Raw genomic sequence first — 57,671 nt, forward strand, 5'->3', positions numbered from 1 at the left:
GTACCTGCATCAAACGGACTTGATCAATGAAGACGACGCACGGACGAAGGCACGAGCTTGGCGGGAGGACTTCAACACACGCCGCCCGCACAGTTCGCTTGGTTACCTGACCCCATCGGAGTTCGCGCTTCGCAGTGCTGCTTCCGTTCGGCCTACGGCCTCACTCCAGCAGCACTGCGAATCACCGATCCCAATTCCCCAACCCAATCTTTCATAACGCCTGGTACAGGAATTGGGGGCATCCCAGTCTGGCTTTGGGGGGGATTCCGTTTCGATCGTGATTTCGCTGATGAATTCACGCGCCCCGTGGTATTTGCGCCTGAACGGATCAGAAGAATGAGATTCACCCTCACTCGGGAGGGTCGCGGAGGACCTTGCGACGACGCGGGGAGGGGCGTCCGGCAAGATCGACTGTGTTCGCCCGCCGCGAAACCTCGTACCTCGGCTTCGACCTTCCCAAGAAAAGGTCAAGAACGGTATGCCAACACCAAAGCACTCGGGAAAATTGCGTCTGAGCAATGAGAGGGGGCGCGAACGGGCACCAAGTTGAACAGGCGGGAGGCGATTTGTGTCGGGTGATACCAGAAGACCTTCACTTGATGCTGATGGAGTAATGAGAGGAGGTGAGTGCTCGAAAACGGCCGGACCGGCAGTGCGTCCGCTCTTCCCGCAAACGAATCACACCTTACGCTTACGATGCTCCGCCGGAAAATCCGATCGATGCCGATCGATGAAGCAATTCCCAAGGACAAGCACGTCCATATCGGTTCGCAGAAAACAAGAGATCGCTTCGGCCGGTGTTCGAACGACAGGCTCGTTTTCATTCAACGATGTATTGAGCACAATCGGAACGCCCGTCTTCTCGAAGAAACGCGTGATCAATGCGTGGTACAGCGGATTGGTGTCTTTGGACACCGTCTGCAAACGGCCGCTTCCGTCGACATGCGTCACCGCCGGAATCAAGGCATGCTTCTCTTCGCGAATCGGGAACACCTTTTCCATATACGGTGTCGACTCGTTGATCTCAAACCACTCGCCGACGTGCTCTTCCAGGATGCTCGGCGCGAACGGGCGAAACTTCTCGCGAAATTTGATCCGCAAGTTGATGATGTCCCGCATATCGGTTCGGCGTGGGTCCGCAATCAACGAGCGACTGCCAAGCGCTCGCGCGCCAAACTCCATTCGCCCTTGAAACCACCCCACAACCTTACCGTCCAGCATCGCATCAGTTGTTCGATCCAGCAGCTCGGATTGGTCGAGGCGATCGAACGGCAGCCCCGCCAATCGGATTCCCGCATCGCACTCGTCGTCCGTACTCTCGCATCCCCAATAGGCGTGATCTTGAACGAACCGCCGAGGCTTTCCAAGCACCTTGTTCCACACATAGAACGCCGCGCCGAATGAAGTGCCGTTGTCGGCCGCCCCCGCGGGGATGTAGACGTTTTTGAACGGCGTTTGTGCCGTGATCTTACCGTTGGCAACCGAGTTCATCGCAACGCCACCGGTCATGCAAAGATTGTCCGATTTCGTTTTTTCATGCAACCGATTGAGCATGTGCAAAATGATCTCTTCGGTCACCACCTGCAAACTCTTGGCGATGTTGTCGTGACGGGGCGTCATCGGTTCGTCCTTCGCTCGCATCGGCCCAAGTTCTTCGATCAACTTGGGCGAATGAAACGGCTCAACAATCGGCGCGCCATCGTTCCATTTCATCTTGACGCCCCGCTTGTGATGCGTGAAGAAATCCAAATTCAACTCGAACGTGTCCCCCTTCGGCCGGATCATCTTGCGAATCGAATCCGCAAACTCGGGTTCACCATAGGGCGCAAGACCCATCACTTTGTACTCATCTCCATAGTAGGGAAACCCCAAGTACATGGTGATGGTGCTGTACAAAAAACCGATCGAATGAGGGAACCAAACACGGTCAAACTCCTTCCAATCGCTGCCTCGCGCCATCGCTGTCATCGTGCTGGTGAAATCGCCCATGCCGTCGACCGACAGCACAGCGGCTTCGTCGAACGGCGAGATCAAGAAACCGGCCGCGACGTGGGTCTGGTGATGTTCGATGCGGTGAAACTTCGCCCGTATCGAATCCCGATTGACACCCAAACCCTGCGCCAACTGATCTTCAAGGCCCAGCGTCTTACCCTGGCGTTTGAGCCGATCAAGGATCGCCCGAGCGCTGGGCCGATGGGAAGCAACGAACGCCAATCGCTTGCCAAGGTTGGCGCGCGGGTCAAACGAGAGCGCGACATGATCAATATCACCAATCTCCAGTCCGGCCACATCTAGGCAATACTGGATCGACTGAGACGGAAACCCCGCCCAGTGCTTGATGCGATTGAATCGCTCTTCTTCAACCGCAGCAACCAGCTGTCCATCGACCAAAATCGACGCAGCCGCGTCACCGTGATAAGCATTCAGACCAATAATATTCATTCAACTTTTTCGCTGTAAGGAAGCACATTAGCTACTGCATCAGAACTAAAACTGAAAGTAGATAAACTGCTGAATTGGCCTCAGAAACACAAACACAGAACTGATGGCGACTGCATAGACCAACGCTTCAGGGGCGATGCACAGGACCGGAAACCTCTCGCGCATCGGTTCCAAAACCTTTGATCCCACAAACGCGACGCCCAACGCAAGCATGACTGCCGCTGCGAGAATATAAGTATTTTCTCGCATGCCAAGCGAAAGATATTGCGCAGGGCTAGCGACCTTCCCTAGCATGGTGAAAGTGTCGGACATATTGGCTGCGCGAAATGGAATCCATGCCAACATCGTTAACCCAAGCGTCAAGGCCCAGCCGCCATAGTTTCGCAGCCACCTGGGCAACCGCTCACGCAAAGTGCCACTCTCCCGATAGACGTAAACCATGACCGCGTGCCACAACCCCCAAACCAGAAATTTCCATGCTGCTCCATGCCACAATCCCATGATTGCCCATGTTAGGAACAGTGCAGTCGTCCAACGATAGGTAACTTGCGTCGCGCTCACCACAGATCCCAATCCACCGGTGGATTCATCACGCACTTTCGCACCGGCCAACGGAAGATACAAATAGTCACGAATCCAACTGGACAGCGAGATATGCCAGCGCCGCCAAAAATCACGTGGTGAAACTGCAAAGTACGGGTAGTTGAAATTTTCAGGAAAACGAATTCCCATCAAACGAGCAGATCCGATAGCGATATGTGAGTAGGCACTGAAATCGAAATAGATCTGGAAACCGAACAAAAATGCCAACGTCCACACGTCAATCGCCGACATCGTCGACGCCGGCGACGAAAATCCCGAATCTACCGTTTCCCCTATATTGTCGGCTAACACTACCTTTAAAAACAGGCCGAACAAAATACGACGCGTGCCCACCACTAAGTTTTCAAATTGAAATCTCGGTCGCTCGTCCAACTGCGGCAAGACTTCATTCGCTCGCAAAATCGGCCCTGCGACCAACTGCGGAAAATACATCACGTACACCGAATACAGAACATAGTCTCGCTCAGGTTTGATGAACCCTCGATAGACATCGATCGAATAGCTGATCGTCTGAAACGTGTAGAAACTTATCCCAAGTGGCAAGATGATATTCAATACCGGTGGCGGTGATGACACGCCAAACCAACCCAGTACCAGCCAAGCATTCTCAACGGCAAAAATCGAGTATTTAAACACGAACAGGAGCGAAAGATTGATGGACAAACTAAGCAACAGAAGCAACCACTTTCGTCGCGGGTTCCCCTCTTTAGCCATCAACAACGAAACGCAATAGTCCGTTGTCGACGAGACCAGCATCAATGCAATGAAATCGACCCGCCAAAATCCGTAAAACATCACGCTGGCAAGAAACAACATCCACAGTCGTTGACGGCGCGGCAGCAACCAGTACAACGCGGTTGCAACGATCAAAAAAAGCAGGAAGGTAAGTGAATTAAATAACATTACGGCTTACCATCCTTTTCAGAAATCCCCTGTGAAACAAGTTCTCCGATCTGCCCGGACAGCAGTTCATGCCCCGCTTCTTGAAAATGCATAAAGTCATATCCCGATCCGTTTCCTTGTATGTCATCCATTTGCCCCCAGCATTCACCGGGCACTAGCGAGTCGAGGTCGGCAAAATGGGCGCCATGCGAAGCCACGCATTTTGCCATGTCACTCTTGAAATCTGCATACTCAGTCGGATCATAGGGTGTCGTGATATCGGACCGTAACGGAGCAACGTATACCAGTACCTTGATGTTGTTTGCTGCCGCCGATTCAAGCAAGGCGACCAACGCGTCTCGATTTAATTTGTAAGCCGCAGGTATTTGCTTTCGCACCGTTTGAGAATCAATACCGAATAGCCAGTTGCGATATTTATAGATCGATATGAACATTTCGCCTCGCAGTCGCGTCCTCTCAGCGTAAAGCCTTGAGCGATCCCTGACCCAAGACCCTAAAGCGGCCTCTGATCTTTGTTGTAGAGAAAGACTTGGCTCCTGTTCGGTCGAATCTGTGCCGGAATCATTCGACGCAGTCTTATTTTCTTCGAGTATTTTTCTGCCAATTTCTGTCTTCTTCAATGCCAATTCGGTTGCTGATTCATTCATCAACGGATGCAACACAGAACGCACGGCAACTTCCCGAAAGTCATCAAAAACCACGGGCAGCACGAACTGCTGAATCGGCAGCATTGACCGAACGCTCTCGAAGATCAAAAAATGCTCTTGCGGGTTTGCGTTGGGCACGCTCCAGGTCAGAACATCAACGTCGTCTTTTGTTAGACTCGAAAAAACTCGGATCGAAGCAGGCCTTGCATCAGCGGAGGCCTGATTGATGGCATGCAATTGCGAGTTCCCTACCCACAACACGACAGTACGCTCTCCGCGGCTTTCCCAACCGGCTATCCATTGAGGCACTTCCTCCCGTTTGGAAATATGAATTGGAAAGCCGTCATGGACTGGGAAAAACGAAGTTGTTTCAGCCCCCAACGCAAACTCTTCAAGATTGATTTCTTCAACATGATTGACCCCAAATGACAACATTCCGTATGCGCAGATGCAGCCAAGCAGCAAGGAAGCCAGCGAGCAAAAATTGCTACGATTCAATTGTTTTCTCCCGTCTCGTCTATAAATTCTTGGTTGTCACCTGATTCCGCTCGCAACTTTCGATCTAGCAAGACCAACCCTAAAATCAATTCTGCAAAAACACGCTGTAACGAATAATAGATCCCACGCCATCCGTCCAGGATCAGCGCTTTGTAAAACAGGCAATAGAACAGCGTTAGTATCGGCGCCACCACATACCAGAGTCTCAGACGATCCTTCCAACCTAGATCTTGCTTGGCTGTGCCCGCAAGCTTTTTCGCTTCATCATTGGCGTATCGCACCTGGGATGCGCACCAAACGGCGAGCGACTTCCGGTCATCATGCAATAAGACAGATCCCAAACGTCCTTTTTCGCCGGAAATCGTTACTTTGTGAGCGTGTCCGTCACGCTCATACTTGGCAGATGCCTTTCGATAAAGGATAGTTCGTGGCGGATAAAGCGTCGCTCGCAATGCCTTCCCGAAAATGCAGTACTTGAAACCGGCAAAGTAGCCATGCTTTGTGCCGTCAAGCCCTTCCAATTCACTGGCCAGCCCCGCCGGGCACTTATAGTCTGCGTCCAGCGAAAGCACCCAGGGTGTCTTGATTTTTTCCAAACCATAATTGCACTGGTCTGCGAAATGATCGAATCGGCGCTGGTAGACCTGGACGTTGGGGAACTGGCTGAGAATCTCCAGTGTCTTATCGCTGCTAAAACTGTCCACGACAACAACCCGAGACGCCCAACTCAAGCGAGACAATGTGTCACGAATATTTGGCGATTCGTTAAAGCTCAGAATCAGCGGTGTTACTTCCTCAATCTTCATAGACGACAACCGTCAGATTACAAAACCTGGTCGATTCTCCTTACCTTGTAGGTAGCGATAAAAGGAAATCATCTGACTTGCAATCGATGGCCAGGCAAATCGGTCTCTGGCCCACGCGCCTCCGCGCCGCCCCATATCCATGCGACATTCCTCTGTCTGCGATACCGCCTCGCGCAATGCAATAGCGATTGCATCTGCAGTGGGATCCACGCACCATCCAATGTCGTTTTCAGCAAGAGCTTGCCATGGTGTCGCGGTCGTTGTGATCACCGGCAGTTCTGCCAAAAGGGATTCTGCAATCGCGATCCCAAAATTCTCGCTAAATGACGGCAAAACAAATAGATCTGCGTTTCGCAATCGATGCCACTTTTCGCAATCATCAACAGCACCAAGAAACTCGATTTGCTCAAAAACCTCTAGCTGTTTTGCTAGAGACTCGACGTCACGACGATGATCGCTTTCATCGGGCCCTGCGAGAACCAGTTTCCATTCGAAGGATGGCTTCACATGAGCCCACGCTTGAACCAGGTTTAGCAGGCCCTTGACGGGGTGGATTCGCGATAGGAAAAGGACATTCTTGTGATCCGGCGACAAGGTGCGTGGTGGCATTGCAACCGGCGTGACGACTCCATTTGGGATGACGGCAATGGGCTGCTGAAAGCCCAACGATCGCAGATCCTCTGCTTCCTGTTGCCCGGTAGCATGAAACGCAGTCGCCGTGGCTAAGTTTCGCTTCTGATAGATTTGCCATGCCATTCGTTTTTTCAATTTCCCGTGCCCCATCGCCCAGGACGATAACATGCCCCGCGGGCTGATAATGCGAATGACTTTTTGCGCGGAGGTTACTTCGGATACTGCTCGATTTGTTGGCAACCACATTCCATGATCGTGAACAATCATTTGTTGATCAGTGTGAGTAGCCATTCGCTTTTGAAGTGCTCGACTAAACCGAGGCTTCATTCCCCAACCGCGGTGAAGTCGCGATTCCTGAACCAAGTCAATCGTGAGCGGCTCACTTGGATACCGACACTCCACAGTTTGATCATGAGGCCTGCCAGCGATCAATTCGACGACAGCACCAGCACGCGACAACGCATCACACAATGCTGGAACGCTGCGAGATGGCCCACCATGGTCGCGGCGAGTTCCTGCGACTGTATGTATGACAAGAAGACGGGAATCGATTTGTCCACCGACCTTAGAAAAATGAAGGTTTGCCAACAGGTTTCGTATCAAAATCTTTATATGTAATTGAAAATAACTATCGATTCGTCGCAGGAACTATTTTGATTTCTGGGGGGCCGAGTCGATATCGATACCAGGACTCAGCAGGTCACTTGGCCACGGTTGCTCGCGAGTTTCGGAAAGACTTGCGCGAGTTACTAGCAGGCTGCTGGTGTCTGCTAAACCATGAAACAATTTTCCTGAGATGGGTCGTCGGTAGAGTGCGTCCCAGGTTTCGTCGATTTCGGGGGTCGAGAGCTTGGCAATTGCAGACGCTGCGGCATTGGTGGAGTATCGACCCTTTATTTTCAAGAACGACGAACGAGGCAACCACCGCACAATTCGTTCCGCCACTTTTCGAATTTGTGGACGTTCACCGAGTCCTCGAGCCTTCACAATGGTCCCCTTTTTCAGGGTTTGTACTAGAGTGAGTTTCGGCTTTGAGACTTCTGTTAATTCTAAATCGACGCCAGCTTTCCGTGCCTCGTATTCGAACACTTCTTGCCATGTCCACTGAGGTTGATTCATAAGATTGTAGACGCCGGGCGTTGCCTCAGAGGCAAACAACGCGGCTTGAATTGCATCAGCGATTGTTTCCACGAAGACGGTGTTCGATGCGCGAGAAAGCCCCGGCAGCCTGAGGTTCCCTGATTGGATCATGTCACGAATTTTCGCAGTGATTCCCTGCAACTCGCCGCAAACATGACCCAAGCGAAAAATGAACAATCGAGAGGAGGCTTGGCGAGCCGTCTGAATCGCGGTTCTTTCCCCGCGGGCTTTTTCTTTGCCATAAAGATTCGCAACCGGGAATAACTCATCGACACGATGATCGCCGTAAACGCTCATCGTGCTGATATAGATCTGGGTCGACTGGGGTTTCGAAAAGGCAACGGAATTTCGGATCAGTCGATTGTGAAGGTCCTTCGCCGATGCAAGGTCATCCGCCAAACTGGGTAGTGCCAAGTTGACAACGGCGTCACAATCACCCAACAAGCGACCTGCTTGACTTGCATCTGCGACATTCCCGTGACGACAGGCAATACCGCGGTACCTTAAAAAGGCGGATCCCAACTTGGTACGGCTAATCGGAATGACATTGATTGACGGACTGCGGTCAAGGATCAAACACAATTCGGCGCCGACCTGTCCGTTTGCCCCGAGTACGGCGACATTCATGACGGATCACCCAACGCGTATATTTGGTCAATCAAAGCGGTTGTCGGGATCATGTCGGACGCCTTGAAATCACAGGCAGCGGAACTTTCTAAATGATTCAGTATATTTTCCCATTCCAGATAGAACGCCTGGTAAGAACTGGAAGCACCGCGAACATCGACGGAAAACTTTCGCCATTCCCCGTTTTCGGATCGCGATTTCATTTCGAGCGTTGAATCGGGGCGAATGCCACATCGAACGATGGCATTGTCGAATGTCGCTGTGATCTGATTCGACTGGGGGCCGATCCAGCTGATGCTGAAGTCAACTTCTGTCTGGTTCATTTTCTCGCCCCAAACAATGAACCGTGCATCGACTTGTCGGTCGGTTGTGTCGTCCAAGACGAGACTTGATGCGTCGACGCGGAAATCCTGAGCTCCCGTAATGAAGAAGACGGCATCGATCCCATGGCAACCCAAATCACGAAGCACGCCGCCGCCTTCTTTGTAGCTTCGATCAAGTGTCGCTGAGCTGTTTGCGGTCTTTCCGACTCGGCCGCCTTCGGAATATTGGAGATGTCGCAGGTTACCAAACCATCCTTCGGAAACGATCAGTCTTAGCAACCGGATCGAAGCATAGGTACGACGCATGTAGCCACAGAAAAATTGATCGCTTCCTGCAATCGAAAGATAAGAGCGATGATCATCGGCCGTCAAAGCAAACGGTTTTTCGCACAATACTGGGATCGATCGGTTGCCAAAATGCTCTAGCAGACTTTTACGGGAATGGACGGGCGTTGCGACCAGCACGACATCGACATCCGGCAGATCATAGCCGCCGTCGCCAATCACTTCGATTGGCACGTCAAACGATTGCGTCGTCCTTGTCAATGCGTCGCGAGAGACATCCGCCAGCCACGCGATCTTCGTTTTGCCATACGCGGAAAGCACTGGCAAATGGACCAACGAAGTGATGGCACCGGCACCTACGATGCCAACGCGAAAACGTTTCCCACTCACAGATCGGACTTCTTCGTAGTTGCCATGGAACGTCTAATAGTCTGTTGAAAAAGGGGTCTGACCCTTTGGAGACGTTGCTGAAACACTGTGAATTCGAAAAACCGGAGACGGTCAGCCCCCTTTTTCAACAGGCTGCTAAACATAGAACAGCGTCTCAAAGGCAACCCCACCGTGCTGCAGCACGCATCGACCATAAACTTCTCGGTACGAAGCCGATTGCGCAAGTACCGCGTTTCGAATTTCTTGTCGGTCGTCTTTCAAATGGTACGCAGCGATTGCAAGCTTGGGCTTGTGCTTTGAAAGTGTCTGCGAGGCGCCTTGAATTGCGTGCCTTTCGGCACCTTCAATGTCCATCTTTATAAAGTCGACCGAGTCAAACCCAAGTTGATCGGCGATGTTGTCGATTGTCGTTACCGGGACGTCGATCGAGTCGGTAAGATTTTGTTGAATATCGGCCTTTCGTTGATCAACCACGGTATTGCTTAACGCACCCATCCCGGTCGACAGAGAAAGGATTTGCTCGGAGTGCCAAACGCCTTTGTCGAGCACGGTAACTTTCCCAGCTGCGATTTCGTCACTTAGATTTCGCTCAAGGCATTCTCTGGTGGATGGTGTTATCTCGATCGCCACCACATGCTTTGCGCCCGCGCGAATCGCCATTCTGGTAAACGCTCCGACATGGGCACCGCAATCAAAAACGATGTCGCCCGAGTTCACGGTGGCTTCGCCGCCAGCCGAATAGACGTCGTCGTCCTCAAGCTCCGAAAGCACTACGTCAATGCCACCGCCAACGGGAACAAAAAACTCGCCCAACGGTGTTTCCCATCTCTCGACCTCAGCTTCATCACAATCCAATTTGCGGATCCGCTTTTGCATCGCCTTCACGCGCTGCGGACGTGTATGACCATGCCAGACATCACCTACGGCTTTCGCAAGGCCACAACCGGGCTCTCGACCCACAAGCAACGTCAAGCATTTTCGCGGAACTCGAATTAACTGCTGAATCATTTTGATATTATCTAGCTAAAAACGGATAGTCTACAGAAACGCAACTTGAATGCGCCCGCCGAACGAAAACGCTATCGTAGCCAATCTTGTTCGCGGTTCTGGCATGTCTTGTCATGACCGTCGGACGGAGTTTTAGTCTTATCTTTTATTTCTGCAAGTCGACGATACTTACGAGAAGCCTTCTTCTTGAATAGAGAAATATACTCGCAAATATTGCTCTGAGACCATCTCGATCGAAAAGCGTGTCCGGTTATCGCGACCCCAATCAACGAGCTTACGCCTCAATTCGGGTTCATCAAGAATCCGAGAAATGCCGATGCGAATGGCCTTCCAGTCCAGCGGATCAACCAGAATCGCTCCCTGCCCGGCGACCTCTGGCATCGACGAACAGTCGGACGTTACGACAGGGCGCTCGACGAACTGCGCCTCAATGATTGGCATTCCAAAACCTTCCTCGGTCGACACCATCGCAACCAGATCACATTCGCAATATGCCTGATAGATCTCTTGCTCGGACAAGTTCACGCTGAACTTGTGGTCAATATTGTGAAGCTCCAACTCTTTCACGAGGTCGCCTTGCGGCTTGCCCACAATGTGCAGTTTGCAGTTGATGCCTTCGATCGCTTTGATCAAACGGCTGAGATTCTTGTTTTGCTTGGTTCCGATTTGCAGAATGACCGGACACTCGGAACGGAATGGGCGAGGGCATGGCTGGAAGATCGGCGACACGCAATCAGGAATGACATGGATCCGATGCTCGTCCATTGGGAACTCTCGCAGCAACTCTTGCTTCGTCGCTTCGGAGATGACCGTCACCTGACTCGCTTTTCTTAATGGCAGCTGAAACCAGAATAACCGGATGACTGCCCGTCGGATCCCCTTCAAACGATTGAGAATATTCAGGTCGTGGATGGTCAAGATGCTTTTGTGGCGACTCAGCCCCAAAACGACAAACTGAATATCGCCGGTCACATGAAAAATACTGCCCTCCAAACGCGATGCCCACCAAACCATTCGCAGTCGATTCAAAAGTCCTTTGCTGAAATAGGGCGATTCGCAGTGCGCCACTGCGATATCCTTGCTTAGCAAGTATTCACGAATCGTCCGAAAGAGACTTTCGATACTATGAGCGCCCTCAAACGGCTTACGGCTTATCTGAACAGGGATCGACGCCTGATTCGCAAACCTACCCTCATCCGCCATAACATCCCCCCTGGGGTTCGCCCTGGCCAAGTCCGAGCGTGTCGAATTGCGATGGTGTGATGGGGGACATTTCGAGTGAAAGAATGGTTGCGAGAACTTTCCTGCGGCCGAGAAACTACTTCTCAGCAACGACCAACATGTTTTGGGAAAGAATGAAGTGCCGAGACCCCGTTTCTGCTGTCAACAGGAGCCGGTGCGGCAAAGTGCCGATTTTCCAAATCACTCGCCGGATACTGCTTGCCAGCCCATGTGCGATGGGCTGATCTTCGAAACATTCCACGTTGCGAAACCCCAGGGTCGTCAAAACTTGCTTGATTGAACGCGGCGTGAACGCGAGCTCATGCGTGAAGTCGCCGTATCGGATTCGCATTCCGTAGAGCCCCTCGGCATTGGGAACGTGGATGATGACCCGCCCGCCGGGATTCAAACGCTCCATCACCGCGTCCATCAACTCGAAGACATCCTGGCGCTCTAGATGTTCGATAATATCGATCAACAGGACGACATCAGCATCCTGTTTTTCATTGGCCAAAAATTGCAGGAGGTCACCTTCCACCACTTCGTCGATTCCGAGCTGATGGGCGAGCTGAACCTGCTCACTGGAAATATCAATACCCGCGATGTTCGAATAGCCAGCCTGTTTCAAAAAATACAAATGGGAACCGTGTCCGCAAGCCAAGTCAACGATTCGAAGCGATTTGTCACGCGGCACATGATTTCGAATCAATTGCCGGATGTACGGAGCGACTTGGCGAAACGGACTCGCATCGGACTGAATGTTGGCCCCCGCCTGCTTGCTGCTGACATAGGATCCGTAGAGTCGTTGCTTCCAATTTTGTTTCGTAGGATTCATCTATGATGTTGTCTCAGTTTTGACACGACCACTTGCGAATACCAGATCGAAAATCTGATTCATCCTGGAATCGTTGTCATATCCGGATGATTCGCAACGATTTAGCCCCGCTTTGGCAATTCGCCGGCGATCGTCTTCGTGCTCTAGGTAGTACTGGCACTTTTGTATCAGCTCATCGTCAGAACCGAAAAATTCCGCTTCCGCGCCTTCGTCGAAAAGATCAAGATGCTCATCGGTTCGCTCAGCCAACATGAAGGCACCGCATCCCGGAATTTCCACGCTACGCGTGGTCTGCAAATCTCGATTGACTTTTCGCAGAAAGCCCAGATTGATTTTGAATGAACAACACGCCAATGCGAAATCGTCACCAAGCAATCGCTTGTTTTCGACCTGCATCAGTTTTGGTGTCGAGCCGAACCGCTGCCAACCATCGCCCCAAACCCGCACTGGAATTCCAGCGGCGGCTATCTTCGCCATGGATGCTGCCCGCGCCGGTTCGAAGGAACCGATAAAACCAACTCCGCCGCCCAGTCGACGCCTGTCATCCGCCGACGGCGTCAGCGGACGAAAGGACTTTGCATCGTAACCATTGCCGATGAAAACGACATTCCTCGCACCAAGTTTCGTCAGCTCAGCAACGTTGTAACTCTTCGTCGTTAGAAAATAGTCATAGAGCGGTAAATGCTCGAGGAACTGCCTCGATTGATTGGGACGCGAATTCATGTCGTCAGGCGAGTATCCCACGATCAAGCAATTCGGATTGTCTTTTCGAAAGCCCTCTAGCGTCGCAGTCGTAACCAGCCTTCCTTTGTCAATCCAGAGCATATCCCAGCGTTCGCTTTTAGCAGCCGCTTCCATTTTCTTGTTGATGCCAATGACATCCGGCATACGGACACTCAAGCCCGCGCGAAAAAGCCTTTGAGAAAGCCGCAACAACCAATGGACAAGCTGTTCCGTTGATCTGCTGTAATTCGAATCCAAGGTTTCGACGCATGCGCCTAGCCTAATCATTGATTCGATTCGGTGCGTTGCCGTATTAAATCCTCCATAGTCGCTAACCGGCGCGATAGCCAACACGTTTAGCTTACGGATTGTTCTGGTTGCGTTGATGTCCATCTCGCAAGAATTAGATGTCGCATCAAAAGTGTGTCGACTATTCATTACGATGATCCACGTCTTCCTCAACGGACATCGCACCCTGGTTGTGGCGGTTCAACCACAACCACGAGCACCCTGGAACGATCGTTATTACTGAAAACAGAATACAGTAACTAATGCTTCCGAAAATGATCCCAAAGTACGGCAAAGTTCCAAAACTAAGCCACGTAAAACGCAGAACGATACGAGTCGACTCAATCTTCGGAACTTGAAAAGCAAGCCATTCGAGAATCAACAAAAAGACGCCGAACACGCCCCCACCTACAAGAAATCCCGATCTTCCCCACACGATGATGCTTTCATCCATGAAAGTCGGTTTACGCGATGTCTTACGGTCTTCGTAGTTTCCAATTCCCGAGTTCCTCGCCAAATCATTGTAATATTGATCGGTAGAAATTTTGGTTGGATCAATGATCCGGGGAACCGCAGTGAGAAACGCAGTCTCGATTGATTCGGCACCCAGAGGACGACTTCCGTACCGATTTAGATACTTCCTCGTCATGTTAGCCATGCACAATCGGTTGCCAAAGTACTCCCAAGTCCCTTCGGCCCATGGCTTCCCACGAAAGGTTGCTTCGCTCTGGTCGGAACTGAATATTTCATCAATGCCACCGATCAATGTATCCATCACGTCCGCCCGTGAACCGGTGGCAGCGAATCGATCTTTGGCCGCTTGAAACGCTGGTAACAGCAGGATGAAAGCCACAGAGACGCCAAACAGGCCGACGAGCGATTTCTTTCGCAAGGACGGATGTTGGCCGCCGATCAGCCACATCAGGTAAAGCACTTTGAAGAACAACTGCGACTTGAGACCAGAACCTGCGAACGCAAACACGCCGTACACGAGCGTCAGTGTGATCGGCCATCGGAAACGAACCAGGAACGGCCCGTGATCTGCCGACATCAACACCTGAATCGCAACGCAGGCGGGAAAAAAATAGGAAAACAGCCGCGCGGGCTGAATCAAAGCGCCTGGAAGATGGTGGAAATACAACCCTACGATTGCGCTTAGCGCCCCAACACCAACAATCCCCCAACGAGTGACGTCTGGAAAATGAGACAAATCCAATGGCGGATCGACAGCGTTTTCCCTCACATCGAAAATCGAAGCGGGACCAAAAAGCCGAACCACAGACCAAGCGATCGCCAGGAAAACAAAACTGCCTGTCGCGACCTCAAAACCCAGTTGAGAATGCTCGCTGCCGACCACTCGTGCCAAGCTGGTTGTTCCTTGAAAAAACCACACGCCCGAAATATAGAACAGCAACCAACTTCCGGAAGAAACGAAGTGAAAGATCACGAACCATGAACTGGGACCTGGCTTCCAAAGGAAATTCGGACCGATCACGAGGCACAGGAAAACCGCCCAAATACCAAGGCGTACACACGCATTGAGGACCGAAGGTTCATTGCCCAGCGCGAGGGTCGCCCCGGCCAACAACATCGTTATCAGAGCGTTTGTCGATCTGGTTTCGCTAAGATAAGACACTGAATGAACGATTCAAGCTGACTGGAAATTTTGTTGGCAATGAAGACGTTTCTTCCTACCGAGAGTGAACAAACTGAAGGCTGCAAGTTTGATCATATGCGAACTTTTGAACGACCTATCGCCCTACCGCTCGGCGAAGTAACGACAATCGGCCCCACACCCTTCGAGCCAGTTCGCTGCGAAGCTCGCCTAGCTGACATCGTCGCAGGATTTTGCTTCTTTCGTTTTCGCAGACCCTAAGCATCGCTCGCTTGATTTTCACCTCAATCATGCTTGCATCATCGACGACTCCGGCGTCCCAAAGATCTGGATACTCGAGTATCAAGCCTTCAAGCGCTTCGCATCGGAAATCGGATAACGCGACAAAGCCCCAAACGTTTCCCGGCTGCAGATGATCAAAAAATCCTTCACGTTTTCTAATGAGTTCCGCCACCTTTTCTGTTCTTGAAAGAACTTCTTTTTCGCGATGGATATAGTCGGCAAGTTTTTCCGTCAAATCAGCGTGAGCGGTGATGAAGCTAAAATGCCAACCGGCATCGGTTATGCGTGTGGCTGGAACTTGAGCCGCCGTCCAACGCACGTTCCGCATTGCTTGAGGAGTTGACAAATTTCGGAGAAGGCAGACCGTCGGCCCGGGCCACAAGACTTCCGTCCCGTGGAACATTTTATAGTTGAGTTTAAAGTTGAAGTAGTCAAGTTCAAGCGTCTTCACTCCTTGGAAATCTGGCCCAGACTTTAGCTTCTCTAAGATGCTCGGCCGGGGAATTTCGTCTAGATCGGAAACTAGAATTAAGTCCGTCTGCGAAAGGCGAGTGAGCCCCTTCGCAATTTGGTTTCGCGAATAGTTCTCTTTTTGGTAAGCCGTCTTACCAACCAATTTGGGAATTGTGACCAGGTCGATTCGATCGCGCACTGAGACTACAACTGGATTGTCTTCCGGGAAAGCAATGGCCTTCTTCCGACCGGTGAACGTCTCCTCGGCGACAACGACAACAAACCGATCAACGACATCCGAGAGCAGCCTTATCCTGATTTCAAGAATCTCAACTTCGTCGTTGTACAGGAAGCAATCTATTAGTTTTTTCATCGGCAATTCAAAAAATTAGATTTTGCAGATGCGGCTCGTCGGGCAAGCTAGGCAAAGTCCTTCGCATTTTTAGACGCACACACATAGGTTCTAGCAAATCCGGAAAGCAATCAACGACAGGCAACCTTTCAACAAGGTGTCTCATCCGTCCAACAAAATTCTAAAGCGTAAACTTAAACTCACAACAAATACTCAAACATCGCGGGAAGTGGTTTGCGAAACTACATTTCACTAGCATTCCATCTGCGCCTCTGATGCATCGATTTTTTAAAGCTGGTCCCATCTCGACAGAAGTGCTTTCAAGCGATAGATCTAAGATGGCACGTATAGCAAGGGCTATATCTATAACGAATCATAGGCCACCGGGTACCATGACCAATCACCATTAGCCGCGGTGCCGCCATCCAACATTAGAAATGCTGACGCAAAAAAATCGTCACCGGAACAGTCCCATTGGGCTACAAAGAATCGTCCCGGGTCCCCAAAATTCTGCGATTGAAATAGTCCGGGGCACTCAATATGCCATACCACAACGCAACCGGAGCTGTTCTGATGAAAGCAACGACTTGCCTGTGCTTCGCGTAATGAGCAAGCAACCTTGCTGAGTAGCGAAAGGCATTGCCACGCTGATCCCGCCCCTGCCGACCCGGCAACCGTTTCCCAAACCTTCGAGACACGGCTATTTCCCATTTCAGCTGAGCTTCATGATCTAGCGATGTCCACGTTCCACGTCCAGTCATTCGATACACCGAAGCGACTTCTGAAAGGGCCGCAAATGGTCCCGATAAGATAAGGATTGCGAGCATGAGTTTATCGTGATACTCGGTATGTCCGGCTAGGTGCTCCTCTACCATCTTCCGAAAAACATTAGCCCGGACGACAATCGTCGCCGTATGGAAATACTGATTGTGGAAGACAAGTTCTGTCTTGTCGTCAGTCTCTCCACCTTTTCGCAGAAGATGCAATCCGTCATCGTCTTGTCGACACCAGTAAAATTCTGCGCCTACGAGCACGGCATCTGGGTGCCTTTCCAGCAAGTCCACTTGTTTCTGCAACTTGTCAGGAATAATCCAGAAATCGTCCCCCTCGCAAAATGCAAAATAGTCACCTCTCGCAATCGAGGGCCATACATGGCTGGCCCGTTCACCCTTGCAAAATCGATTTTCTGAATTGCAAACCGAACGAATGATTCGCGGATATCGTTGAACGTAGTTCTCGACGATGCCTGCAGTTCCGTCCGTTGAGGCATCATCGCGAATAACTATTTCGTATGGAAACGTTGTTACTTGCGCCAAAAACCCTCGCAACGCGTCCTCGATGTACTCAACATGATTAAAGGTGGCGCAGCATATGCTTACTAAGGGCTGGCCTGACACGGACCTCCAGTTTTCCATGATTTCTGCCTCTGACCGAGGCATTGATCTTTGAATTGGGAAATCGTTGGGCGTAACGGTCTCGGATACAGTCGAAATTTCCATGATATTAGACTCGGGTGCCTTTGGCAAAACTGATGGATTCCCGAAACGCGTTGTTCCCTGTGACAACGTTGCAGAGCAGGTAAAAAACCGCCCCAATCAACACCAAAACGACCAATTCGCTCTTCCCACCAAGCTCTATCCATTGATCGGCTACCATCACGACGGCGGCCATAACCATACTCAAAGCAAAACTTGCAGTGCAGTCCAGCGACTGTTTGCGAATGCCATAGTCTAGGAATTTGTGTGTAAAAAACCCATTGACTGCGTAGGCGAACACGCTTTGAATGACACGACTCCAGGCGATTCCCATGATCCCATAAAAACTGCCGCCAATCAGCAGCAACGTGCCCAAGGATTTCTTAATCACCTCCAAGCGAAAGAACAGGTTCGCGTGCCCCTGAGCCTGCAAGACATTCAAGTTGATGACATGTAAAGGGTAGAGCAATCCAGCAACGCAAAGAACCTGAAGCGCCGGTGCGGCAGAAACCCACTGTTCACCAAACACTTCACGAACGAACGGCTCTGCCAAAACGGCCAATCCCATCATGGCAGGGATGTTGACCAACATGATGGACCGAACGGAACTCCGAACGCCAACTCTCAACTTATCTTTGTTCTTATGAATTGATGAGAATAACGGAAAGGCAACTCGGGCCAACAGACTCGAAAGGATGCCACCAGGCAGCTGCTGCGTTTTGTCGGCGCGATCGTAGATTCCCAAGTCGTGCATTCCGTAGAATCTACCGATCAACAGCGTGTACCCTCGCTGATAGACCGTGTCTAAAATCGCCGAAGCGAACAGCCAGCCGCTAAATCCGAACAGGGAGCGAACGGATTCGCGACTAAAGACGAACAACGGTCGCCACGGATTCCAGTACCAAAGCAGGATGACCCCGACGAAAGAATTCAGGACCGCCTGCCACGCCAATGCCCAAACACCGTATCCGTTCCAAGCCAAATAGATCCCCACCGAACCCGAAAGCACGGTCGCAATAACGCCAATCTTCATCGGCGTTTTGAAGTCCAATCGCTTGTTCATCAAAGTCGCGTGAATGGAAGCGAAAGCACTGATCGAAATATTGCACGCCATCAAACAAGTCAGCGGCGTCAAGACTGGCTGCTTGAAGAACGCAGCGACCCAGGGCGAGACCCCAACCAAAAGGATCGTCATGGCTAGGCCCGCAGCCAGGTTGAACCAAAACACCGTGGACTCATCGACGTGCGATGTATCTTGTTTTTGGATCAGCGCTGCGGAAAAGCCAGCATTGACAAACAGTTGTGCGACCCCAAGAAACAGCGAAAGCAGCGCAAGAGTCCCGAAGTCCTCCGGAACAAGCAACCTTGCGAGGACTATCGAGATAGCGAATCCGATGAACTGCCGCACAAAGACGTCAAGCCCACTCCAGATCACTGCCGATCGTGCCTTTTCCCTACTCACAACACCCTGGCAAGCGGCTTGCGACGCCCATGGTGAATTCTTGAATTCCCACGGCTACAAACCAGCATACGATCGCAAACGCTACATTCCATTGAGCGAACTAGCACCTCGAAAGCAGGAAAAGCGGACGGTTTAGAAATTCACCTAACGAGTCGTCTCTGGCAATGTTTTGTTCGCTGAGATCTTCGTAAACAATGCCCCCACTCTTGCGGGTAGGGATTCCAATATGGTCAACATTCCAAACACCTGCTGTAGCGGAACGAATGAAATCAATCATCTCTCGCTTCGTCCCATTCTTGAATAGCGGCAATTCTCGATTTCCTTTCCAGTTGAACCCCAATTGAAAAATGAGCGTCTTGGCGCAATCACGAATATTTAAAAGCGATTCTTTGATTTGCTCGAGCGCTCGCTGCATCACCATGGACTGATCACCATAGTCATCACCAACATGGTGAAGCACATTGAGCAACAGCAAAACATCAACCCTCATTTCCAAACATGTCGAATTGTCATCGAACGTAAAATATTGGTTCTTTACCTGCACGCGATCGAGCAACTGCAACTCTGCAGTCGCTTCTCTAACAAAATTGGCGTGATGCACGTTACCTTCAAAGTAAAGAGCTTCTTTGGCGCCACGGTCAAGCAATTCAAAGGTAAAAAAACCAGTATTGCCCCCAATATCGCAAATACTTTTGCCTGCAACATCTACGCGTTGCGCGATATACGACAATCGGGGCAACTCTGATCGGGAGTTGACACTCAAGTCCCCTGTGCCGATCAGATCCCGAAGACGTGAAGAAAGAACCTGGTAATTAGAATGCTTACTGGTTTTGCTGTAGAGTTCTTTTAAATGCTGAATGCCCATCATTTGTCTCTGAATTCGCTAAGGTATAAATTGATTGTGTCGTCCCTGAGAAAGACATCATGCCTTTTCAAATCGGGAAAATCATCCACGAATCTGTTTGCGTTGTAGTTGTGAAAAACAAAGGGCTGCGCGGATTTTGACATTCCGCCCGACCAAAAATACCGCACATCATTGCCGTGTGAGGCAGGCAACGGCGAGACGGCATTGGTGGGCAATGAAAATCCGTTTGCGGATAGAAAGGATTCAATAATTGGAACACCGCTATCCACCACAAATTGCAAGGGCCCCCAAAACCGAGGGTTCGCTTCAATCATGACATGATTGTCCTCGGTGACTTTCAGCTCCACCATCACGGGCCCCGAGTAGCCGAGCGATTTAAACATATCCAAATACTGCTGAGCAATCGGTTCGCTGTGCTCGCTCGATTGAGTCGCAACAACAATCGACCCACCATTGCTTTGCTGAATCAGGTTTTCTTGAGAGTAAACGACGTGTTTGTCGTCTTGGGAAACGAAGTACAGCAAATAGACGCTCTTGCCAACAACAAACTCCTGGAAGAAAAATTCGCCTGGACTCTCAACTGCTTGAAATTTTTGCAGATCAGATTCCGAACTGATCAACCAGGGCTTGAGCTGCCGCCCGGTTTTGACGGCGGCATACCGCTTAGGCTTTGCGACGAAGGGAAGTTTCGCCGGCTGATCAATGAACTCTTGGGGCACAACAAGTCCGTGATCCGCACAGATTTTCACAAACGATTGTTTGTCAGAAATGCGGTTGTAAAGTTGTTTGTCGACTAGCGGAACCGAATGACCGGCATCTTCAAGCTCTGCTTTGTGGTCCAATAAAAAGCGATTTAGAAATTCGGACGTCGGCAGCACCATCAATCGGTCGAGACTTTTGCTTACAAGAATTTCATGAAACCAATTTTGCATGTCGGCTATGCATAAGTCATTTGTTTGCCGTGTTAGAACGACTGAGCCTGAGTACTGCGTTTGAAAAATTGGATCTCCTGGCGAAGAAGCCACCAAACAGAACGGCACATTCAAAGCTGTTGCCTTCCGACAGAATGCGACGACAGCTCGCATGTTAAATCCGGAAAAAATTACAACGGCTTGCTTTTGTGATGCGTGTCTCATTTTCACGTTTGGCTAATTACACTTGCAGACGCGTAAAATTTGAATTCCAGACAACGTCACAACCAAATCCGTTGCGAACGCGACTCCGTAGAACGCATTGCGACTAGCGAAACGCCTTTTTCCGTCGCTATGCCCTACATTGGAAGCGATGCAGGCGCAACATTTTATTTAGATTTTGCGATCAGGCTGCGAACACCTTGAGGATCAAACGGCAAACAACAATCTCGTTCGAAAAGTGGGACAGGCATCGATTCTTTCGATGTAAGCTCGGCAAGCTAGGAATCTGTCTTAATTCCTGCCAATCTGTTTAAGTTTCTTGCCTGCTCTAGCAGCCTGTTGAAAAAGGGGGCTGACCCTTTCCGACGTTTCGAATTCACAATGTTTCAGCTTTCAGCAGGCTGCTAGGTCGTGCTGATGCCCCTACAGAACAGTTCGCAAGCGGACAACAGATGTCCCCGCAGGATCTCCAAACCCTCGCTTCGGCTACCGATCGATAGTCGCAATGCGATCGACAATTTGGTTGAGTTGATCATCTGAAAGATCGGGAAAAATGGGCAGGCAAATGACTTGATTTGCTAGCTGCCGAGCGACCGGAAGCCGTTCGCGGTTCGCGCTCGCCAATCCGCGATACATTGGCATATCGCTAATCAACGGGAAGAAATACCGACGGCCATTGATGCCATGGTCTTTCAGTTTTTGATAAAGCTGGTCGCGAGTCAGTGGATAATCCTTCCCCACCAAAATTGGCATATAGGACCCGTTACTTATGGTATCGGTAATTTCGGGCATGAATGAGATACCCTTCACGCCATGGAGCAAGTGCCGGTAGTTGGCTGCGATTTGTCTGCGCCGATCCAACGCCTTGTCGATGCCATTTAATTGCAACAAACCAAAAGCCGCATTCACTTCGCTCATCTTGCCGTTGATACCGGTCGCTGTAACGGTCACTTCGTCTGCGAAGCCAAAATTCTTTAAATAGTCAATGCGCTGCTTCGTTTTCGCATCCGGACAAACGATGGCACCGCCTTCGAACGTGTTAAAGACTTTGGTCGCATGGAAACTGAGAACTGACAAATCCCCGTGCCGAAGCAAACTTTCTTCTTTGTGCTGCACCCCAAACGCGTGCGCCGCGTCGTAGATCACCTTTAGCCCATACGTGTCAGCGATCTTTCCAATGCGTTCAACGTCACAGGGATTGCCGTAACAATGCACCGGCAAGATCGCTGTTGTAGCTGGCGTAATCGATTCTTCGATTCGTTCCGGATCTAAATTGCCCGTGTCTGGATCAATATCCACAAAGACGGGTGTAATATTATTCCAAACGAGCGAGTGGCTCGTTGCAACGAAAGAATACGGTGTGGTGATGACTTCCCCCCTGATTCGCAGCGCCTGCAGTGCAGTCACCAATGCGATTGTGCCGTTGGCGAACAGAGCGAGGTGATCAACGCCCAGGTAGTCACACAGCGCTTGCTCCAACTGTTTGTGAAACGGCCCATTGTTCGTGAGGATCTTGTTGTCCCAAATCTGCTGCAAGTAGGGGATGAATTCCTCCAGTGGTGGCAGAGAGGGTTGCGTAACGTAGATCGGTTTGTTCATCGAGCGTATTGGCTAGTGGACGAGAGCGCTGAGAGTTTTTTGCAGACCAAAATCAATTTACTTAACATTTCGATCTTGATATCGGCGAATTCAAAGGGCCATAAAGAACCGCATTTTGGAAGGCAAGCTTTCGAACCTATCTGTGACAAAACTTTCAATTGCCTGATATCTCCAACCCGGTTCCTTCGTGGAGTATCTTGCCTGTTGCGGCGTCAATTTTTTGGCACTGAAGGGTCGCTCCCGCAATGCGAATATTGAAGTAGCTACCTCCATCTTTAGCTGTCAAAATTAGCCGGTCCACATCCGAAGTGAACCTGTTTGCGTACACACTCCCTGAGACATGGCATTCTGTGGATCCGTCGGGTCGAAAGATTGCTTTGTCCCAGGTCGGGTGGCCGTTGGTCCAAGTTACTTTCCAAACCTTTCCAAGGATGGATTGCAGCCCGCTGTTGCTTTGACTGTTTTTGATCGCTCCCAATTCGGCCAATCGCACTTCAATCCATTTACGTTTTAGGCCAGTCGATTCGGGCAACAATGCTTGATAAATTTCGCCTGCGTGTGCTCGGACGGTCAGATCGTCTGAGAAATCCCACCACGCATCGGCAAGCTTGACTTGCTTGTCGAATGATCTGTCGCCCGACAACTCTGCTTTGGCGTACATGACGGCCGGCGCGTCGGGGGATCCCTTTGCCAGATAGCTCAGCCCCCGAGTAAAATCGCCTTTCGTGATGCAATAGAACTCACCGATCGCTTGATTGGCGACTGGATCGTTGGAATCTTTTTTCAACGCTGCATTCGCCGATCTCAAGTCATCGAACTTGCGATCGAGCAGCTTGCATTCTTTCAGCCTCGCATTGGCACTGTCCCTTACTCCGACGTTTCTGCTTCGCTGGGCCATTCGACCGAGCAACTGCAAGAGTTGCTCGCACGATTCATAGTCGTCCTGCTGAACCCACTCATCGATCCAATCACGGGTCCGAACATGAATCAAGGTCACGTTCATCGACGATAACGCGTTTCTAGATATCTGGCTGACCAAGTCCAGTCGCTTGGATGCCAGATCGATGGCGAAGTGCGATTCCAGTTGTTGTATCGCATCAAATGCGACCGGAATCACTCCCTCTTTGACGGCGACATCAAGGCACTCATTCAAAATCACATAATGATGGCTAGCAGAATTTTCTGACTTGGCCGCCATTTCCAAGAGCGAATTCGCGAAATGAGCCTGAGCGCCCCGTGCTTTGTTCGAATACTCTTTCGCGTACAGTTGTCGAAGGAGTGCCAGTGATTTGTCTTGCTGCGCCGGACTTGGAATCGCTTCTTTCTGTGTCTGGGTACCTTTTGAAGCTACGGATTCCTGTGCAATCGCAGTCGCATCTGCTGTGGACGCAATCAGGGACAACAGCATGGCGAACGAACGCCAAGGACAAAGAGTTGCCTTTCGATGGATGTTCATCATTAAGCTAACTTGTCAGGTTCACGAGGTAGCGTCCATATTCGGTTTTTGCATCGGCAAAGCGAGCGGAAATCTGGTCGGCGGTCAGCCAACCGTGGTGAAACCCGATCTCCTCCAGACAGGCGACTTGGAAGCCCTGGTGGTGCTGGATTGTTTTCACAAACATAGAAGCCTCGAGCAGGCTGTCATGGGTTCCGGTGTCGAGCCAAGTATGCCCACGTCCGAGCATTTCGACATGCAGCTGCCCACGCCGCAAATACTCTTGGTTCACCGATGTGATCTCCAATTCGCCCCGCGGCGAGGGGCGAACCGCTTTTGCAATTTCGACGACTTGATGATCGTAAAAATACAACCCGGTGACGGCAAACTGCGACTTGGGTTGTGAAGGCTTTTCTTCGATCGAAACTGCCTTGCCAGCACCATTGAACTCTACCACGCCATAACGCTCGGGATCTTGCACTTGGTATCCGAACACCGTTGCACCCGAGTCCCTTTGAAATGCGGACTTCAGCTTCGGAGAAAACCCCTGGCCGTAGAAGATATTGTCGCCTAGGACGAGCGTGACGTTGGAATCACCAATGAACGATTCGCCTATGAGAAAGGCCTGTGCTAGCCCTTCGGGTTTCGGCTGAACGGCATAGAACAGCTCGATTCCAAAGTCCGAACCGTCACCCAACGTGCGTTGGTATAGCGGCAGATCCTCAGGTGTTGAGATGATCAATATTTCGCGAATGCCGGCCAGCATCAAAACCGACAACGGATAGTAGATCATCGGCTTATCGTAGATCGGCAGCAATTGCTTGCTGATCCCACGTGTCGCCGGATGCAGTCGTGTACCCGATCCGCCCGCCAGTACGATGCCTTTACGCGTTACCACGGTTATTTTGATACTCCAAACCGCTGGAGCTTGTAGTCACCCGAGACGATGTCTTCCCACCAAGATTCGTGACGGAGGTACCACAGTACCGTTTTACGGAACCCGCTTTCAAAATTTTCGACCGGCTCCCAACCAAGTTCTCGCTTGATCTTGCTGGCATCGATCGCGTAACGCAAATCGTGACCGGGCCGGTCGGTAACGAATGTGATTTTTTCGGAGTGTGATTTCCCGGATGGACAAGGTCGCAGTTCGTCGAGAAGGTGGCAAAGCGTTTCGACGAGCTCTAAATTGTTGCGCTCGTTATTGCCGCCAATGTTATAAGTTTCGCCGGGCGTGCCTTTGGTAACGACGTCGAAGAGTGCGCGGCAATGATCGTCTACGTAGAGCCAATCGCGAATATTATCACCCTTGCCGTAGACTGGGATACTTTCGCCGCGAAGGCACTTCAATATGACGACCGGAATCAATTTTTCCGGGAATTGATAGGGACCGTAATTGTTGCTGCAATTGGTCACCAACACGGGCAGTTTGTAGGTGTCGTGCCAAGCCCGAGCCAAGTGATCCGATGCAGCCTTGCTGGCCGAATAGGGCGAGTGCGGATCGTAGGATGTCGTCTCGGTGAACTGACCTTGGCTGCCTAGCGAACCGTAAACCTCGTCGGTAGATACGTGCAAGAATCGAAAGGCTTCCGCTTGCTCAGCGGAAAGCGATCGCCAATGAACGAGGCAGGCCTGCAGCAGGTTGTAGGTGCCGATGACGTTCGTTTGGATGAATTGTCCGGGACCGTCAATACTGCGATCGACATGACTTTCCGCAGCCAAGTGCATGACGGCGTCAGGTCCGAATTCTGTTACCTGATCGGCAACGGCGTCAGAGTCGGTGAGATCGAGCTGAACAAATTGGTAACTCGGATGACTGACAAGATCGGCAAGGGAATTCAAGTTTCCGGCATAGGTTAATGCGTCAGCATTGAGAACCTGGTGCCCCTTGCCTAGGACAAGCCGAACGAGATTTGACCCGATGAATCCGGCGCCGCCGGTGATCAAAATACGTAGAGGGGAGGAAGAGTTCACGATGTGAGGATCAGCGGCCTAGGCGTCTAGCGTCGCGGCATGAATTCGAAGCACAGGCGACCCACCAAAGGCGGGCGTTGAATGTGGACTGGTTTTCAAGCGTGGACACCAGACAAAGAAATCGGGCGTATCGGGAATGCGGTTGGGGGGAGAATCTCAAGCGATTGATTGGCGACTAGCAGCCTGTCGAAAAAGGGGTCTGACCCTCTCCGACGTTTCGAATTCACAATGTTCCAGCAACGTCCCCAAAGGGTCAGACCCCTTTTTCAACAGGCTGATAGGAAATGAACGTATTCGAGCACGCCTGACTGCTTTGCGTTTCGATCGCCGAAAGCCGCGTCGCGGTAGCACGAAGGACTGCACGATTGTTAGTGCCTGCCACCTACTCCGATGCTTCCGCTGTTTTTTTGCTCAGCACTTCGAGTTGGCAGTCGTCGAGCTTGACGCTGACTCCTCGCTCCATGAATCGGACGGCAACCAGCAGCCTTGTTTCTTGCGTTCTTTGCAGGACTGTGCCTTCATAGCCAGCGAAAACGCCGCTTTTGACTCTGACTTGTTGCCCCGGTTGGATCCGATCTTCGATCGTCAGCGGCACGTTCATATCGATCAGAGCTTGGATCTGTCGAAGATCGCTGACAAAGTGGGCTACATCCTCAATCGGCGCCACCGATTGGACACAACCTGTGCAAACGGCCTTGTATCGAGCCTCTTCTTCGCCGCACAGGAAGACGTAATTGCTGAACAATGGTTGATAGGTGATGCGAATGCGTCCGGCCGGCGATCGGCGACGATTGGCTATTTGGGGTGCGTAATGAGGCAAGCCGGCAACACGCAAGTGACGCATCAATTGCTTCTCTTGCCGGCTTCGTGTGTACACCAACCACCACGTCCGCTGGTCCAAGTCTGCATCCTCGAACAAATGTTCGGGATGGCAATCCGGTTCGGCGGGCAGAATAGGAATGGGAGCTAATTAGGTAACAGGGGACAGGTGACAGGAAACAGAAAAGGTGAGCTTCGTCGGCGCGGACTTCGTCCACTTGGGTGACAAGTCCCCGTTGGAATCTACAAAAGTTCGAGCAATGCCGCTGTTCGTGCTGAACGTTAACAATCAAACCTTCCGCTGGACCGTTTGAAAGTACAGCTTGCTAAAAGGATGACCGATGTTGAGGTGAGTGACAAGGAATCTACCGCCATACGGATGGGTTACCGAACGAGGCGGTAGTTTGTGCGGATTGAAGCGAGAGTACCCCCTGAGGAGACATGGGTAAGGCTTCCGGTTTCGGCTGCCCAGAGACGTGCTTCCCCCGTCCCTTGTTACCCGCGACCACCCCTGTCGTACATCACGGATAGTTCTGCGGGGTGGGTGCCGGTGGCGTGGGCGATTCGCAGACGCCAGTTTTTTAGCGTCTGCTTGACGACGCCATGCGATTCCCAACGACGACTGCTGATCGTGACGGGGCCCGACAGAAGGAACGGCTTGCCACGTTTTCGTAAGGCCTTGGATAGCTCGACGTCCTCCATCAACGGGATATCGGGGAAGCCACCGACTTGTTTGAAAATGTCGCGGCGCACGAAGATCGCTTGATCGCCGTAGGCCATTGATCGCCATCGGACGCGCGCGGCGTTGCCCTGCTCGATCCATCGGTAGATCGGACGCGGCGACTCGATGCGCTGCTTGAATGCTCCCCACAGGAAACGGCTGCCCTGACGACCGGCATGAACGGTCATCTCGGCAATGCAGTCGGCATCGAGTCGGTTGTCGGCGTGCAGAAACAGCAGCCAATCGCCCTTGGCCATGAATGCGCCCGAGTTCTGCTGGGTCCCCCGTCCTGGCAATGAACGCACGATCTTTGTGGCTCCGGCAGCCGTCGCCATGGCGACCGTATCGTCGGTGCTTCCACCGTCGGAAACGATGACTTCGTTGGCGCCAGCAGCGAAAGCCGATTCGATCGCGGCCGCGATATTGTCGGCTTCGTTGATCGCCGGGATAACGACTGAAGTAGTTAACAGGTGACAGGCTACAGGTTACAGGGAGGAAGCAGGTGTTAGCAGTTAGGTTATAGGTATTGGGAACCGTAGCGTCGGAATGGGGCGAGAATCGAAGTGCAGGCGTTGGAGCATTTTCCTGTCACCTGTCACCTGTCACCTACTCCCCCGCCTACACCAGTTGGACGTCTCTTAGCCTCAGATAGGCGACGGGGCCGATCAGGATCAGCGGCAGCCAGGCGGCCATCGCGGGGGACAGCCAATAGCCGTTTCCACCCATCGCTGAACACAGGGTCTTGATCAAAAAGAATAGCAAGACCGTGCCCATCGCGGCTCCGATCATGACGAACAGGTTTCGGCCGCGACGGTTGACGACCAATGGCAGGCCCAGCAAGATCAAACTGAAATCGAGCGCGGGCCGGATGATCCGTTCGTGAAGCAGCACCCGCAGCGACAGACTGCTGTGGATTGCCGGGTTTCGCACTCGACCGGCCAATTCGGCGACCGAAGCCATCCGCGTGGCGGATTGATTGGTTTGCAGCAGGTCGACATGAACCGACGTGGCAAAGAAACACTGGCGTGGCTTCAACCAAGCCTGGTCGCGACTGGTGAACAGGATCGGCCGGTCGGCGACGCCCACGGACGGCAGTTCATCGATGTTTTCCGGATACTGAACGCTATCGAGCAGGAAGCCAGCCCCGTGATCGGCGGTGGCGTCCATCCAATGGCAAATCGGCGCGAGCAGCAAGTCGCCGAAGCCAGGAAAATCGCCGTCAAGCCGGAAGCTGGGTTCGTGGATCGTGCTCGCTTTGGCCACCAACGAGCGGCCGTCGATCAACACTCGATTGACCTTATCGTATTGCGGCGAGATGGGCTGCTCGGCGGTCCCGGTGATATCCTTGGCCTTCATGGATAGGGCGTCGCGATAGTCGGGAAGTAGCCATTCGCGGCTGACCAATTGCACGGTCACGATCAGCAGTGATGCGATGATCATCGGTCGCAACAATCGTCCGTGCGAGATTCCTGCGGCCAGCGTGGATGTCAATTCGCCGGTTCGACGCAACCAGCCAACGGTGAACAGAAATGCCATCAATGTGATGATCGCGCCGGTCCAATCGAACAACAGCAGCATATAGGGCCCATAGTAGCGGGCCATCACGGGCAGCAGACCGCCTTGCTGTTGCCCCTGCTTGACCAGCTCGTCCATGCTGGTGAATGCATGAAAGACGACAAAAATGCCGGCAATCGAGCAAAAGCAAATCAACACCGTCCGCAGAAAGAGCGTCAGGATATAGCGGTCAATTCGGGTCACGGGGGAGTAGGGAACAGGTGACAGGTGACAGGGAACAGGGAACAGGGTTTGAGGATGGTCGGGAATGGGGGCGGGGCAAGGCAAGGGCAAAAGATGAGAAGCGGGGGCCGATCGCCAGACCGCCAATGAGCTTCTTCGCTGCCACCTGCCACCTGCCACCTGCCACCTGCCACCTGTTCTCTGTCACCTGTTCCCTGTCACCTGTTCTCTGTCACCTGTTCCCTGTCACCTGTTCCCTGTCACCTACTCCTTGTCTCCTCTATCATCCGGGTTGGCACTTTTTGGGTGGGAAAAATCATGATGCGAATGTATTTTGCGGCGTTGGCGGTATCGGGATTGGTCGTTGGCGGGTGTTCAAAGGCACCGGATCCGGTTTCCACATCGGCTCCGTACGCGGCTTCCGAAGGTGGCGGGGATACTTCGGGGTTGCCGGCGATGCCGGCGGATCCCGTGCTATCGGATCCCATCGTCGACGCGACGGATCCGGATTCCATCGCCAAGACATCCGATCGGGCACCGATCGAGGAAGCGGCGAACATGGCAGCGATGTCAGGCATCGGCGCGGTTTCCAATCAACCTAGCGAGAGGGATCCTAGCCCAGGGGAACCGGCACGCCCGATTGCTGACAACGAAATTCCGGTTCCTCCGGCGGGAATCCCCATCGACGATGGGTCGATGGTTACTGGGCAGATGCCCGAGCGACCTTTGAAAGCAAATTTGACGCCCGACGAATTGGTCGCGTTTTTGGCGGGCGCCGACCGTGACATGCAAATCATCGCGTCCGGTCGTTCAGGAATCGATGACCCCGAGCAGGCCCGATCGATGCTGGTCCAAATCATCAAGATGAAACTGGAAGCCTCTCGTCGTTTGGCCAGTTCGACCACGGCGACGAAACAAATGGCGTCCGAGGGAGCTCGCGGTGAACTGCAGGCGCTGTCGCACTTGGCCGCACTGGGCGACCTGAAGGCGGCAACCGAATTGGAGTCATTGGCCGCGACGACGGTTCAATCCTCGGACCCGCTTTTGGCATCGGACAGCCGTTTGGTGTTGATCGGTTTCGCAATAGAACGCTTGCAACAGGGCGATGGAGGCGCGGCCGGCCGAATCGTTGAATTGGTTGACGCACTGGCAAAGAGTTCCGCGTCCGGTGATGTGCCTGCGATGATGGTGATGGGCGAAGCACGCGACAAACTGGCTCGCTACGGTCACGACGCCGAAGCCAAACGTGTTCGCGACACCATCATCGATGTCTTTGCCGATTCGCCCGACGCTGCGATCGCTCAGATGGCGGCTCAGGTTGCCGGCAACGTCCGGTTCGATGGTATCGAAGGAATGCGAGCAACGATCGTCGACGGTGGCGAAGTCCCCATGGACCAATGGCAAGAAGCCGTCGAGACGCTGATCGACGAGTCGGCGGATTTACAGACGGTTCAGTATTTGGCCGGAGCGGCGTTGGAATTCGAAGCGGCTGGATTCAGCGATCCGATGACGACGACGTACGACGTGCTAGAACGCCGTTTCAACGACGACCAATCGGCAACGGGACGCGAGGTGGCTTTGGCGGTGCGAGCCAAGCAGGCGCGCCAGCGTGTCCTTGGCCGTCCGTTCGATCCAGACCTGCCATCGGTCGATGGACCGCGTATTCGCATCCAAGATTTTAAGGGCAAAGTGGTGCTGATGCCGTTTTGGGCGACCAGCTTCCCCGAATCGCTGCAGATCATGCCGATGTTGAAAGAGATCGAAGCGAACCACCCCGACGACGTAGCCATTCTGGGCATGAATTTGGACGCAGGGGGCGAGACGTTGGACGTCTTCTTGAAGGAAAACCCGCTGGGGTTTCCAAGCTTTCGGGCCGAATCATCAGCCACCGAGAAGGTCGCCAACCCCGTCGCGGCCCAATTCGGATTGGTGTCGATGCCGTTTGTCGCAATTTTGGACCGCGAGGGACGCGTTGCGGCTTTGGACTTCACCGGCCAGCGTTTGGCGGAAACGGTGAACGGTTTGATCAAAGTGACCAAGTGAAGCCGTGGCTTCAGGCGACTGGTTTCGGGCGACTGGTTTCGGGTGTTGGGGCCGATCGAATTCGGGCCACTGTTTTTCTTGACGTGATTTTGATCGTGGTGACTACAATCGGGGACGTTCGGGTCGGCCTTGTGTCGGTCCCAAGTGTGACCCATCACGAGTATTTCTGATGAAGCTTCATTTCATTGAATTGACCGGAAAAACCTTGCTGGACGTGGTCAACGAAGGCGAAATTGACTTGAAGCAGCTTCACGACGCGGGAGTCTGTGGCGATTCGATTCTACGGATCAACAAGCACGGCGAAATCGAACTGAGGTGTCGCGCGAAATGGATGCTGGTCGGCGGACTGATCGGTAACTTTGAAGAGCGTTTGATGAAACTGACGGGCCTGGATTGGGCTGAATGAATGCCAGGACCCGAGCTTGATCCACTTAGAAATGAGCGAGCCCCAGATTCAGCAAAACCAGCGCAGCGGATGAATCGCTTTGATGTCCCCCGGGTGTTGCTCTCATATTTCGATCGGGGTTCTCGATTTGCGACGGCTGGCAGTGATGGACTCTGCAGCACTTTGGGGTACACGACCGTTATTCGCGGCAAGAATGGAAAAGTCTAGCGCGATCAGCCCCTTGGCACGACGGTTGCTTCCTTAAAAAACTATCACATCGAATCGGGCGAGACATTATTTGACTCATCTTGCCCGATTACCGACGACCCATCATTTCGACGTCGGAATTTTAGAAAGGCGGGCGATTTCGCAAGAGATCGTCCGCCTGATTTTTTAGACACGCTCGACTTTCATTCCACGACTTCGTTTTTGGGTTGAGCCTCACTGTTGGGGTGGCGTCGATGGTTCGCCTTCGGGTGTCGTGGCCGATGCGATCTTGCCTCCCATGGAGAGGACTTCGAGCTCTTGCGTCAACTGTCGCTCGAGATCTTCTTCGCTATCGAAACCGACGTGGATCGATTCGACGACGCCATCTTTGCCAACCAGAATCGTTTGCGGGATTGCGTCAACGACGTACCCGTCGGCGATTTTGCCTTCCGGATCCAACAGAACATTCAGCTTGAGTTTTCGTTCATCCAGAAATTCTTGGACCGTTTCGAGTTCCTCGCCGGTATTGATGGCGATGAATAGGACTCCTTTGTCCGCGAATTCGTCCGTCACTTTCTTGATCACAGGCATGGCGGCCAGACACGGCGTACACCAAGTCGCCCAGAAATCGAGAACGACGACGCGGCCGGCCAACGATTTGGAGTCGAACCGTTTGCCGTCGGACGTTTGGGAAGTGAACGAGGGCGGTGTTTTCCCCAACAAGGGATGTTCGCCGACAACACCGGCGATTGATTCAAAGTAATCGTCAAGCGACGCGTATTCGGTCGCGTCATCGGCGGGGATGAACGTGAATAGCGAGTCGTCGACGTCACCGGACATGCGCCAAGTCAAGAAATCGTAACGAACTTGAAACGAAAAACCTTCCGGCACATGAACTTGATCCGACGCAATCAGCATCGGCGTCATGTCGATCAACAGCCGTAGCGGCCGCGGCGGCGCCTCGTCAGTGGCCCACAGATCCCACTTGACCCCATCCGATTGCTCGCCGCGAACGTGGACCGCGGGCACTTTTTCTCGAAACGGATCGCGATCGACCAAGTCGATGGATTTCATTCCCGCGACCATGGTGATGGTGGGGTCGGCGCCGGCCAACGTCAACGCCAAAAGTGGTTCCGGATAGGGGCCCATGGGGACCGGCAGACTGGTCACGGCATCCTGGATCGATACCACTTCGGGTAGTCGAAAAAAGGCATCCGGCGCCATTGCAGCGACCATATCCTTGCCGTCACAGTAAAGACGAGTTCGTTGCAGGGGCTGTTTCAAGTAGACGGTGTATTTGTCGGGTTCGCCTGACGCGATTTGAAAGGTCGACGTTTCGGACTGAACGACTTGCCCGCTGAGCACGGAATCGGAGAGCATTTCGACGGTGGCACGCGAGACTTTCGCATTTTGAATCGACTCGAATAACGGTTGCAGAATAGCTTGAAGGTCTTTCGCAAGCTCGACTTCGGCGGAACCGTTGGAGTTATCGCCGGCTGCATCTTCCTTCGGTGGCGTCGACGTCTTCTTTGCCTCTGGTGCTTTCGCATCTTGCGCACTTGCACAGGACATTGCGAACGGCCGAACCAGATACATCGACATTGGCAGCGGAGAGGATGTGGCAAGGTAGAACAGGCCAACGATCACGATGGGGCGGCGAAAAAACATGATTGCGAACAAATCGGTGGAAGCGGCAGAAATTCGAGAGCACGCATGATAAGAATTGCGAGCCCTCATGACTACGGTTGGCCAATCCGATAGCGGGGCAGCGCACCTTCGTAGATTGGGCGAACAGCGGAAGACCAACACGCATCGCAGGCAACTGATTTGTCACTGCCACGGGCTCCCACGGACGATTTGCCGTCCGCGACGATCACACGACTTTTTTGGATTTCGGAAACGCTGGCATCACAACAGCCACCAAGATCAATGCACCAGCGACAGGCGTGGGCGCGACCGCAAACCCAAACAGGCCCATCAAACCGAGCCAAAATGCGGGGTGAACGACGACTGGCATCGCGAATCGCCGCAGCGGACGCAGGCACACGAGCAGACCGGTGATCAGTGCCAGGGTCAGCAGATTGACAAGCAGATTGCGGAGGCCGCGGTCGCTGGTCGATACGGCTTGCAAGGAGGGAGGTTTGTTCACCGACGTCAGCTGAAGAACGTCGCGTGTACGGAATCCGTCGTAACGATTCGCGTCGAACATCTTCGACGGAGGCCGCTGCGGCGTGAGGTAGCGATTGATATAGACCGACATCCGCTGATCCAACAGAACCCACTCAATCGACGCGACCTGTGATGTGATCGAGGGAGATGTTTTCGTCAACGATGTGATTGCAGGGGAATTCGTTGGTTCGGTCGACACGAGTGGATTGCTCGAATCGAGAACCGTCCCCCGTCCAGGCAGCTCGTCATCCATCGAGGCGTCGACAGCGACGGAAAAGTCAACCGAGTGACCGGCATTCTTGGCAAGTTGACGATAGCGAGCCGCCCAAGGTCGTAGCCAAGCTGCAATTTCGTCTGTGGGTCGTTCGGCGATCATGTCCACGGCCTGTTCGACAGCCTCCACCGTTGATCTTGCCAAATACACAGCCCGACGCTGTTCGGAACGCACCAGGCTTTTATCGATCGTTGCTTGCTGCTTGACCGTCACGCCGTCATCGGGTTCATAGATTGCGAGCCAGTTTTGCGTGATCGGAATATCGACCAGCCGAGGGACGTAGTGGCCGTGTTTCGCCAGCTCCGGCGTCATACGAATCATGACCTCGACCGACTGTGAAATGCGGCTAAGCGACAACGCGATGCGGACGCGGTGGGTCGGCGGCACCTTCGCCGGATTCACGACCTTGGCAGACTTGCGAGCGATCATTGGAAGCGACGCCGACTCTTCGAGAGGCTCGATCATCATCGGAGTACCTGCACTCCACGCGGCGACACAGTGAGCGCCGACCGGCAACTCCAAAACAACCGATTCCAATCCACCGGGCAACAGATCCCAATGCGAGACGACCATCAAGCCGTCGTCTTGGACGAAAACTTGATTGTCTTGGGTCAACCCGATCGCGTCGGTATCGATGGTCGGAAGCGGGGCCAAGTCGATCGACCAAGCGGGACTGGCGGCCAAATAGGTCGAACGGCTTTCGGTGCCGACCGGGGACGTCTGCCAATACGGGGGCAGCGATACCGCTTCGACAGCGCTGGTACGCCACTGGATCGATTCATTGGTCAAACGATCGGGAACGCTAATGTGAATCCGTCGTCGACCAAACCCGAGGACACGGATCGACGGCACGCCGACGCGTCCGGCATCGGCATTTTGCAGTTGTCCAGTCAGGGTCAGCGTTTTCTTTTTCAGCTCCGGTGCATCGCATCGTATACGAATGATTTGTTGGGCCGGATCGGTTGCCGGTTGACGTGACCACGACGTGGCGGGTGAGACTTCCAGCATTTCACACCATCGCGTCGGCACTTCGACATCCACGAAATCGGGCAGGCGTTGCGACTCAAACTTGATCTGAGTTTCCGTTTTCCAACGACCTGCGTCGCGAGAAAGCGTGATGAGTTGCCGGCAATCGAATCGCGTCTTACGCAGCTTCACCTCGAATTGCCCGCCCAGACGGTCGGGGGACGCGGCCAATTGCTTTCGATCGGCTGACCAGGTTGCTACGGGAATCCACCCTTGGGCCAACGACTCGGCCACAATCGTTGACGGGCCATCGACGGTGGGAATCGGCGCGTTTTCGATGATTCGAATTTCCGTCGACTCGTCACGTGAAAGTGTATAGGTATCGGCGTCAACCGAAGGAATCGACAACTGCATCCGTGGCGGTGTCAGCAACTTGTTCTTGGGCATCTGGCGAATCGCTGTCGCCGCAATCTGAATCTCTTCGGTTCCCAAGTACTCGCCCAACACGTAATCGACGTTGGGTCCGTTGTTGACGCGAACGGCTTCGATCGGACGACCATCAACGCTCAGTTGGACCAATTCCATCGAACGTGGAATCGCCAGCCGCAACGAAGTCGGTGCTGATCCCCCCATCAATGCCGTCGCATTGAAACGCAACTCCATACGATCGGGCATCACATGCAAATGATGGCGCTGGGTTGCGGTTGCAACCGCTTGAGGAATCGATTGCACTTGGATCGTTGGCAAGGAAGCGACCGCGACGAAGGCGCGATCGATCAATCCTCGATAGCCCAGCCAAGCGGCCATGAACTGGTCGACCGAGAGCGGTTCTGCTGATTCGCGATTCATCGGCCCTAGGCTGAGCGATCGATCACAGTGGATGGCGATCCATGCCGGCGCGTTCGCGCCCAGGGCGGCCGCGATGACTTCTGGGATCGAAAACTGTTCGATCGGCCCCGGCAAAGCGGCGACACCGGCATCCACTTCGCTGTCGGTTTGCGCGGTCGATTCGCTAACAATATCCGATGTCCCCGGACCGGACGCGGCGTCGATCATGTCCGGGTAATTGCGCGACCACAGTAAACGGATCGGACCTGCCCCGTCTTGGGTGGCCGTCACCGTCATCAAGCGACGCGTGGGGCTGTATTGCTCGGTCGTCGTCAATCGCCAATTCGGCGACGTGACGATCGGCACCTCGGAATCGCGAATGACGAACGAGAACGATTCGCCCGCCGCAACGGCGAACGGTGGATCTACTTCGCACTCGATCACACGCTTTGTCTTGCCGACGTTGACCCAGTATCGGCGTCGAAGGGGTGCCGCGCCGCTGCTGGCAGTTTCGTTGCCGATTCGATACTCGATTCCAAGGGTGTCCGTGGGTCCCAGTTCGGTGACCCAGCGACGTAGATCCGTTTCGCTCAACAACCGTCCCTTGGAACCACCGACGCGAAGAACGCTGATGCTCTGTTCCGATTCGATCGTCAATTGGGATGATGCGATCACGGGGATTGGCAATACCAATCGATTCCACGGCGGCGTCACGGTGAAAGTCGGCACCATCGTGACGCGCAACCGAAAGACGTCGCCTCGGGGTAGGGACGCAACGACTTGCCCGGCATCGTCGGCGACGAAGCGAACAATTCGGTCAACCTCTTCGATCAGTTCAACGCGGCGAACGGATTGAAACGGGATGGGCAAGCGGACTTGGTGACTGCCACGTCGGCCGTCGACCAAGTGAACCACGTACTCGGCTTCAATGGTGGATCCCATGGCCGGTTTGGTGTCATCGCCAGACGAAACGTTGCTGCGAGCTGAAAAAATGGTGACGCGGTAGTCGGCGGTTTGGAAGTGCGGAATCTCGACCGCGTTGGGCGTCTCCTTTTTGAACAACGATTCGTGAACGGAGCGAGGCAAATAAACAACGTCACTGGTTGGATGTCCGTCGCGATCGACGGGCACGATGACGGTGACGGCCTTTGACGCAGTTGCATCGGTTGCGATGGTCGCCACTTGCTGTGCCAGTGCTTGCGTCGGCGATAGCGTCGCGATCGATGCCAGCGACATCCACCACCCCAACCAGGCCAAACGAACGATCGACGCCCACGACAAATCGGCCGAAGCTTCGTCGTTGGAACCATTGTTATCTGATACCACGGCTGTATCGTCGCTTTCGATTTGGCTGCCACGGTCTGTCCATGCTCGCGAGGTCGCCAGCATGGCCGATGCGATGATCGGAACGAGCAACCAGCCAATCACTGCCAATTTCCAGGGCCACCACAGCAGCGTCAATGTCGCCAGAACCACCACGGCAACGGCGATGACGAGCGGCCAGCGCGATGCGATCGTCCATCCGACGACGAACGTCAACAAGGCAAACAACCACCCGATCGCTAATGCGATGTTGCGACGGATCAATGTCACATTCTCGCCTGGTACCATCTCGATTCCATCGCCAGCATCCAACGACATCGGGTTGCGAAACAGAGCGGTGGGCGAGAACGTGTCGGACGCAGCGACCAAGGCGTAGTCGCTTTTGAGCACGACGGCCGAAACTTCGATCCGCGGGATTCGACAGGTCCGTGCCCAATGCGAACCATAGAGGCTTCGATTCCACACAACGCGAATGGTTTCCAATTCGGCGGACGGCGGCAGTTCGATGGGACGCTGCGAAACGGTCAACAAGTTGACGGATTCACCGCTGCGTTCGATCAAAGTCAACTGCATATCGGGCGGATAGTTGATGACCAACGGCGCCCTCGGCGATACCAAGTAGGTCGCTTCGATTCGGTCAGTACCACGACTTGACGCGATGACGCGAACCGATTGTCGCCACACGATCGTCACGGATCCATCGTCGGTCGATTTGGCAATGACGATTTTGGGTTGCTCGACGGCATCGTAGCGAAGTCTTTGCCGTGTCGTCAGTTGCCCGGGTGATGTCGTGGCGGACGCATCGTTTTCGTAACTGGGAACACGTTGAACCGAGGGGCTCATCTCCTTCACATAAACGCCCCCACCCAACATCACCTCGCTGCGCTGCGATGCCGCACCGGGGACGCTGGGCAACTGAATCTCGATGGCGTCGGCGATCGAATAGCGGCGGCGGGCGATCAAGGGACGCCCGCGCAAATTCAATTCACTGACGTCGATCGAATAGGTGCCTTCGTCGTCGCCGAAACCCAAGGCAATGTCCGAAGGAGGAAGGCTTGTCGATGGGCTTCCCCGTTCACCGGACAGCGACCAATGGAACGAAGGACGATCACCCGCGGCACCCGTTTGTACAATCAACTCGCTCAGCCGACGGCCAGCCGATTCGACGTCGACCAACAGACGCTCGATGATATCGGTCCCGTCACGTTCGATCTGTAGCGAAGTCGAAACATCGAATGAAACATTGGGTGTTTCCAGCATCACGTCTGGCGTGCGACCGGTGGTCGGAGCAAAGTACAAAGCCGGACGATCACCACCATCGAAATAGGCAACTTGCGAAGGTCGCAGGTCCTCGAGACGAACGCGGTCGGTTTCGAGCGCCGCATCGCCGCTCCAATTCAAATCGGGCGGCGGGATGATGGCGGCAACCAAATCACTGCGGGCACCATCGATTCGAGCGAACCAGATGCTTGGCACCGCAACAACGGGCGGGCTGGCCACCAACGCCCGCGAGCCCTGAATGTCGATGATCAATTCGCCAAGGCTGGCGTCAGCCGCAGTCGAACCGTCGTCGCCGATCGTTGCTGCGTCGAAGTCATCCGGACCGATGGAACTGACGTCACCCGATTCGGGCCACAACCAGATGGAACCGGAACTGTTTTGAGCGTTGGGCGATTCGATCGAACGCTGAGAGCCGACGAACACGAGCGACTCGACATTGAAACCGTTCTGCATGCGCAAACGAATCGGTTCTAACCGGTTTCGATCAACGGCGACTCGCAAGCGAGCTCTCGCGGCAATCGTGCTCTTGCCAACTTCCACTCGCAGCCATGTTTGCCCCGAACCCAACAGGGGCCGCTGGGCCAATCGGATTCGCGACCATGCTTGATTCGAAGAGTCGATGGGCGACGGCCCCGAAGCGGTCCAAAGGCGTACTCCATCGACCAATTGCGATGTGCTTTGCGTCCACTTCGATGGCAATTCCCATTCGACGACGGCAAGCGGCGCCGCCACGCCGAGCTGGACTTCATCCGTGGCCGACGCATGGACCACCGAATCACCAACCCATCTCGCCATCGGCAATAGGCACCAATTCGACCAAGTGCATTGCCCAGTCACCGTGACCGTTGTGGACGTCGACTGCGGTCGCAGCGTTCCCGCTGGAAAGATGATTTGCAGTTGCTCCGTCGTGTCGTCGATCGAATGTCGTGTGAAATCGACATCCGTTGCATTGACCTTGATCGATGTCACGACCGCGTCTGACACCGCCAGCGGCGGAAACGATTGATCGGCTGGAATCTGAACCGACATTCGTTGGCTCCATTGCAAACCGGTCGAATCGATGTCGTACTGAGACAATGACCGGCGAAGTACCAACGACGCTTCGGCATTGGTTGACTCGGCAACCGAAGTCCGAATACGAACCGTCGACAAACCGCCGGCATCGATTTCGTACCACTTCGATTCACGATCGGTTGATAGATCGCCCGAATCCGCAGGCGGACCGGGGCGTTCCCGCAGGACACCTTCCAGGCTTTCGATGCGAATACCGGGCGGCGCGGCCAGGACGATTCGAGTTTGTGGGGCCGGCGGCAATCGCAATGCAAACTCTTGCCCGCCGCCAAAGCTATATCCACGAAGCTGCCAACCAAAATCGATGCGAGTTCGGAGATTTGCGCCGCCTTGAAACACGGCAATCAAATCACCGTCCGGCCCCGATTCCAGCCGAGGCAACATATCGGATACCGCGTTAGAATTTCGATTTTTGCCCGCATCGATGGACAGGTTCACACGCCCGAGTGATCGACGAACGACCGCTTCCGAGTCGGCCTCCAGGTCAAGGATGCTGCGTTGGCTGACCAGGACGTCGTCGACGAGTCGAATCCAATACTCACCGCTGCGAAGACGGCTAGCTTGGGCGTCGTCACCCAATTCGGCGGACTTATTAATCGCATCGACTAGGCGTTGGGTCGATTCGGGACGGTAGTGATCGGGAATCAGTTCGACCATCTGCGACTGATAAATCCCCACCGGCAAAATCGGACGACCATCGGGCAGTGAACGCGGCAATTCCAATTGGAATCGCTGAACAGTTTCTTCACTGTTTTCGACTGTCGCCGTCGCCTTATCCGCATCGTTGGCAGTCCCGTCATCGGCGTCATCGCAAAACGCGATGGGGGATAGTGCAAAAACGAACATCACAGCGAATACGACCATCGCCGGAAACCGGAATCGATAGATCACGGCAACACCTCGGGCGACTTCGCGATCGTTCGAGTCGACGCAACGCTGGGCGGCTCCGGTTCAACCAACTGTACTGTGCGAGTGGACGAGGACGGTTTCTTTGCGGCGACTGGCGACGCGACAGGTCCCGACGACTGTGATGTAAACACGCGACTGCTGCCCGACGGAGAGATCAACGTGCGAATCGCAATCATCACAATGACCAACACCAGCGCGATCATGCCCAATTGACCAGCCAAAACGGCCGCATCCGGTGCAACCGCCAATAGCCCGGCAAACAGAACGGCGATCGCCAACGCGGTCAGCGGATGACGTGACTTCGGAACGTGCGTCAGCAAGACCGCCAAAAGCAAGACGAAAGACCCGACACAAATCCACAAGATCGTGCGAGACACGATGACCACGTTGAACGACGGCGTGTCCGAACCCACGTACAGGTAGCGATTTCCTGGGGGCAGCGACTCGTAGGATTCCGGCGAACTGCCCATCATGGCACTGAGCGCGCTATCCGTATGAGTCGAGACTCGATCCAGACGCCAACCGTCGAATCGCCACGACATCGATCGACCGACGGTGGGCGACGCCCACACGATATGGCCGTCGATCGGAGCAATGATTTGCCAATAGACTCTTCCGATTCCGATCGGCAACTTCAACATCGGCTGGATCCTGGCAAACGACGGTGACGTCGGCATCGCGATCCAGACCCGCAGGTCAACAACGTGGCTATTCCGGTTGCCCGGCAGCGGCACGATCAAAGAATCCGATTGACGTTGAACCGGAATGCGAACGTCGTCGATCAACGCTTCGACACTAACGTCGGGCGTATCCGGGGGCAGGTCGACTTGGAAAACGTCGCCGCCCTGGACTCGAGCGACAACCTGTTCTTGCCGGGTCAACCGACCAACAACCGTGCGCAACATCGCTTGACGAACGGTGATGTCGTCGGCGGTCACCAAACGCGACTGCAAACGAAGTCGCAGGGGTTCACGAGGCAACGTGTCGAGGTCCAACGTTGAAACGGGAAGCGTGTCCGTCGATGTCAAATCGTATTGTTGGTTGCCTCGCAGGTTCACGCGAATCGCGCCGCGAACGGTCACATCAGCAAAATTGGGACGCGGCAACGAAACCGATTCCGTTGCCCTTGTGGTCGCAGACGACAATCTCGTTTGTGCATGTCGCCAACGTATCGCCATCGTTCCGCTCGCCAATCGCTCGGAAATCAATTCGAATCGATCGTCATCGAGACTGCGCAGCGTCGCCGGCACACCATCAACGGTCACGACCCAAGGTTCACTCGCCACCGTCGACGCACCATCGAATCGATCCAAGCCGTTGCTGGTCAGTCCTAACGCGCCGAAGGTTTCATTGTTGACGTCGGTGGAGGGATCGCCATTTTTGGGTGTTGGTGAAAACACCGGCTTGGCAATCCGGATGGGCAGTCGACCTTCCAAGTCCAAAGGCGAAGTCACGATCCAATCGACCGTCGATCGCAGTTGGTCGCCGTCAAGTTCGATGGTTGCATCGCTTGAAAGGGTGATTCGCGGAGGCTGTTCGACGAGATTCCCAACAAGAACCGCCCCAACGTCGGGACTGAGCATGCGGAAGGTACTCGACGACGATACGCCCATGATTTCGTTGGTCGACGAACCTGTTCGCGTCAGCCCTTTGGAATTCTCTAGGTCCACGACCAACAACGTTCGACCGCTGCCGATCAGATTCAGCGTCGCGTTTTGAACCAACACATTTTCCTCGGTCGAAACGACACGCGGAATGGCAAGTCTTATTTCGTCAGCGATTTCTTCGATCGGTCGCTGTGCGCGGATGCGAAACGACGTCGTCCCAACGTCCGAGCTGAGATTGAAATCAATGATTCGATAGATGTCGGACTTGAACGATTCGATCGGTTCACCGGTTTCGACGTTCTCGATCGAACTGATTTTCCAATCGGCTTCGTCGATCTGCAGTCGCCCGTCGGTCGCTTGGCCGCTGGCCTGGACCTCCATCACGATGGACGCCACTTCGTCGCGGATTTGCAATTCGGACGTCGTTGTTACCCGGGTTTGACGCTCCTTCGCGGAAAGCCAAAGCGGCAACTCGAACGATCCACGGTCGAATCGAAATCGGTAAAAACGCCCGCTGAGTCCTTTTTCGGGACTCTCGCTGGGTTCGCTTCGTACCCATGGACGCGTCCGCCAACGCAATCGGTAGTCACCGCCCGTTTGCAGCGTGATTTCGCCGCGGTGTCGCAGTGCGCCGACGACGTCAATGGCGCGGAAGTTCAGTGGCGATTGTGAAGACGTGTTGTCAGCGGCGAGCTGAAGATCGAAATTCAAGTCGATTCGTTGCTGGCGTTCTTCGTCCGGAATGATGACCGATCGTACTTCACCGCCGGCTTGGCCCGAGTCCGCGGCCGACTTCTGGGCTGGATCGGAAGGTTCGTCGGCCGGTGCGCCCAACTCGATCGTCTGTCCTCCGGTTCCCAAACGCGGCGTGTCCAGTACGACGGATCCTTTGGGGAATCGAAGCTGGAATCCGTCGATGGATCCTTTTGCATTTCGCACCGTCAATCGGACCGACGCGATCGGTTGATCCTGTGGCGAATCCCAACGGACATCGACACGACTTTCGACTTCCAACAACGGCACGTCGTTGGTTGAACGAGCCAACGTGCCCCAGCGAAACGAAAAGTTACCGCCGCCGCTTTCGACTGAAAATTGTGTTTTGTTTCCCGGCACGTTGCGACGGGTTAATGTTTCATCGCCGCGTCCGACGACTTCGCCGTCGATTTTCGATGCGTCGACGGTCAACCGAACCTGCGACGGAACATCCGGTAACCGGAATTCGATCATTCGCATCGAATTGCTTTGTACCCGTGCCGATACTCGCATTTTCAGAACCACATCGCCGGCCGACGAAGTCTTGACCGACAACACGTGGTTGGGTGAATCCGGTTCCAACGACAGCGAGAATTCGTCAACACCGCTGACATCGGGCGGCGCCAAGCGGTGAAAATTTCCCATCCGCAATGGAATCTGAATCCAACGGTCTTCGGTCGATTCGATCGACATCCGCAACACAACTTCTAATTCCGCTCGCCCGTCATCGGTCGTCCCGGTGACGTTGAGAGATTGGAAACTATAGGGCTGTTGCTGCCCATCGGCTGCGGTATCCAGATCCAGGCGGCGAACATATTCCTCCCACGTTACACCCGGCATCATGACCCGACTTTCCGCTTCGCTTAGAAACATGAACGCACGGATCGGAAAGTCTTCGTCTTGGCCTTCGAACACTTTGTCAGGCGGCAGCGTGCCTGGTGGTTGCGCGAGCGCCGATGCCCAGCCCCCAAGCGAGAACATCGCGATGAACCACCCGAGCGTTACCCAAACGGCACAGAACGACACTCGATCGAATCGATATCGGCCGAACGGAAATCGTCGGGGAACAGTGGATGGCATGCGTCAACTTCTGCTTCGTATCACGCGATTGCCCGAATTCGCGAACGGGGGGGCTCGAAACGCGTCGAAGAGACTGATGGAAGATTCAAGATAAGGATTTTGCTCGCAGTCGCCGAATCCCGTTTCGGCTCTGCCTGGCTGCGTACAGTTTACGCAAACCGGGCAGTCCGCAAAGTCAAAACGGGCCCTCGCGGAACCTATTTCGTAGCTTCGACAGGTGTCCGGGGGTCCAAATCAGGGATAAACGTCACAACCAGACCGATCTGGCCGGGGGGCGGGAATGCGTGGTTGGTCCATGAACGCCCACCCACAACGTGCGCGGTTGACGCCTCAGTTCACTTCCGCGGCTAGGCGATCCCGTTTGACACGGACGTTATTCAGACGCGCTGCCGTTTCGTCCCGGGCCGTTTTGGCCGCCGCCGCCGCCGCCATCGCCGAATCCAATGCGGATTGAAGTGGCGGCAGCTTCGCGGACAATGCGACGGACTCAGCCATCCGATCGGCTGCCAGTTTCGAAAGCACCGCGACTGCGGCAACGGCCTCGATTCGGGATCGGCGTTTCGTTGCCAAGACGATCAGGGCATCCGCCAACGCTTGTTCACGATCCGCAACCGCAGCCAAGTCGACCGCACCCGTTTTCAATCCCACCCGCGCGGCCGTCAAAGCGTCTTGCAAGTCTCGAGACGCGTTCGTAAGCACAGGCAACTCTTCGTCGATCGCGCCGATTCGCGTTTGCATCGCATTAGCATCCGCCGTCGCCTTTTCCGATTCCGCTTTCTTAGCAGCGATCTGTCTATTCCATTCATCGATCGGTTTTCTCGCCGCGGCAACTGCATGACTAGCCACGTCGAACGCTGATTCTTTAGGTGCCAACTCGCTTTGCAGCGAGGTCAACGTTTGATTGACGCTTTGCAATCGAACAGCAACCGGCGGCGGATTGGCGGCCAAAGGAGTCTTCTGATTGGGCGTATCCGTCATTGCAACAAGAACTTGCCCCGTCCAATCACCATAGACGACTCGCTTTCCATCGTGAGTGATACAGACTTCGAGGACGTCCTCTGTCATCGGTTCGAAATCGCGAATGTGATTCCCCGACGCGTCCCACAACTTGGCGCGTTTGTCCTTTCCGACCGTGACCAACCGGCCTTCGTGATCGAACGTTACATCCGTCGCGCCGCCGTTGTGCGCGGTGATCGACTTCATCAACTTTCCGGCCGCCATGTCCCACAGTTTGACCGTTCCGTCTTCGCTTGCGCTGGCCAGGACATTCGAATCGTCTCGCCAAGCGACGGAAATCACGGCACCCTTGTGATCGGTAAGGTCCAAATACAGGCGTCCCGTTTCCGCTTCCCAGACACACAAACCGCCCGATCGATCGCCCGAAGCGATCAAAATTCCATCCGGGCTGTAGGCGACAGTAAAGATCCAATCGGTGTGCTTCTTCAAGTCAAACAACTGGGTTCCGTCGGTCGCGTCATAGATCCGCAACATCTTTTGCGGTCCACCCAGCGCAACCCGGTTCATCGAATCGTTAACATCGGCTCCGAACACGGTATCGAGTTCGTCGCCAACCGCGGCAACACGTTCGCCCGACTTCACATCGTAAATTGCCGCGATTCCATTGACACTGTGCTCGCCACCGCCGGCGATCAAAAACGATCCGTCTCGGCTGAACTTCAACGACTGAGCAACGCCTTCGGAAAATGGCAAGATACCAAGCAATTCACCGGAGTCGCTGTGATACATCACGATCTGTTGTTGGCCGGCCAGCGCCACCAGTGGCGCCCACGGACTGGCGGCGATCGCGGTGGTTGCCGCGGCGCGAGCGGTCACAACGGGTGTGGCCTGGGGCAGGGCAGCTGGCATAGCACCGCCGCCTTCCGGTCGCCCGCTACTGCTGGCGACGAATGCGAGCGAGTTTTTTTTCTTGGCTTTCGCCTTCGATCCCGAGTCCTCCAGAATCCCGCCTTCGATCCAAGCACGCAGCAACTTCAATTGGTCGTCGGGAATTCGATCTTGATTCGGCGGCATGACGGGCGTGTCGTCGTGATTGACCAGTTGCCAAAGGCGACTTCCGTCCGCATCACCGTCGTCGAAGACGACCTCGCCACTTCCGCCGCCTTCCATCAATCCCGCAAACGAATCGACAGCAAGCCCGCCTTTCTTTTCGCCTTGGTTGTGACACTTGGCACAGTGTTGGCGAAAGATGGGTTTGATGTGATCTTCAAACGTGATTTTTTCAGCGGGAGTCGATTTCGCGTCGTCGCCCACGGCGACGGTCGCGCCCATCAAGATCGTGATCGCAATGACGTTGTTGAAAGTTTTCATCGAAGTAAGTTCTTAAAATTTCAGAACAGCCATGTTCGGGACAGTATTTCGATCCGTGCAGCGATGCAACATCCGTGCAATCGAGATCTAGTGGTTGAACACAAACTCGCGACTATTCAAAACGGCCCAGAAAACATCTTGAAGTGCGGCGACTTGGTTCGGGTCGTCCTTCATCGAGGCGATCAAGTCCGCCGATTCTTTTTCCGTTGGTGACCGAGAAAGACAACGCACATAAATGCGATCGATGACGGTTTCGACGGGCAGTTTCTCGTCGACGAACCATTTTTCGACGATCTTGCTTCTCGCAATTTTGCTCTGAACCGAGTCACCGTTCAGTAAGTGCAGTGCTTGGGACAATGACGGGTCGGTTGTGGCTTCGCAGTCGCATACGGTTGCGCGTGGCGACCGACCAAACGCGGTTAAGAAATAGTTTGTCGTCGTACCATCGGCAATTTGCACGGCTCGCGCCCCCAGCGGTAGACCACGAAACTTGTCTGGTGATTGGGTCACTTGGCAAATGCAATCGAGCAAGCTCTCGGCGGGAACCCGACGCACGACCGCATGTGAAAAGTTCAGATGATCATGGGCGTTGGTTTCGTTTTCGGATGTGCTTCGCTGGTACGCATCGCTGGTGCAGATGTCACGAACCAAGCGACGGAAATCGAATTTGTATTCGACCAATCGTTTCCCAAGTTCATCGAACAGCTCAGGATTCGACGCCGGGTTGCTGACACGGATATCATCCACAGGCTCGACCACGCCGACACCCATGAAGTGAGCCCAAACTCGGTTGGCAATGGATTTTGCGAAGAACGGATTCTCCGGACTGGTCAACCAAGTTGCCAGCACTTCGCGTCGATCTTTTCCCTTCGTCGCGGGCGACTCGCCCCCCAAGAAGGTCGGCGGAACCGGTTTTTTGGTGACGAGATGATTCACTTCTCCGCTGAACCGGTTGTAGACGATCTGTTCGCGATAATCTTCGCCGTTCTTTCGGCCGACCTGAGCGAAGAACGAAGCGAATCCGTAATAGTCGTCCATCGTCCAACGATCGAACGGGTGATTGTGACACTGGGCACACTGAGTGCGAATTCCCATGAACACCTGTGCGACGTTTTCAGACGTCTTCAAAGTGTCGCGTTCGATTTCATAGAAATTCGTCGGCGGCGACGTGAACGTGCCGCCCGTGCTGGTAAGCAGTTCACGGACCATTTCATCGATGGGCACGTTGCGAGCAAATTTGTCCGTCAACCAGTTCGCATACAAAAACGCGGACTTGTAACTGACTTGATTCGTACTCTTGATCATCAGCAGTTGAGCGAACTTCATTGCCCAAATTTCGCTGAACTCTTTGCGTTCAAGCAACCGATCGATCAACTCGGTACGTTTGTCGGGCGCCACGTCGGCGACGAACCGTCGGTAATCTTCCTCTGCGGGCAACTCGCCAACGATATCGATGGTGACTCGGCGAATGAATTCTTCATCACTGCAAAGCGGGCTAGGCAGAATGCGAAGCTTCTGTAGCTTTTGCCCCACCATTTGGTCGATATAGCTGCCTTCGATTTTCGGACGCGTGTACTGAAGGTTCTCGGGCAAAGCCAAGACTTGGCTGCCGACGGTGTGCGTGTCGAATCGAGCCATCACGAACGCCTCGCCACGACGTCCCGCGGTGACCGTACCGACGTCATCGATTTCGGCAGTTCCCGAGTTGTTCGACGTGAACGCGGCCAAACGTGTGATATCACGAGTCGTTCCGTCGCTGTAGGTCGCGACCGCAACGAAACGCTGTGTTTTGCCTTCGCCCTCGATCACCGCTTGCGGTGGATAAAGGACAACCGAATCGACCGTTGGCGGCTTGGCGTCGGCCGGATCAATGTTGGCTCCGTCCTGAAGCCATTCCAAGATCGTGGCGTAATAGTCACTTGTCGTTTCGAAAAGTTTGCCGCCGGTGTGGGGAACGCTGCCGACCGCCTTTTTCAAAAACAGGCTTTCTTCGGGGACGGCCAAGTTGATCCGACGGACGCCAATTTCTCGTGTGATCCGATGAAAGTCGCCCACGGGGTCAAAGCCGAACAAGCTGACTCGAAACCCATCTTTTCCCCGCGCTGCGCCGTGGCAGGATCCGGTGTTGCAACCCGACCGGGTCAAAACGGGCATGACGTCTTTTTCAAAGCTGATCTTCGGACGACTGGTCGCACCAGAGACTTCGACGGGAATGCGGACCTCGGCGCCGGCGTACGAACCGACCAGCTGCGTCTTACCGTCGGCAATGGGCAACAACTGAAACCCGTCTCGCTTGACTTTGGTGGGATCAGCTATTGACCACGTGACCAGGTCGCTGACGTCGGATGTGATCCCGTCGTCACGACGGACGATTGCAACGAACGACTGAAAATCACGAGACGATCCAAGTTTGATTTCCGGTGGAAAGACCGCCAAGTCGGGTACCTTCGGCAAATCCTTGCTGACCGAAGCCGTCGCAGACTCGGCGGGATCGGCTGCCAAAGTTGTGGTTGTGAAGACGGCGAATACGATCGGGAACACGGCGGCAATGAAGGTTGCCTTGGAACGCCGCGCGCGTGGGGACGGGTGGCTGTCCGTGTTAGCGAACCTCGCACGCAATTGGTGGAGTGAATTGTCGGTCATGATCAAACTTTCGTGCGAGCCAAATCAAGTGGCAATTTTAAAAACGGGCGTCGCAAATTTCGGTGGGAAGATCGAGATACGTTAAGGGGTTTCTTTCATCTGTCGCAGTTGTTCCAAACGGCTTAGCGGCTTGGGTGCGGCCGGCTTCTTTTCCTTGGCTTTCGGCTCCACTTTGGGAGCATCTTTTTTCGGCGGCAGCGGTGCATCGATTCGCAATTCGCCAGTTCCGGTGGTTTGAACGATCGTCTCGTCCCCCACCTTGACGCTTGAAATACAGACCAGGGTATTGTGCTTCCCGACCTTTGCGTCGGCGGCAACGACGATTGGAAACGTGACCGTCGTCGCGTCTTTGGCCACGGGCTGAACGCCGGCGGGGCTGGTCACACCGTTGGGTAAACCAACAAGTTGGACTTCCGCGTCGCCGGGAAGATCACGAAGCACTTCCACAGAAACGGCGACAGCGGCTTCGGTGCCTTGTTCGGCGGCTGTCTTGGGAAACTCGTATTTAAACATCGAGTCTTGCACGTCCAACATGATCGCCGCGGTCGTGATCTCGGCGTTACCCTGGTCGGTCGGATAGCTGGCGACCAGGATCATCGGCCATTGACCGATCGCAGCCGATGTATTGGCGGTCAGCGGAATTTCGACTTCGCTTTTGCCTTTGGCAATTTTCTGGCCGTTGTTGACTCCGACGCCCGGCGGGTTGTAGAGCGTTCGAATGCGGATGTCTTGGTCAAAGCCTTCGTCTTTGGTGACCCGAACAAGCAGACTCTTACTGCCGCCACGGATAATCGGTGTCGCCGGTTGGACCAGCTCGATCTTGAACGGCGCCGCGTCGGATACGGCCATCGCGGCGCGCTCGGTTTCGTGGGACCACATGTGTCGCCGGTTTTGGCCGAGCACCAACTTATGTTCTTGCTTCAGCCGTCCCATGACACCGAAGTTCTTCTCGTCGCCGTGACCGGCGATGGTGAACAACGAAGCGGCATGCTTGGCCTCGGCTGATGCGGTCAGCAAGACCGGGATCTCGACGCGGCCAGCCGGGACCGGGTAAGCCATTGCCGTCACGCCATCAGGCAGGCCATCCAGTTCCATCGCGATTTCCCCGTTGTACCCCTTCCGGGTCGCCGTCACGACAAACGCAGTGTTCCCGCCAATTGGAACATTGGCAACCTGGGCCTCGTCGCGACGGAGTTCTTTTAACGTCAAGTCGAACGTGGCATTGGCGGCCGTCACTTCGATGCGGTAGTGATGGACGGGGCTGCCACCGCGCAGGTGGTCGTACAAACGAACCGTATGCAAGCCGTCGGCCGGCGCGGTGAATTCAATGAAAGGGTCCGTCTTTCCGTTGGTGTCATCTGATGACGAGATCGTTTTGTTATCTGGTCCAAAGACATTCATGAACGCATCCAATGGCGATCGCAAAATCTCACGTGCAAAGCACTGAACCCGAAACTTTTGACCTTTTTTGCACTCAAACGCAAAGCAGTCGTAGTCGCCGTCTTTTTCGATCACACCACAGAACGCAAACGGCGCCGACGTCGTTGGTTCCGTGACGGCCGGAGCCTTTCGATAGTCGTCGTTGGGTTCTGTTTCCATCACGACGGGCAAGTCGTTGACGCGGATCCAATTCGGCGAGGGGCTGATTCCGTTTTCGTTTTCCATCACGACGCCCCAACGATCGACCGATTCACTTGGCAATTGAACCGAAGCGTCCGTCACCGATCCGTCCAACGAAATCAGCTTGGCTGATAGCGTCGAACCGGGTGGACCACCGGCCGGAATGGCAGCGACGGGTCGCGGGAAAGCACCGACGTGCAAACGATAGCCGTTGACGGGCGCGCCGCCAAAGGAACTGTCTCTTACAAGCACCGTGTACTTGCCGTCCTGCGGAGCCACAAACGTGCACACGCCATCTTGTTGAAGCAGCGCCGAATCATCGCTGGTGGCAACTTCGAAGCGGCCTTCATCGAGGATGGCAATGTAGGGATCAAGGATGTTTTGATTGTTGGTGGAATACCCCAAGCGAATGCCTTCGATTTCAACATTCAAACGTTCGCCGGCTTTTAAATCGATCTGAAAGTGATCAACGTCCTCGCGATCCACGACACCTTCGATCGTTTGATTCATGGCGATCGGTTGTGGAGCCGCAAAGTCGTTGTTCGGCTCGACTTCTTGGACGATCGGCATGGCGCCGACACCAAGCAGCCGGAGATTGGCAATCCCCGACTTGGTTACCAAACGCAGCGGATAGAGTCCCGGCGAAAGTTTCGCGTCGGCCTTCAACTTGACCTCCACGGTTTTGCCATCGATCGACTTGACTTCGATGATCTCGATACCGGGTTGATCGACCAGGACCGTATGGGCTTCCGCGATTCGCTGGCCCTTGAACGTAATCGTGGTCTCTTCACCGCGAACGACACCCATCGGTCGCACTTGGTCGACGATGGGGAAGGCGGCCGGCGCGGACACCGAAGTCATCAGCGCGGCAGCGACAGCAAGGATCGATGATCGAACGTTCATGGTTACCGAGTTGGAAATTGGTGCCGAGAAAATGAAATCGACGTGGCGTTGAGAACTCGCCAGTCCCCTCGTAATTTCTTAAGCCAAAAGCGGTTCGATCAGCTTGCCGCCATCGACAATTTCGATCGGTCGATCGCCGGGCGCCATCAGTTCTTTATCCGCAACGATCCCCATCAAGCGGTACATCGTGGCGGCCAGGTCAGCCGGCGACACGGGATCATTTTCGGGTTCGGCGGCGGTCGAATCCGACGCACCGTGAATGACACCGCCGCGGATACCGCCGCCCGCCAACATGACGCTGAAAACTTTCGGCCAGTGATCGCGACCCGCGTCGGGATTGATTTTGGGCGTTCGCCCGAACTCACTGCTGACCATCACCAACGTCTCGTCCAACATTCCTCGCTCGGAAAGATCGTCAATCAACGCCGAAAGGCCGAGATCGAGACTGGGCATTGCAGTGCGAAAGTTGGTCGTGATGTTGGTGTGCATGTCCCAACTGCCATAGGTGAGCGTGACCAATCGAACGCCCGATTCGACAAGTCGCCGCGCCATCAAGAGGCGTTGGCCGGCTTCGTTTCGTCCGTAACGATCGCGAGTCTTCGCATCTTCCTTTTCGATATCGAAAGCTTCTTTTGCCTTGGGCGTATCGATCAAGTCATAGGCGCGTTGATAGAAGGTGTTCATCGCGCTGACATTGTCGGCCGGCGTCGCGCTAACGAACTTTTGATTCACCACGTCCAACGCCGCTTTCCGTCGCAAGAATCGCTGTTCGTCGACGCCGCCGGCAAGATCCAAGTCGCGAACCTTGAAATCGGCGCGAGCGGGATCTGATCCGAGTGCAAATCCGCCGAAGCTGCTGGGCAGGTATCCCGTGCCGGCGAATTCATTGGGCACGTTAGGAATGCAAACGTAAGGTGGCAAATTGTTACGCGGACCGTACTCGTGACTGACGACGGCGCCGAAACTTGGATATTGAAGAGCCGGACTCGGCTTGTAGCCTGTGAACATATTGTGCGTGCCACGTTCATGGGCGGCTTCGCCGTGCGTCATCGACCGAATGATGCTGAACTTGTCGGCTCGCTTGGCTAGCTGGGGAACCGTTTCGCAAAACTGTTCACCCGTGTTGGTTTTGATCGGGCGTAGTTCGCCACGGTATTCCAGCGGGCTATACGGCTTGGGGTCGAACGATTCTTGCTGGGCCATGCCGCCGGGCAAATAGACGTGGATGACACTCTTGGCCTTCGCCTCGATGAAATCGTAGTGCTTCTGGTCGGCCATCGCTTGCCGCATCAACAACTCGGGCAAGGACAATCCCAAACCGCCGAATGCACCGGCTGCCAAAAAACCTCGACGACTCAGCGGATTACCGAAACAACGCATGGTGGGATTCTCCCGTGAAGGATGTTGAACGTGAGCGAATGGAAACACAGCCGCGCCGCCGGGAATCATTCGGCGGAAAACGTTGAGCGATCGAGATCGGTTGAAATCGTTCGTTCAAGCCAATTTCTCGTGGATTTTGGACGACAACACCGAACAAAACCGTTCGAGCGTTTATCCAATTCAAAGGCGGGGATTTTAGGTGGGGCCTGAAGGGCGTTTTCGATGGCCGGGTTCAGGGAATTTACGTGGTCGTTCCACGCATTGTAGTTGCTCAAGGCGCGGCATTGTCGCCTCGAGAGCAAAACAAACGTATCCGATTGCAGGGGCAGGGTCAAATCAATCCTCACAACCTGAACAACCGGCCCCCCGCTAACACCTGACGGAAATGCACCGATGACCGCCGAGAGCCACGAAAATGCCAGCCAGCCGCTGAATCAGGGACGCCGGAACGGTCGCTTTCACCATTTGGCTTCGATTAGGACAGCATTGCCGGCGAAGCCCCGACAAGCATGCCAGCTCGGGATTGCGATTGAAGTTTCCGAAACGGGGATAAATCAACGCGTTCGGCTGACCACAGGCTGCTAGCGTCAGCCGTAGCAACGCTGGGTCCTGCGGGTGCCCGACCATTGGTGACATCTCGCATTGGTGACATCTCGAGCGAAGCTGGTTGCACAGCAACAATCCGATCGGCGGAACGCAGTTCGCGCGACTGCGATTGCTGCTTGATGCGTCCACCTTCCTCGGTTCAAAGCGGTTGCCGGAAGTCGCATCTTTCACCGTTGCTAAAGTGGTGGCAGCGTTACCGGGCGGATATACTGCAACAACTCTGCACCTATATCTCCTCAATTGTTGGTGATTTGTCCGTGACCGCATCGGTGCCCGCTTACGAATTTCTTGAACCGTCTAGCCATCCGGGCGATCTCGGTACCCTTGGCCACTACCGCGTGATATCGGAACTCGGCCGCGGCGGGATGGGATTCGTCTTCCGAGCCGAAGACGTCAAGCTGAAACGGGCTGTGGCGTTGAAGGTGATGAATCAAAAAATCGCCTCGATTCCCAACAGCCGCAAACGCTTTCTCAGCGAAGCCCGTGCGATGGCGGCCATTCACCACGACAATGTCGTAACCATCTTCGAAGTCGGCGAGAGCAAAGGTACTCCGTTCATGGCGATGGAGATGTTGGCAGGCGAAACGCTTGAAACGTACAACAAAACACACCTCGACCGCGACTTCACACAGATCATTCAATTCGCGACCCAGATCGCTCAAGGGCTTGCGTCCGCTCATGCCAAAGGCATCGTCCATCGCGACATCAAGCCGGCGAACATTTGGATCCAAGAGGGCACCGGTCGAATCAAAATCCTAGATTTTGGTTTAGCACTGGCATCGACACCCGTTGACCAATTGGCAGGTCGCGGTGCGGTGATCGGAACCCCCGGCTACCTAGCGCCCGAACAAGCCCGATCGGATCCCATGGACGATCGCAGCGACCTTTATTCGCTCGGCGTTGTGCTGTACGAAATGTGTACCGGCCAATTGCCAATTCAATCAAAGTCGGTTCCGGGACAACTCGTTTCGATCCTAGCCCATCGGCCACAACCCATATCAGAAATCAACCCGGCGATTCCGACGCCCTTGTGTGATTTGGTTCACAAGCTGCTTCGCAAAGAACCGCGAATGCGAGTCGCTTCGGCTGCAAAGCTGCAAGAAGAGCTGCGACGCGTCGAAGTCGAGTGCCAGAAAACAACCGAAACGGCACAAGCAATCAATCGGCTGAAGGAAGGCCTATCCGAAGTCGTGACAAAGAAGTCATCGGCCAGCGTGTTTGAAGCAATCGACGAAGTGGAAGCGATTCACGATCCGCTGGCATCATTGCCCGCCACGCCCGTCGTGATGCATTCGTCGGCGGCGTCCTCTGGCAGAATGACGGCGGTGAACCCTAACGTCGCGCGACCGTCCCCCAAGCCAGTGGCGACACCCGCGTGGCAAACCTATTTGCCGATCATCGCCATCGTTTCATGCGTTCTGGTCGCTTTGCCGGTGATCACTTACTTCTTTACCAATGCGGGACGCAACAACGAATCCTATGTCGTCACCGATGATTTGTCGGCATATGCAAATGCGAATCCAGCGACTGCACCGGCGCAACGCCCGCAACCGGCCAACCAGCCCGTCGCAGCCGCAACAGAAACCAAATCGAGTGCCCCCAACGCCGGTAACCAAGCCAATGGAAACAACGGCGCCAATGGAAACAATGGCAAGAACGACGCACCGGCAAAGAAGCCCTGGCAAAACAAAAAAAACCGGGGCAAAAACGAAAAAAACGCCAACGCCAACGCCAACGCTGGAAAAGAGAGTAGCAAGGGAGGCTCGGCCGCCAACAATTCCGGCTCACCCGAGTCTTCCGCCAAGCCAGATCCCGGCCCCGCATCTGGACCGGATTCGACGGTGGCGATGTCGGAGTCACCCGTGGTGACGCCGGCTCCCGAGGAACAAGCCAAGCCAGAAATCAAAGACGCTCCGGAGGCGAAGCCCGAAACCAAGATGCGTTGGATCCCAATTTCATCGGGTGACGGTCGCGGAGCCGATGCAATGGTGCAAAACGGTGGCAGCGGAAGCGACACTCTGGGCCTGAATCCGAGCATCGGGATACGAACGCGGAACGGTGTGCCCGTGAATCATTCCTACGTTCGATTCGACTTGTCGAGCGTCAAAGATTCGAAAGCGAAGATCGAAAAAGCCGGCCTGATTTTGAGCCTCGTTTCGGCACGGCGCCCTGTCGGCGCTACGATGCAAATTTACGGTGTGTCGGAAGTGGGAATGTGGGATGAATCGAAATTGAGCTGGGACCAGACCCCCTCATCCGATGCGGCGCCGAAGCAGCTCGACAGCTTTCCAATCCTGGCAGAGATATCGATCGATGACGATGACTCGGTCAAGTCCAGCACGGGCAAGAGCCAGGTCCGCATTTCGGATCCTCGCTTGGTCGACTTCCTCGTCAAATCCGGGGACCTGGTGACACTTGCCTTAACCGGCGAACACGGTACCGCGGCCGTTCGTTTCATCAGTCGCGAAAAATCATCCGAAGAGGCGCCCCAGTTGCTGATTGAAGTACCGGCGGAATGAACAGAGCCTTTCGAATGACCACTTCTAGATCGCAGCGGAACGCCGAACTTCAACCAAGTTCGCAAAGCTAGCCTGCAGTGCGATTCGGGTTCTGACGCAACGGCGAGTTCTACTACGACGAACGCAGGACGCCAGATGCGAGTCGCTTCAAAGGGCGACCACCTTGGCTCGGGCGCGTCCGCGGGAACTCTTTCTACGTTCGTCGAGACTGAGTTCATAGTGTGCTTCGTACTGGCAAAGCACTTGCTGGATATCGAAATCATTGGTCGCGATTCGGTGCCCTTCGGCGACCAAGCGAGCACCGGTATTCGCATCGTTCCAAAGATCCACGATTGCGTTCGCCATGGCCGTTGGATCTTGCGGCGGAACGAGGCGACCGTTGATGTCGTCGCGAATCACATCCGTTGTTCCCCCAACATCTGTCGCGACAATCGGAACGCCCGCAAACATCGCTTCTAATAGGGCAAAGGATCCGCCATCCGATTTCGACGGAAGCACGAATACTCTTGCCCGACCCAGCAATTCAGCGACCCGGTCGGTCTCGCCAATCAAACGGACACGTTTTTCTAGCCCCATCGCATAGATCTGACCTTGCAACTCCGCTCGACACACTCCGTCGCCCGCGATCAAAACTTCGATCGCCGGTTCTCGTTTGAGCATTTGCGAAGCGGCGTCAATCAAGGTCGAGACGCCCTTCTCGGGGCACAGCTTGGCCAAGCAAACCACATAGGGTCGATCATGATGCGAGGAAGCGACGCGATCGCGTTCGAAATCGTTGCCGCCAAGACCGGGTCGGATGACCGACACACGCTTCGACTCAACCCCCATCTCGATCACCCGGTCGCGGATATCTTGCGAGATGGCGACGAATTGATGGGTCAATCGCGATGCTTGGCGGGCCATCCATTCTTGACGGGAACTCAAACCAAATCCACGTCCGTGTTGCGTGTGGATGATGGAGCGAACGCCCGCCAATCGAGCGGCCGGTGCCGCATAAATCAGAGGCAGTGAATCGTGCGAATGAACGACATCCGCACGAATTTTTCTGAAGAACCGATAAAGTTCAATCATCAAGCCGGGATGAAAACCATCATCGCGGTGCATGCATACGACGGGCACATTCATCGAGCGCAGCTGCTCGCCGACCGATCCAATGTGGCCCAATGACGCCACGGTCAAATGATACCGGCTAGGATCAGCGTGCTTGGCAAACTGAACAATTTGCTTTTCAAGTCCGCCTACGTCTAAGCCGAATGTCACATGCGCGACGCGAATTCGGTCGTTATTCATCAAGGCAATTTGAGAGAGTTAGCCGACAGGTTCGAGTACCAACTCGTGATTGTCGACATCAATGCGGGTTTCCTGCAACCAGTCGTCGGACAGACCCCGAACAGACTCGCGAACAATTGGAACGCGTTGAATCCCGAACAATGCCGTAGCGGATGCCTTCGATACCCCAAACATTTTCAAGAATGTTGCCAAAAC

The 57,671-nt window shown here is 54.2% G+C and carries 38 protein-coding genes (1 of these 38 only partly in view); 5 read left to right on the forward strand and 33 right to left on the reverse strand.

The window, feature by feature from the left end:
- On the forward strand, window positions 1–217 hold a 217-nt coding region (locus Poly51_RS25420; protein ID WP_146461361.1), incomplete at its 5' end, for an integrase core domain-containing protein.
- Window positions 218–678: 461 nt separating this feature from the next.
- Here the strand turns inward: Poly51_RS25420 and Poly51_RS25425 are convergent.
- The 5 genes from Poly51_RS25425 to Poly51_RS31910 are packed head-to-tail and all read right to left on the reverse strand — an operon-like array spanning window position 679 to window position 6,991.
- A complete protein-coding gene (locus tag Poly51_RS25425) occupies window positions 679–2,442 on the reverse strand; it encodes a carbamoyltransferase family protein (protein WP_146461363.1) in 1,764 nt (587 codons plus the stop codon).
- Between the two features lie 45 nt (window positions 2,443–2,487).
- Window positions 2,488–3,948: an MBOAT family O-acyltransferase gene (locus Poly51_RS25430; RefSeq protein ID WP_146461365.1), complete on the reverse strand. Its 1,461-nt coding sequence runs from the start codon at window positions 3,946–3,948 to the stop codon at window positions 2,488–2,490.
- The gene (locus Poly51_RS25435; protein WP_146461368.1) at window positions 3,948–5,093 is read right to left on the reverse strand and encodes a hypothetical protein; all 1,146 of its coding nucleotides are present in this window, start codon (window positions 5,091–5,093) and stop codon (window positions 3,948–3,950) included. Before Poly51_RS25435 ends, Poly51_RS25430 begins: the two co-directional genes overlap by 1 nt.
- Complete coding sequence (locus Poly51_RS25440) at window positions 5,090–5,899, reverse strand: glycosyltransferase family 2 protein (protein ID WP_186775798.1); 810 nt, start codon at window positions 5,897–5,899, stop codon at window positions 5,090–5,092. Before Poly51_RS25440 ends, Poly51_RS25435 begins: the two co-directional genes overlap by 4 nt.
- A gap of 12 nt (window positions 5,900–5,911) precedes the next feature.
- A complete protein-coding gene (locus Poly51_RS31910; RefSeq protein ID WP_390621809.1) occupies window positions 5,912–6,991 on the reverse strand; it encodes a glycosyltransferase in 1,080 nt (359 codons plus the stop codon).
- On the opposite strand from Poly51_RS31910, the gene Poly51_RS31450 reads away from it, so the two are divergent.
- Entirely contained in the window at window positions 6,872–7,150 is a 279-nt protein-coding gene (locus Poly51_RS31450) for a hypothetical protein (protein WP_146461374.1), read from the forward strand. The genes Poly51_RS31910 and Poly51_RS31450 overlap by 120 nt on opposite strands.
- Window positions 7,151–7,180: 30 nt before the next feature.
- Here the strand turns inward: Poly51_RS31450 and Poly51_RS25455 are convergent, their stop codons facing one another.
- The 19 genes from Poly51_RS25455 to Poly51_RS25545 form a co-directional block, all read right to left on the reverse strand.
- Complete coding sequence (locus Poly51_RS25455) at window positions 7,181–8,299, reverse strand: NAD-dependent epimerase/dehydratase family protein (protein WP_146461376.1); 1,119 nt, start codon at window positions 8,297–8,299, stop codon at window positions 7,181–7,183.
- Window positions 8,296–9,297: a Gfo/Idh/MocA family protein gene (locus tag Poly51_RS25460; RefSeq protein WP_146461379.1), complete on the reverse strand. Its 1,002-nt coding sequence runs from the start codon at window positions 9,295–9,297 to the stop codon at window positions 8,296–8,298. The genes Poly51_RS25455 and Poly51_RS25460 overlap by 4 nt, the downstream gene beginning before the upstream one ends.
- A gap of 135 nt (window positions 9,298–9,432) precedes the next feature.
- Window positions 9,433–10,173, reverse strand: a complete 741-nt coding sequence (locus tag Poly51_RS25465; RefSeq protein WP_186775800.1) for an FkbM family methyltransferase — start codon at window positions 10,171–10,173, stop codon at window positions 9,433–9,435.
- A 300-nt stretch (window positions 10,174–10,473) separates the two neighbouring features.
- Entirely contained in the window at window positions 10,474–11,508 is a 1,035-nt protein-coding gene (locus Poly51_RS31710; protein WP_146461383.1) for a glycosyltransferase family 4 protein, read from the reverse strand.
- A 115-nt stretch (window positions 11,509–11,623) separates the two neighbouring features.
- Complete coding sequence (locus Poly51_RS25475) at window positions 11,624–12,361, reverse strand: class I SAM-dependent methyltransferase (RefSeq protein WP_146461385.1); 738 nt, start codon at window positions 12,359–12,361, stop codon at window positions 11,624–11,626.
- Window positions 12,362–13,249, reverse strand: coding sequence for a CgeB family protein (locus Poly51_RS25480; protein WP_186775802.1), 888 nt, complete (start codon window positions 13,247–13,249; stop codon window positions 12,362–12,364).
- Between the two features lie 265 nt (window positions 13,250–13,514).
- Window positions 13,515–14,423: a hypothetical protein gene (locus Poly51_RS25485; protein WP_146461389.1), complete on the reverse strand. Its 909-nt coding sequence runs from the start codon at window positions 14,421–14,423 to the stop codon at window positions 13,515–13,517.
- A gap of 700 nt (window positions 14,424–15,123) precedes the next feature.
- Window positions 15,124–16,095, reverse strand: a complete 972-nt coding sequence (locus Poly51_RS25490) for a hypothetical protein (protein ID WP_246114783.1) — start codon at window positions 16,093–16,095, stop codon at window positions 15,124–15,126.
- Window positions 16,096–16,553: 458 nt separating this feature from the next.
- The gene (locus Poly51_RS25495; protein WP_146461392.1) at window positions 16,554–17,573 is read right to left on the reverse strand and encodes a glycosyltransferase family 2 protein; all 1,020 of its coding nucleotides are present in this window, start codon (window positions 17,571–17,573) and stop codon (window positions 16,554–16,556) included.
- A 4-nt stretch (window positions 17,574–17,577) separates the two neighbouring features.
- Entirely contained in the window at window positions 17,578–19,011 is a 1,434-nt protein-coding gene (locus tag Poly51_RS25500) for a lipopolysaccharide biosynthesis protein (RefSeq protein WP_146461394.1), read from the reverse strand.
- 100 nt (window positions 19,012–19,111) lie between these two features.
- Window positions 19,112–19,879, reverse strand: coding sequence for a hypothetical protein (locus Poly51_RS25505; RefSeq protein ID WP_146461409.1), 768 nt, complete (start codon window positions 19,877–19,879; stop codon window positions 19,112–19,114).
- Window positions 19,876–21,012: an ATP-grasp domain-containing protein gene (locus Poly51_RS25510; protein WP_146461411.1), complete on the reverse strand. Its 1,137-nt coding sequence runs from the start codon at window positions 21,010–21,012 to the stop codon at window positions 19,876–19,878. The genes Poly51_RS25505 and Poly51_RS25510 overlap by 4 nt, the downstream gene beginning before the upstream one ends.
- 483 nt (window positions 21,013–21,495) lie before the next feature.
- Window positions 21,496–22,608 carry a DegT/DnrJ/EryC1/StrS family aminotransferase gene (locus Poly51_RS25515; RefSeq protein WP_146461413.1) on the reverse strand — a complete coding sequence of 371 codons (1,113 nt, stop codon included), beginning with the start codon at window positions 22,606–22,608 and terminating at the stop codon, window positions 21,496–21,498.
- Window positions 22,609–22,762: 154 nt separating this feature from the next.
- A complete protein-coding gene (locus Poly51_RS25520) occupies window positions 22,763–24,064 on the reverse strand; it encodes a hypothetical protein (protein WP_146461416.1) in 1,302 nt (433 codons plus the stop codon).
- Window positions 24,065–24,071: 7 nt separating this feature from the next.
- Window positions 24,072–24,947, reverse strand: a complete 876-nt coding sequence (gene rfbA / locus Poly51_RS25525; protein WP_222435930.1) for a glucose-1-phosphate thymidylyltransferase RfbA — start codon at window positions 24,945–24,947, stop codon at window positions 24,072–24,074.
- The gene (gene rfbB, locus Poly51_RS25530; RefSeq protein ID WP_146461420.1) at window positions 24,944–26,014 is read right to left on the reverse strand and encodes a dTDP-glucose 4,6-dehydratase; all 1,071 of its coding nucleotides are present in this window, start codon (window positions 26,012–26,014) and stop codon (window positions 24,944–24,946) included. The genes rfbA and rfbB overlap by 4 nt, the downstream gene beginning before the upstream one ends.
- Before the next feature lie 382 nt (window positions 26,015–26,396).
- Complete coding sequence (nusG, locus tag Poly51_RS25535) at window positions 26,397–26,933, reverse strand: transcription termination/antitermination protein NusG (protein ID WP_246114765.1); 537 nt, start codon at window positions 26,931–26,933, stop codon at window positions 26,397–26,399.
- A gap of 395 nt (window positions 26,934–27,328) precedes the next feature.
- Entirely contained in the window at window positions 27,329–28,024 is a 696-nt protein-coding gene (locus tag Poly51_RS25540) for a TIGR04283 family arsenosugar biosynthesis glycosyltransferase (RefSeq protein WP_146461424.1), read from the reverse strand.
- A gap of 148 nt (window positions 28,025–28,172) precedes the next feature.
- The gene (locus Poly51_RS25545; RefSeq protein ID WP_146461426.1) at window positions 28,173–29,312 is read right to left on the reverse strand and encodes an LptF/LptG family permease; all 1,140 of its coding nucleotides are present in this window, start codon (window positions 29,310–29,312) and stop codon (window positions 28,173–28,175) included.
- Between the two features lie 297 nt (window positions 29,313–29,609).
- On the opposite strand from Poly51_RS25545, the gene Poly51_RS25550 reads away from it, so the two are divergent.
- A complete protein-coding gene (locus Poly51_RS25550) occupies window positions 29,610–31,334 on the forward strand; it encodes a TlpA family protein disulfide reductase (RefSeq protein WP_146461428.1) in 1,725 nt (574 codons plus the stop codon).
- 169 nt (window positions 31,335–31,503) lie between these two features.
- Window positions 31,504–31,740: a hypothetical protein gene (locus Poly51_RS25555; RefSeq protein ID WP_146461430.1), complete on the forward strand. Its 237-nt coding sequence runs from the start codon at window positions 31,504–31,506 to the stop codon at window positions 31,738–31,740.
- 420 nt (window positions 31,741–32,160) lie between these two features.
- On the opposite strand, the gene Poly51_RS25560 is transcribed toward Poly51_RS25555, so the two are convergent.
- The 7 genes from Poly51_RS25560 to Poly51_RS25590 form a co-directional block, all read right to left on the reverse strand.
- On the reverse strand, window positions 32,161–33,594 hold the full coding sequence (locus Poly51_RS25560; RefSeq protein ID WP_186775805.1) for a redoxin family protein: 1,434 nt from the start codon (window positions 33,592–33,594) through the stop codon (window positions 32,161–32,163).
- Window positions 33,595–33,799: 205 nt separating this feature from the next.
- Window positions 33,800–40,729 carry a hypothetical protein gene (locus tag Poly51_RS25565; RefSeq protein ID WP_146461434.1) on the reverse strand — a complete coding sequence of 2,310 codons (6,930 nt, stop codon included), beginning with the start codon at window positions 40,727–40,729 and terminating at the stop codon, window positions 33,800–33,802.
- Window positions 40,726–44,187 carry an MFS transporter gene (locus tag Poly51_RS25570; RefSeq protein WP_146461436.1) on the reverse strand — a complete coding sequence of 1,154 codons (3,462 nt, stop codon included), beginning with the start codon at window positions 44,185–44,187 and terminating at the stop codon, window positions 40,726–40,728. Before Poly51_RS25570 ends, Poly51_RS25565 begins: the two co-directional genes overlap by 4 nt.
- Window positions 44,188–44,517: 330 nt before the next feature.
- Window positions 44,518–46,515: a c-type cytochrome domain-containing protein gene (locus Poly51_RS25575; protein ID WP_146461438.1), complete on the reverse strand. Its 1,998-nt coding sequence runs from the start codon at window positions 46,513–46,515 to the stop codon at window positions 44,518–44,520.
- Between the two features lie 87 nt (window positions 46,516–46,602).
- Window positions 46,603–49,158, reverse strand: coding sequence for a DUF1549 and DUF1553 domain-containing protein (locus tag Poly51_RS25580; RefSeq protein WP_146461440.1), 2,556 nt, complete (start codon window positions 49,156–49,158; stop codon window positions 46,603–46,605).
- Window positions 49,159–49,239: 81 nt separating this feature from the next.
- A complete protein-coding gene (locus Poly51_RS25585) occupies window positions 49,240–51,681 on the reverse strand; it encodes a PPC domain-containing protein (RefSeq protein ID WP_146461441.1) in 2,442 nt (813 codons plus the stop codon).
- Between the two features lie 78 nt (window positions 51,682–51,759).
- Window positions 51,760–53,061 (reverse strand): DUF1501 domain-containing protein, encoded by a 1,302-nt coding sequence (locus Poly51_RS25590; RefSeq protein WP_146461444.1) that lies wholly within the window; start codon window positions 53,059–53,061, stop codon window positions 51,760–51,762.
- A gap of 725 nt (window positions 53,062–53,786) precedes the next feature.
- Between Poly51_RS25590 and Poly51_RS25595 the strand changes: the two genes are divergently transcribed.
- Window positions 53,787–56,186: a protein kinase domain-containing protein gene (locus Poly51_RS25595; protein WP_146461446.1), complete on the forward strand. Its 2,400-nt coding sequence runs from the start codon at window positions 53,787–53,789 to the stop codon at window positions 56,184–56,186.
- 147 nt (window positions 56,187–56,333) lie between these two features.
- On the opposite strand, the gene Poly51_RS25600 is transcribed toward Poly51_RS25595, so the two are convergent.
- Window positions 56,334–57,476 (reverse strand): glycosyltransferase, encoded by a 1,143-nt coding sequence (locus tag Poly51_RS25600; RefSeq protein ID WP_146461449.1) that lies wholly within the window; start codon window positions 57,474–57,476, stop codon window positions 56,334–56,336.
- An 18-nt stretch (window positions 57,477–57,494) separates the two neighbouring features.
- On the reverse strand, window positions 57,495–57,671 hold the final stretch of the coding sequence (locus tag Poly51_RS25605; protein ID WP_146461450.1) for a sugar transferase. 627 nt of this gene lie beyond the right edge of the window; the window shows 177 of its 804 coding nt (coding positions 628–804); its start codon lies off the right edge, out of view; its stop codon occupies window positions 57,495–57,497.

The sequence above is a fragment of the Rubripirellula tenax genome (genome assembly GCF_007860125.1).
Classification (GTDB): domain Bacteria; phylum Planctomycetota; class Planctomycetia; order Pirellulales; family Pirellulaceae; genus Rubripirellula; species Rubripirellula tenax.

What these genes read in the sequence shown, in the direction of transcription:
- Poly51_RS25475 (WP_146461385.1), bottom strand. Translation starts at nt 12,361, where the DNA reads ATGAATCCTACGAAACAAAATTGGAAGCAACGACTCTACGGATCCTAT.
- Poly51_RS25590 (WP_146461444.1), bottom strand. Translation starts at nt 53,061, where the DNA reads ATGCGTTGTTTCGGTAATCCGCTGAGTCGTCGAGGTTTTTTGGCAGCC.
- Poly51_RS25490 (WP_246114783.1), bottom strand. Translation starts at nt 16,095, where the DNA reads ATGAAAAAACTAATAGATTGCTTCCTGTACAACGACGAAGTTGAGATT.
- Poly51_RS25570 (WP_146461436.1), bottom strand. Translation starts at nt 44,187, where the DNA reads ATGCCATCCACTGTTCCCCGACGATTTCCGTTCGGCCGATATCGATTC.
- Poly51_RS25595 (WP_146461446.1), top strand. Translation starts at nt 53,787, where the DNA reads ATGCGTCCACCTTCCTCGGTTCAAAGCGGTTGCCGGAAGTCGCATCTT.
- Poly51_RS25515 (WP_146461413.1), bottom strand. Translation starts at nt 22,608, where the DNA reads ATGAACAAACCGATCTACGTTACGCAACCCTCTCTGCCACCACTGGAG.
- Poly51_RS25575 (WP_146461438.1), bottom strand. Translation starts at nt 46,515, where the DNA reads ATGAAAACTTTCAACAACGTCATTGCGATCACGATCTTGATGGGCGCG.
- Poly51_RS25465 (WP_186775800.1), bottom strand. Translation starts at nt 10,173, where the DNA reads ATGCAAAAGCGGATCCGCAAATTGGATTGTGATGAAGCTGAGGTCGAG.
- Poly51_RS25560 (WP_186775805.1), bottom strand. Translation starts at nt 33,594, where the DNA reads ATGTTTTTTCGCCGCCCCATCGTGATCGTTGGCCTGTTCTACCTTGCC.
- Poly51_RS25520 (WP_146461416.1), bottom strand. Translation starts at nt 24,064, where the DNA reads ATGAACATCCATCGAAAGGCAACTCTTTGTCCTTGGCGTTCGTTCGCC.
- Poly51_RS25505 (WP_146461409.1), bottom strand. Translation starts at nt 19,879, where the DNA reads ATGATGGGCATTCAGCATTTAAAAGAACTCTACAGCAAAACCAGTAAG.
- Poly51_RS25550 (WP_146461428.1), top strand. Translation starts at nt 29,610, where the DNA reads ATGATGCGAATGTATTTTGCGGCGTTGGCGGTATCGGGATTGGTCGTT.
- Poly51_RS25430 (WP_146461365.1), bottom strand. Translation starts at nt 3,948, where the DNA reads ATGTTATTTAATTCACTTACCTTCCTGCTTTTTTTGATCGTTGCAACC.
- Poly51_RS25440 (WP_186775798.1), bottom strand. Translation starts at nt 5,899, where the DNA reads ATGAAGATTGAGGAAGTAACACCGCTGATTCTGAGCTTTAACGAATCG.
- Poly51_RS25600 (WP_146461449.1), bottom strand. Translation starts at nt 57,476, where the DNA reads ATGAATAACGACCGAATTCGCGTCGCGCATGTGACATTCGGCTTAGAC.
- Poly51_RS25480 (WP_186775802.1), bottom strand. Translation starts at nt 13,249, where the DNA reads ATGCCGGATGTCATTGGCATCAACAAGAAAATGGAAGCGGCTGCTAAA.
- Poly51_RS25580 (WP_146461440.1), bottom strand. Translation starts at nt 49,158, where the DNA reads ATGACCGACAATTCACTCCACCAATTGCGTGCGAGGTTCGCTAACACG.
- Poly51_RS25510 (WP_146461411.1), bottom strand. Translation starts at nt 21,012, where the DNA reads ATGAGACACGCATCACAAAAGCAAGCCGTTGTAATTTTTTCCGGATTT.
- Poly51_RS25455 (WP_146461376.1), bottom strand. Translation starts at nt 8,299, where the DNA reads ATGAATGTCGCCGTACTCGGGGCAAACGGACAGGTCGGCGCCGAATTG.
- Poly51_RS31710 (WP_146461383.1), bottom strand. Translation starts at nt 11,508, where the DNA reads ATGGCGGATGAGGGTAGGTTTGCGAATCAGGCGTCGATCCCTGTTCAG.
- Poly51_RS25555 (WP_146461430.1), top strand. Translation starts at nt 31,504, where the DNA reads ATGAAGCTTCATTTCATTGAATTGACCGGAAAAACCTTGCTGGACGTG.
- Poly51_RS25485 (WP_146461389.1), bottom strand. Translation starts at nt 14,423, where the DNA reads ATGTCGGCAGATCACGGGCCGTTCCTGGTTCGTTTCCGATGGCCGATC.
- Poly51_RS25495 (WP_146461392.1), bottom strand. Translation starts at nt 17,573, where the DNA reads ATGGAAATTTCGACTGTATCCGAGACCGTTACGCCCAACGATTTCCCA.
- Poly51_RS25585 (WP_146461441.1), bottom strand. Translation starts at nt 51,681, where the DNA reads ATGAACGTTCGATCATCGATCCTTGCTGTCGCTGCCGCGCTGATGACT.
- Poly51_RS25425 (WP_146461363.1), bottom strand. Translation starts at nt 2,442, where the DNA reads ATGAATATTATTGGTCTGAATGCTTATCACGGTGACGCGGCTGCGTCG.